General features: G+C 56.0%; 55 protein-coding genes (1 of these 55 running past the window's edge). 27 read left to right on the top strand and 28 right to left on the bottom strand.

The features are described 5' to 3' along the window. Nucleotides 1–1,864, bottom strand: the 5' portion of a protein-coding gene (locus tag FHW04_RS16005; RefSeq protein ID WP_031374625.1) for an ATP-dependent DNA helicase. Its footprint begins 47 nt before the window's first position; 1,864 of the gene's 1,911 nt are visible here — the first part of the coding sequence; the start codon lies at nt 1,862–1,864; its stop codon lies beyond the left edge, outside the window. A gap of 588 nt (nt 1,865–2,452) precedes the next feature. Beyond that, nucleotides 2,453–2,620: a hypothetical protein gene (locus FHW04_RS16000; RefSeq protein ID WP_162836815.1), complete on the bottom strand. Its 168-nt coding sequence runs from the start codon at nt 2,618–2,620 to the stop codon at nt 2,453–2,455. A 285-nt stretch (nt 2,621–2,905) separates the two neighbouring features. Between FHW04_RS16000 and FHW04_RS15995 the strand changes: the two genes are divergently transcribed. Both FHW04_RS15995 and FHW04_RS15990 read left to right on the top strand, forming a co-directional pair. Further along, nucleotides 2,906–3,265: a hypothetical protein gene (locus tag FHW04_RS15995; protein ID WP_089561425.1), complete on the top strand. Its 360-nt coding sequence runs from the start codon at nt 2,906–2,908 to the stop codon at nt 3,263–3,265. A 67-nt stretch (nt 3,266–3,332) separates the two neighbouring features. Further along, complete coding sequence (locus FHW04_RS15990; protein WP_031374627.1) at nt 3,333–3,677, top strand: RidA family protein; 345 nt, start codon at nt 3,333–3,335, stop codon at nt 3,675–3,677. A gap of 12 nt (nt 3,678–3,689) precedes the next feature. Here the strand turns inward: FHW04_RS15990 and FHW04_RS15985 are convergent, their stop codons facing one another. Then, nucleotides 3,690–3,875, bottom strand: a complete 186-nt coding sequence (locus FHW04_RS15985; protein WP_031374628.1) for a YoaH family protein — start codon at nt 3,873–3,875, stop codon at nt 3,690–3,692. A 111-nt stretch (nt 3,876–3,986) separates the two neighbouring features. On the opposite strand from FHW04_RS15985, the gene pabB reads away from it, so the two are divergent. The 4 genes from pabB (at nt 3,987) to FHW04_RS15965 (ending at nt 9,257) form a co-directional block, all read left to right on the top strand. Then, the gene (pabB, locus tag FHW04_RS15980) at nt 3,987–5,345 is read left to right on the top strand and encodes an aminodeoxychorismate synthase component 1 (protein ID WP_089561424.1); all 1,359 of its coding nucleotides are present in this window, start codon (nt 3,987–3,989) and stop codon (nt 5,343–5,345) included. Beyond that, the gene (locus FHW04_RS15975; protein WP_089561423.1) at nt 5,346–5,909 is read left to right on the top strand and encodes a CoA pyrophosphatase; all 564 of its coding nucleotides are present in this window, start codon (nt 5,346–5,348) and stop codon (nt 5,907–5,909) included. It abuts the gene before it with no gap. Between the two features lie 187 nt (nt 5,910–6,096). Further along, nucleotides 6,097–7,461 carry an L-serine ammonia-lyase gene (locus tag FHW04_RS15970; RefSeq protein WP_089561422.1) on the top strand — a complete coding sequence of 455 codons (1,365 nt, stop codon included), beginning with the start codon at nt 6,097–6,099 and terminating at the stop codon, nt 7,459–7,461. A 224-nt stretch (nt 7,462–7,685) separates the two neighbouring features. After that, nucleotides 7,686–9,257 carry an EAL domain-containing protein gene (locus FHW04_RS15965; RefSeq protein ID WP_031374631.1) on the top strand — a complete coding sequence of 524 codons (1,572 nt, stop codon included), beginning with the start codon at nt 7,686–7,688 and terminating at the stop codon, nt 9,255–9,257. 134 nt (nt 9,258–9,391) lie between these two features. Here the strand turns inward: FHW04_RS15965 and FHW04_RS15960 are convergent, their stop codons facing one another. Next, nucleotides 9,392–10,963: a TerC family protein gene (locus tag FHW04_RS15960; protein WP_031374632.1), complete on the bottom strand. Its 1,572-nt coding sequence runs from the start codon at nt 10,961–10,963 to the stop codon at nt 9,392–9,394. A gap of 505 nt (nt 10,964–11,468) precedes the next feature. On the opposite strand from FHW04_RS15960, the gene manX reads away from it, so the two are divergent. The 4 genes from manX to FHW04_RS15940 all read left to right on the top strand — a co-directional run bounded on the left by manX (nt 11,469) and on the right by FHW04_RS15940 (nt 14,714). Then, complete coding sequence (gene manX / locus FHW04_RS15955) at nt 11,469–12,431, top strand: PTS mannose transporter subunit IIAB (protein WP_031374633.1); 963 nt, start codon at nt 11,469–11,471, stop codon at nt 12,429–12,431. A 66-nt stretch (nt 12,432–12,497) separates the two neighbouring features. Next, complete coding sequence (locus FHW04_RS15950; RefSeq protein ID WP_031374634.1) at nt 12,498–13,298, top strand: PTS mannose/fructose/sorbose transporter subunit IIC; 801 nt, start codon at nt 12,498–12,500, stop codon at nt 13,296–13,298. A 15-nt stretch (nt 13,299–13,313) separates the two neighbouring features. Then, entirely contained in the window at nt 13,314–14,159 is an 846-nt protein-coding gene (locus tag FHW04_RS15945) for a PTS mannose transporter subunit IID (protein WP_031374635.1), read from the top strand. A 96-nt stretch (nt 14,160–14,255) separates the two neighbouring features. Next, entirely contained in the window at nt 14,256–14,714 is a 459-nt protein-coding gene (locus FHW04_RS15940; protein ID WP_031374636.1) for a DUF986 family protein, read from the top strand. Here the strand turns inward: FHW04_RS15940 and rlmA are convergent. From rlmA to FHW04_RS15915, 5 genes are all read right to left on the bottom strand, one after another. Beyond that, complete coding sequence (rlmA, locus tag FHW04_RS15935; RefSeq protein WP_089561421.1) at nt 14,711–15,520, bottom strand: 23S rRNA (guanine(745)-N(1))-methyltransferase; 810 nt, start codon at nt 15,518–15,520, stop codon at nt 14,711–14,713. The genes FHW04_RS15940 and rlmA overlap by 4 nt on opposite strands. A gap of 137 nt (nt 15,521–15,657) precedes the next feature. Further along, on the bottom strand, nt 15,658–15,867 hold the full coding sequence (gene cspE, locus FHW04_RS15930; RefSeq protein ID WP_003852684.1) for a transcription antiterminator/RNA stability regulator CspE: 210 nt from the start codon (nt 15,865–15,867) through the stop codon (nt 15,658–15,660). Between the two features lie 81 nt (nt 15,868–15,948). Further along, nucleotides 15,949–16,023 carry a DUF2627 domain-containing protein gene (locus tag FHW04_RS15925; RefSeq protein ID WP_143811575.1) on the bottom strand — a complete coding sequence of 25 codons (75 nt, stop codon included), beginning with the start codon at nt 16,021–16,023 and terminating at the stop codon, nt 15,949–15,951. Between the two features lie 527 nt (nt 16,024–16,550). Beyond that, entirely contained in the window at nt 16,551–17,555 is a 1,005-nt protein-coding gene (locus FHW04_RS15920; RefSeq protein ID WP_089561420.1) for an MBL fold metallo-hydrolase, read from the bottom strand. An 18-nt stretch (nt 17,556–17,573) separates the two neighbouring features. After that, on the bottom strand, nt 17,574–17,846 hold the full coding sequence (locus FHW04_RS15915; protein WP_089561419.1) for a YebO family protein: 273 nt from the start codon (nt 17,844–17,846) through the stop codon (nt 17,574–17,576). A gap of 212 nt (nt 17,847–18,058) precedes the next feature. On the opposite strand from FHW04_RS15915, the gene FHW04_RS15910 reads away from it, so the two are divergent. Further along, nucleotides 18,059–18,295, top strand: a complete 237-nt coding sequence (locus FHW04_RS15910) for a YobH family protein (protein ID WP_031374640.1) — start codon at nt 18,059–18,061, stop codon at nt 18,293–18,295. Nucleotides 18,296–18,328: 33 nt separating this feature from the next. On the opposite strand, the gene kdgR is transcribed toward FHW04_RS15910, so the two are convergent. Beyond that, nucleotides 18,329–19,120 (bottom strand): DNA-binding transcriptional regulator KdgR, encoded by a 792-nt coding sequence (gene kdgR / locus FHW04_RS15905; RefSeq protein WP_031374641.1) that lies wholly within the window; start codon nt 19,118–19,120, stop codon nt 18,329–18,331. 80 nt (nt 19,121–19,200) lie between these two features. Then, the gene (locus FHW04_RS15900; protein ID WP_128088238.1) at nt 19,201–19,404 is read right to left on the bottom strand and encodes a hypothetical protein; all 204 of its coding nucleotides are present in this window, start codon (nt 19,402–19,404) and stop codon (nt 19,201–19,203) included. A 68-nt stretch (nt 19,405–19,472) separates the two neighbouring features. On the opposite strand from FHW04_RS15900, the gene FHW04_RS15895 reads away from it, so the two are divergent. Then, nucleotides 19,473–20,849: an MFS transporter gene (locus FHW04_RS15895; RefSeq protein WP_089561503.1), complete on the top strand. Its 1,377-nt coding sequence runs from the start codon at nt 19,473–19,475 to the stop codon at nt 20,847–20,849. A 52-nt stretch (nt 20,850–20,901) separates the two neighbouring features. Here FHW04_RS15895 and htpX read toward each other — a convergent pair whose 3' ends face one another. From htpX to FHW04_RS15875, 4 genes are all read right to left on the bottom strand, one after another. Next, nucleotides 20,902–21,783: a protease HtpX gene (gene htpX, locus FHW04_RS15890; RefSeq protein WP_031374643.1), complete on the bottom strand. Its 882-nt coding sequence runs from the start codon at nt 21,781–21,783 to the stop codon at nt 20,902–20,904. 245 nt (nt 21,784–22,028) lie between these two features. Beyond that, nucleotides 22,029–24,068 (bottom strand): carboxy terminal-processing peptidase, encoded by a 2,040-nt coding sequence (gene prc, locus FHW04_RS15885; protein ID WP_031374644.1) that lies wholly within the window; start codon nt 24,066–24,068, stop codon nt 22,029–22,031. A 19-nt stretch (nt 24,069–24,087) separates the two neighbouring features. Next, a complete protein-coding gene (gene proQ / locus FHW04_RS15880) occupies nt 24,088–24,789 on the bottom strand; it encodes an RNA chaperone ProQ (protein ID WP_046288277.1) in 702 nt (233 codons plus the stop codon). 96 nt (nt 24,790–24,885) lie between these two features. Further along, nucleotides 24,886–25,386: a GAF domain-containing protein gene (locus FHW04_RS15875; RefSeq protein WP_031377464.1), complete on the bottom strand. Its 501-nt coding sequence runs from the start codon at nt 25,384–25,386 to the stop codon at nt 24,886–24,888. Between the two features lie 213 nt (nt 25,387–25,599). On the opposite strand from FHW04_RS15875, the gene yebS reads away from it, so the two are divergent. The 3 genes from yebS (at nt 25,600) to rsmF (ending at nt 31,133) form a co-directional block, all read left to right on the top strand. Further along, entirely contained in the window at nt 25,600–26,844 is a 1,245-nt protein-coding gene (yebS, locus tag FHW04_RS15870; protein ID WP_031377465.1) for a membrane integrity lipid transport subunit YebS, read from the top strand. Then, nucleotides 26,813–29,446 carry a PqiB family protein gene (locus tag FHW04_RS15865; protein WP_069728559.1) on the top strand — a complete coding sequence of 878 codons (2,634 nt, stop codon included), beginning with the start codon at nt 26,813–26,815 and terminating at the stop codon, nt 29,444–29,446. The genes yebS and FHW04_RS15865 overlap by 32 nt, the downstream gene beginning before the upstream one ends. A gap of 259 nt (nt 29,447–29,705) precedes the next feature. Beyond that, nucleotides 29,706–31,133, top strand: a complete 1,428-nt coding sequence (gene rsmF / locus FHW04_RS15860) for a 16S rRNA (cytosine(1407)-C(5))-methyltransferase RsmF (protein ID WP_240493203.1) — start codon at nt 29,706–29,708, stop codon at nt 31,131–31,133. A gap of 1 nt (nt 31,134) precedes the next feature. Here the strand turns inward: rsmF and FHW04_RS15855 are convergent, their stop codons facing one another. The 4 genes from FHW04_RS15855 to FHW04_RS15840 all read right to left on the bottom strand — a co-directional run bounded on the left by FHW04_RS15855 (nt 31,135) and on the right by FHW04_RS15840 (nt 35,936). Beyond that, nucleotides 31,135–31,782 (bottom strand): metallophosphoesterase, encoded by a 648-nt coding sequence (locus FHW04_RS15855; RefSeq protein ID WP_089561418.1) that lies wholly within the window; start codon nt 31,780–31,782, stop codon nt 31,135–31,137. A 240-nt stretch (nt 31,783–32,022) separates the two neighbouring features. Then, nucleotides 32,023–32,238, bottom strand: coding sequence for a DUF1272 domain-containing protein (locus FHW04_RS15850; protein WP_031377469.1), 216 nt, complete (start codon nt 32,236–32,238; stop codon nt 32,023–32,025). A gap of 170 nt (nt 32,239–32,408) precedes the next feature. Next, nucleotides 32,409–33,758 carry an MFS transporter gene (locus FHW04_RS15845; RefSeq protein ID WP_031377470.1) on the bottom strand — a complete coding sequence of 450 codons (1,350 nt, stop codon included), beginning with the start codon at nt 33,756–33,758 and terminating at the stop codon, nt 32,409–32,411. A 147-nt stretch (nt 33,759–33,905) separates the two neighbouring features. Then, nucleotides 33,906–35,936, bottom strand: a complete 2,031-nt coding sequence (locus tag FHW04_RS15840) for a choline transporter (protein ID WP_031377471.1) — start codon at nt 35,934–35,936, stop codon at nt 33,906–33,908. Nucleotides 35,937–36,193: 257 nt separating this feature from the next. On the opposite strand from FHW04_RS15840, the gene betI reads away from it, so the two are divergent. From betI to FHW04_RS15800, 8 genes are all read left to right on the top strand, one after another. Then, on the top strand, nt 36,194–36,787 hold the full coding sequence (betI, locus tag FHW04_RS15835) for a transcriptional regulator BetI (protein WP_031377472.1): 594 nt from the start codon (nt 36,194–36,196) through the stop codon (nt 36,785–36,787). A 14-nt stretch (nt 36,788–36,801) separates the two neighbouring features. After that, entirely contained in the window at nt 36,802–38,274 is a 1,473-nt protein-coding gene (gene betB, locus FHW04_RS15830; protein ID WP_094106134.1) for a betaine-aldehyde dehydrogenase, read from the top strand. A gap of 24 nt (nt 38,275–38,298) precedes the next feature. Continuing rightward, nucleotides 38,299–39,981, top strand: a complete 1,683-nt coding sequence (betA, locus tag FHW04_RS15825) for a choline dehydrogenase (RefSeq protein WP_089561417.1) — start codon at nt 38,299–38,301, stop codon at nt 39,979–39,981. Nucleotides 39,982–40,408: 427 nt separating this feature from the next. Continuing rightward, entirely contained in the window at nt 40,409–40,759 is a 351-nt protein-coding gene (mdtJ, locus tag FHW04_RS15820; protein WP_031377474.1) for a multidrug/spermidine efflux SMR transporter subunit MdtJ, read from the top strand. Beyond that, nucleotides 40,746–41,075, top strand: coding sequence for a multidrug/spermidine efflux SMR transporter subunit MdtI (gene mdtI, locus FHW04_RS15815; RefSeq protein ID WP_031377475.1), 330 nt, complete (start codon nt 40,746–40,748; stop codon nt 41,073–41,075). The genes mdtJ and mdtI overlap by 14 nt, the downstream gene beginning before the upstream one ends. 200 nt (nt 41,076–41,275) lie before the next feature. Beyond that, entirely contained in the window at nt 41,276–42,418 is a 1,143-nt protein-coding gene (locus FHW04_RS15810) for an acyltransferase family protein (RefSeq protein WP_089561416.1), read from the top strand. 147 nt (nt 42,419–42,565) lie between these two features. Then, the gene (locus FHW04_RS15805) at nt 42,566–42,826 is read left to right on the top strand and encodes a hypothetical protein (RefSeq protein ID WP_031377477.1); all 261 of its coding nucleotides are present in this window, start codon (nt 42,566–42,568) and stop codon (nt 42,824–42,826) included. Nucleotides 42,827–42,894: 68 nt separating this feature from the next. Then, nucleotides 42,895–43,080 (top strand): hypothetical protein, encoded by a 186-nt coding sequence (locus tag FHW04_RS15800; RefSeq protein ID WP_089561415.1) that lies wholly within the window; start codon nt 42,895–42,897, stop codon nt 43,078–43,080. A 583-nt stretch (nt 43,081–43,663) separates the two neighbouring features. Here FHW04_RS15800 and adhP read toward each other — a convergent pair. From adhP to copC, 4 genes are all read right to left on the bottom strand, one after another. Continuing rightward, entirely contained in the window at nt 43,664–44,683 is a 1,020-nt protein-coding gene (gene adhP / locus FHW04_RS15795) for an alcohol dehydrogenase AdhP (protein WP_069728592.1), read from the bottom strand. Nucleotides 44,684–45,199: 516 nt separating this feature from the next. Continuing rightward, nucleotides 45,200–45,547, bottom strand: coding sequence for a YebY family protein (locus FHW04_RS15790; protein WP_031377483.1), 348 nt, complete (start codon nt 45,545–45,547; stop codon nt 45,200–45,202). Between the two features lie 30 nt (nt 45,548–45,577). After that, the gene (gene copD / locus FHW04_RS15785; protein ID WP_089561502.1) at nt 45,578–46,453 is read right to left on the bottom strand and encodes a copper homeostasis membrane protein CopD; all 876 of its coding nucleotides are present in this window, start codon (nt 46,451–46,453) and stop codon (nt 45,578–45,580) included. Nucleotides 46,454–46,458: 5 nt separating this feature from the next. Continuing rightward, nucleotides 46,459–46,836, bottom strand: coding sequence for a copper homeostasis periplasmic binding protein CopC (gene copC / locus FHW04_RS15780; RefSeq protein WP_089561414.1), 378 nt, complete (start codon nt 46,834–46,836; stop codon nt 46,459–46,461). A 151-nt stretch (nt 46,837–46,987) separates the two neighbouring features. Here copC and FHW04_RS15775 point away from each other — a divergent pair, with 151 nt between their 5' ends. Beyond that, nucleotides 46,988–47,218: a DNA polymerase III subunit theta gene (locus FHW04_RS15775; RefSeq protein WP_031377485.1), complete on the top strand. Its 231-nt coding sequence runs from the start codon at nt 46,988–46,990 to the stop codon at nt 47,216–47,218. Further along, nucleotides 47,218–47,889 (top strand): exodeoxyribonuclease X, encoded by a 672-nt coding sequence (gene exoX / locus FHW04_RS15770; RefSeq protein ID WP_031377486.1) that lies wholly within the window; start codon nt 47,218–47,220, stop codon nt 47,887–47,889. Before FHW04_RS15775 ends, exoX begins: the two co-directional genes overlap by 1 nt. On the opposite strand, the gene FHW04_RS15765 is transcribed toward exoX, so the two are convergent. Further along, nucleotides 47,883–49,946 carry a prolyl oligopeptidase family serine peptidase gene (locus FHW04_RS15765; RefSeq protein WP_031377487.1) on the bottom strand — a complete coding sequence of 688 codons (2,064 nt, stop codon included), beginning with the start codon at nt 49,944–49,946 and terminating at the stop codon, nt 47,883–47,885. The two genes, exoX and FHW04_RS15765, sit on opposite strands and share 7 nt — an antisense overlap. A gap of 114 nt (nt 49,947–50,060) precedes the next feature. Continuing rightward, the gene (locus FHW04_RS15760) at nt 50,061–50,717 is read right to left on the bottom strand and encodes a tellurite resistance TerB family protein (RefSeq protein ID WP_089561412.1); all 657 of its coding nucleotides are present in this window, start codon (nt 50,715–50,717) and stop codon (nt 50,061–50,063) included. 166 nt (nt 50,718–50,883) lie between these two features. On the opposite strand from FHW04_RS15760, the gene purT reads away from it, so the two are divergent. After that, entirely contained in the window at nt 50,884–52,062 is a 1,179-nt protein-coding gene (gene purT / locus FHW04_RS15755; protein WP_089561501.1) for a formate-dependent phosphoribosylglycinamide formyltransferase, read from the top strand. A 35-nt stretch (nt 52,063–52,097) separates the two neighbouring features. Here the strand turns inward: purT and FHW04_RS15750 are convergent, their stop codons facing one another. Then, nucleotides 52,098–52,736 carry a bifunctional 4-hydroxy-2-oxoglutarate aldolase/2-dehydro-3-deoxy-phosphogluconate aldolase gene (locus FHW04_RS15750; protein WP_069728594.1) on the bottom strand — a complete coding sequence of 213 codons (639 nt, stop codon included), beginning with the start codon at nt 52,734–52,736 and terminating at the stop codon, nt 52,098–52,100. A 201-nt stretch (nt 52,737–52,937) separates the two neighbouring features. Continuing rightward, on the bottom strand, nt 52,938–54,413 hold the full coding sequence (gene zwf, locus FHW04_RS15745; RefSeq protein ID WP_031377491.1) for a glucose-6-phosphate dehydrogenase: 1,476 nt from the start codon (nt 54,411–54,413) through the stop codon (nt 52,938–52,940). Nucleotides 54,414–54,779: 366 nt separating this feature from the next. Between zwf and FHW04_RS15740 the strand changes: the two genes are divergently transcribed. Continuing rightward, nucleotides 54,780–55,658: a MurR/RpiR family transcriptional regulator gene (locus tag FHW04_RS15740; protein ID WP_031377492.1), complete on the top strand. Its 879-nt coding sequence runs from the start codon at nt 54,780–54,782 to the stop codon at nt 55,656–55,658. A gap of 388 nt (nt 55,659–56,046) precedes the next feature. Here the strand turns inward: FHW04_RS15740 and FHW04_RS15735 are convergent, their stop codons facing one another. Further along, nucleotides 56,047–56,460 (bottom strand): HNH endonuclease, encoded by a 414-nt coding sequence (locus FHW04_RS15735; RefSeq protein ID WP_227021958.1) that lies wholly within the window; start codon nt 56,458–56,460, stop codon nt 56,047–56,049. Nucleotides 56,461–57,443: the final 983 nt, after the last annotated feature.

Raw genomic sequence — 57,443 nt, 5'->3', positions numbered from 1 at the left:
CGCGGGTACGCGGCGTTGGCGGCAGGCTGTTAAGAAACAGCGCGCCATAAGGACGCGAAACCAGCCGCTGATCGCAAATCACCAGCACACCCCGGTCGTCGGTATCCCGGATCAGACGCCCGACGCCCTGCTTTAGAGTGATCACCGCATCCGGCAGCTGCACATCGGTAAACGGATCGCCACCGCGGATACGGCAATCTTCCATCCGCGCCTTGAGTAAAGGATCTTCCGGTGAAGTAAACGGCAGCTTATCGATGATGACCAGCGAAAGCGCATCGCCGCGCACGTCGACCCCTTCCCAGAAACTACTGGTCGCGACCAGTAAGGCATTGCCTTTATCGATAAACTGTTTCAGCAACTGACCTTTGCTGGTTTCGCCCTGAACCAGCACCGGTAACGTCATTGAGGCACGGAATTCCGCCGCCAGCTCACGCATCATCAGATGCGAGGTACAGAGGAAGAAACAGCGTCCTTTGTTGGCGTCAATCAGCGGCTTCATCATGGCGGCAAGCTGACGTGCGCCGCCGGGACGGTTCGGTTCAGGCAGGTTGCGCGGCACACATAACAGTGCCTGCTGCGCATAATCGAACGGACTGTTCAGAATTAAACTTTTTGCTGCGTTCACGCCCAGCCGCTCGGCAAAGTGCTCCATCTTCTCATCCACTGCCAGCGTGGCAGAGGTGAAAATCCAGGCCGCTTTGCGATTATCCATCACTTCGCGGAAGCGTTCCGCCACTGACAGCGGCGTCAGCGCCAGAATAAAGTGGCGTGAGGTGCATTCATACCAGTAGCTGTAGCCCGGCTCATTGATCGCCCGTAACCGCTTCAGTCGGCCACGGTAGAGCGCCGCGCGCTCAAACGCCGCATCCAGCAACGCTGAACGGCCCAGGGAGAGTTTGATGACGTCGTAACAGAGTTCAAGCGCATCATCCAGCAGCGTAAACATCCGCAGGATGTTGTTATCGCTCAGCAGTTCACGCAGATTACCGCGGTAGCCCGGGTCGCCTAGCGACAGGCGAAAATCCTGAGCACACTGCGCCAGGCGATCGGCGGACTTTTGCAGTTGCTGCACGTCGCGCACTTCGGTGCGGTAGGCGGTGATAATATCTTTGGCGAGGTCGAGCAGTTGCCGGCTGGAGAGCTGTTGTCCGAAATACTGACTGGCGATATCGGGAAGCTGATGGGCCTCATCGAAGATCATCACGTCCGCTTCCGGGATCAGTTCGCCGAACCCACCTTCTTTGACCACCAGGTCAGCCAGAAACAGGTGATGGTTCACCACCACCACATCCGCGTCCATGGCCCGCTTACGCGCTTTCACTACGAAGCACTCTTTATAACGCGGGCAGTCGGTGCCGAGGCAGTTATCGTTGGTGCTGGTGACCAGCGGCCAGACCGGGCTATCTTCAGTGACGCCGGCACAGCTGCTGATATCGCCATCTACCGTCTGCGAAGACCAGCTCCGCAGCGTCACCAGGTCAGTCAGCGCCTGTACGGCCAGATCGCCGCCCGCCATTGACTGCTGCTCCAGCCGCTCCAGGCAAAGATAGTTGGATCGCCCTTTCAGTAAGGCGGTCTTTCCTTTGTATTTTAGTGCGCCGATCATGGTGGGCAGATCGCGGCCATAAAGCTGATCCTGCAGCGCTTTCGATCCGGTCGAGACGATCACTTTCTTGCCGGCCCGCAGCGCGGGGGCCAGATAAGCATAGGTTTTCCCGGTGCCGGTACCGGCTTCTACCACCAGCTCACCCTGCTCTTTTACGGCTTCGGAAACCGCCTGCGCCATTTCACGCTGCGCTTCACGCGGCTTGAAGCCGGCTATTGCCTGCGCCAGCGCGCCATCAACTGCAAAATCGTCTGCCACATACCCTCTCAAAGAACGGCAAAAACACTGTAATTATGTCAGTATTAAATTCACAAAGCAAAATAGAGGATAATCAAAAAGTTAACCATAAAAAGGCTGTCAGGCCTGGCCTGACGATCTCCGAAGCGACGGGTAACAGGTGGGAAAATTGTGTCGCCAACGCGCGCATTTTGCCGGGCAAACCGGTCAGGTTACACCGCCCGGCGGAAGCCGGACGCGGCTCAGAAACAACAAAACCGCCTGAATGACGGTTTTGTTGGGATGAGGCGTTGGTTGCGTCGCGTGATAACAGCAGGTGATTAAAAAATCCCGTTAGCTACCGAGGGTGAGGCTGGCATGAAAGATTAAATATCCTTTTCTAACGGATCCTGTCCAGGCTCTTCATCCTCTTCTTCATCTTCCGGATAGATTTCAGCGTCATCAGGCAGCGGTTCATCGTAATCAGGACGTTCAGACATAATTACCTCCGGTGATAAATAGCAGTGCTGCTATTTCATCTCAGCATAGTTAACCGCCACTTCCGCCCGCCCGCTTTTGGTTGAAAGTGTGAGTTAAGCGGTAATAATCCTGCTGTCGCTGCCGTGGCCGCTAGTGATGAATGTAAAAGGCCCCCGCCAGCATGATGACAAAGAGAACGGCAAAGGTGATATAACCCTGCTTCGCACCACGCGACAGACCGACAAACGCCGACACCACAATAAACAGCAGCGTCAGTGCGCCTGCCATTACCCAAAACAGATACTGCGTATTCGCCATGCTTTCATCCTCATCCTGTGGCGTCATTTATCGGCTGATTTATATCATTTTTTGCTGCGGGGTGCGTCACTTCTGTTGCCTGGCGCGCCGCTTAGCGCCCGGCTCCGCCTGATACTGTGTGATGCAGCTATCAAATGCGGTGGATAGCTGCGAGGAAATAAGCGCACGGATTATAATCATTACATCACCTTATCGTTGGGATGTGGCATCCGTAAGGTGACGCGCGGTCGGCACATTGGCGCAGACCGCCTCTATCGTACTGTCTGCCTCAGGCGGAGGAACGTTATGAATCATTCCCGCATCGGATCGCTTATCGGCGTACTGCTGGTCTGTGGCTGCCAGGCACCTACTCCTGATCAGGCACGCCTCGGTCAGCCGGTATTTCAGGCCCAGAGCGCCCGCACCGCACCGCAGCTTAGTGACTGTATTTATCGTGGCTGGTCTACCACCGAGGTGATCGCCAGGGATAATACTACGCATACGCAACCGCGCGGTGAGCAAATCACCGTCCTGACGTGGGAAGATTCGATATTCGCCGACGTGACGCCACAGCGACGCGGTGCCGGGGTAAAATTCTTTACCACTTTTAATATGTGGCCGCAGGTGATGGCCGATCGTCAGGCTATCGTCAAACGCTGCCTGTGAGGGGGAAGAGATGACAGCGGCATAAGGAATGTGCCAGGCTAATGCCCATCAAACCAGGGAGAAAAAGATGAGTATTACCCGCATCGATCCGGAACATCGTATGTCCGAAGCCGTGATTCACAATGACACCATCTATTACACCAGCGTGCCAGAGAATCTGGATGAGGATGCTGAAGCGCAGACGGCCAATGCACTGGCGGTGATTGACAGATTGCTGACGCGACTCGGCAGTGATAAGAGCAAAATTCTTGATGCCACCCTGTTTCTGGTGGACAAAGCGGACCTGCCCGCAATGAACCGCGCCTGGGACGCCTGGGTTTCCCCGGATAACGCGCCAGTACGCTGCACGGTTCAGGCAGGTTTGATGAACCCGCAATACAAAATCGAAATCAAAATCATCGCAGCACGTTAAGCCTGCCGGGCGCTATTCTTCTTCATCCTCGTCGTCGAACAGCGCCCGGATTTGCTCGCCTTTATGATTCTGGCGAATTTCCTGTGCCACCTGGGCGATAGCTTCGCCACTCGACAGTCCACCCGCCATCAGCTCCTGAATACGCTCGACGGCCTGCTGTTGCTGCTCATGAGAGAGAGCCGGTAATCCTATAGCCATGTTTCACTCCTGCGTTGGGGGCAGCGATTATCACACGCCGAACAAACAGGTGCCAGTCAGGAAAAAATATGTCAGTCTGACGACCTCTTTGCTCTCTGATTTGTCTGCCTGATGATTGTTGAAACCCTCAGTCTTGATTATACCCCGGATGCGCTGATTCAGCGTTTCGCCCCGATTGCCAGCCTGCCGTGGGCAATGCTGCTCTCTTCCGCCAATGCCAACCATAGCGACAATCGTTTTGATATACTCACCGCCGATCCGCGCGCCACGCTGGTAACCCGCGGTGACGTTACCCACATTACCGATGCCAGCGGCTGCAGCGAATCTGGCGCGGATCCGCTGCAACTGGTTCAGCAGCAGTGTGATGCGCTGGGCATGACGCCGCTCAGTCATGACCATCTGCCGTTTCAGGGCGGCGCGCTTGGCCTGTTCGGGTACGATCTCGGTCGCCGGTTTGAGCAGTTGCCACAGCAGGCACAGGCCGATCTCACCACGCCGGATATGGCGGTCGGCATTTACGACTGGGCATTGATTGCCGATCATCATCGTCAGACCCTGACGTTGCTGGCATTGCAGGATGTTGAAGCCCGCGCCGCCTGGCTGGCGCAGTGGCCTGAACGTGAAGCCGTGCCGTTCAGCCTTACCACCCAGTGGCAATCCAACCTCAATTACGCTGACTACGCGGCACGCTTTGCCGCCGTTCAGGCTTATATTCAGGCGGGTGACTGCTATCAGGTGAATCTGGCTCAGCGTTTTCAGGCCGGTTATCAGGGTGATGAGTGGCAGGCCTTTTGTGCCCTCAACCAGGCCAACCGCGCGCCGTTCAGCGCCTTTCTGCGCCTGCCGCACAGCGCGATCCTTAGCCTGTCGCCGGAGCGCTTTTTATCATTGAATGATAAACAGATCGAAACCCGCCCGATCAAAGGTACCCGTCCACGCTGTGCCGATCCGATTGCCGATCGGCAACAGGCAGATGATCTGCAAAATGCAGAAAAAGATCGCGCCGAAAATCTGATGATTGTCGATTTGCTGCGTAACGACATTGGCCGCGTGGCGGTGCCTGGCTCAGTCAGTGTGCCTGAGCTGTTTGTGGTCGAGCCCTTCCCTGCCGTTCACCATCTGGTCAGCACGGTGCGGGCGCAGCTTCCTGACGATCTGCAGGCCACCGATCTGCTGCGCGCCTGTTTCCCTGGCGGCTCAATTACCGGCGCGCCAAAAATCCGGGCGATGGAAATTATTGATCAGCTGGAACCGCAGCGCCGGAATGCCTGGTGCGGCAGCATTGGCTATCTCAGCCTGTGTGGCCGCATGGATACCAGCATCACCATCCGCACCCTGATTGCTGAAGGTCAGCAGCTTTACTGCGCGGCGGGTGGCGGCATTGTCGCCGACAGTGAGGTGCAGGCGGAATATCAGGAGACGCTGGATAAAGTCAGCCGCATTCTGCCGGCGCTGGAACAGGGGGTCTGAATGGCGCTCACGCTTGACGCCTTCCGCAGCCGGTTCCTGCTGCAGCCACCGCAACACAATACGCAACGTCTCGCCGGACGGCATGCCGCAGTGCTGGTACCGATTGTGGCGCGACCGGAACCGGGTCTGTTGCTGACCCAGCGCTCCCATGGGCTGCGTAAGCATGCCGGACAGGTCGCCTTCCCTGGCGGCATGCAGGATGATACCGATGCCTCGCTGATCGCGACCGCTCTGCGGGAAGCACAGGAGGAAGTGGGCATCGACCCACAGCAGGTTGAGGTGTTGGGCGTGCTGCCTGCCGTTACCAGCAGCACCGGCTTTCAGGTGACGCCGGTGCTGGCGATCATTCCGCCGGATCTGCCGCTACGAATCAACCCGGACGAAGTGCGCAGCGCCTTTGAGATGCCGCTGGCCGAAGCGTTACGGCTCAGCCGCTATAGCGCGCTGGAGGTGCACCGCGCTGGCGTGCGTCATCCGGTCTGGCTGTCGCGCTATCAGGATTACCTAGTCTGGGGCATGACCGCCGGCATTATCCGCTCACTCAGCGAGCAAATTGCGTTCTGACGCCCACTTTTGCCATTAACCTGTTGCTTTTCGGCCTGCTGAGCGGCGGGCCGCGCTATAATTTTTTCTATCGGTTTTAATAAGTTTATTTCATGCGAAAAGCTGCTCTTTTCTCCGGCATGACTATTACTATTAGCGCCATAAACTGCCCCGGCAGACTGAGAATAATTTGTGAGGAGTGTCACCTGTGATTAGTGTTTTCGACATGTTCAAAGTGGGCATAGGCCCATCAAGTTCGCATACTGTCGGCCCGATGAAAGCGGGTAAGCAGTTTGTGGATTTGTTATCCGAACAGGGAAAGCTACAGGAGGTGACCCGCATTGCGGTAGATGTCTACGGCTCACTGTCGCTGACCGGTAAAGGCCACCATACCGACATCGCCATTATTATGGGGCTGGCGGGCGAATCTCCCGACACGGTCGATATTGATGCCATCCCGGCCTTTATTAAAGATGTCGCCCAGCGTGAACGTTTACTGCTGGCCAAAGGGGCGCATGAGGTCGACTTCCCGCGTGAGGGCGGCATGGTGTTCCGCAGTGAAAACCTCTCGCTGCATGAAAACGGTCTGCGTCTGCTGGCGTTCGCCGGCGACCTGCTGATTCTGTCGAAAACCTACTACTCCGTCGGTGGCGGCTTTATCGTCGATGAAGAGCATTTCGGTCAGTCGGCGCTGGATGAAGTTTCAGTGCCGTGGCCGTTCCACTCCGCCAAAGATCTGCTGGCGCACTGCCGCGAAACCGGACTCTCCTTATCCGGTCTGGTGATGAAAAACGAACTGGCGCTGCACAGTCGCGATGAGATCCACGCCTATTTCGCCAACATCTGGCAGACCATGCAGGCCTGCATCGATCGCGGCCTGAATACCGAAGGCGTACTGCCGGGGCCGCTGCGGGTGCCGCGCCGCGCCGCCTCGCTGCGTCGTTTGCTGATCTCCTCATCCAAACACTCTAACGATCCGATGATCGTCATCGACTGGATCAATATGTTCGCGCTGGCGGTGAATGAGGAAAACGCGGCCGGCGGACGGGTTGTCACCGCGCCAACCAACGGCGCCTGTGGCATCGTGCCGGCGGTACTGGCCTATTACGATCACTTTATTGAGCCGGTAACGCCGGATATTTTCCTGCGCTACTTCCTCGCATCCGGTGCTATCGGCGTGCTGTATAAAATGAACGCGTCGATTTCGGGCGCAGAAGTGGGATGCCAGGGCGAAGTGGGTGTCGCCTGTTCGATGGCGGCAGCCGGTCTGGCAGAACTGCTGGGCGGCAGCCCGGAACAGGTTTGCGTCGCCGCCGAGATCGGCATGGAGCATAACCTCGGGCTGACCTGTGACCCGGTCGCCGGACAGGTTCAGGTGCCCTGCATTGAGCGAAATGCTATCGCCTCGGTCAAAGCGATCAATGCGGCGCGTATGGCCCTGCGTCGCACCAGTGAACCGCGCGTCTCACTGGATAAGGTGATCGAGACCATGTATGAAACCGGCAAAGACATGAACGCCAAATACCGTGAAACTTCACGCGGCGGCCTGGCGATTAAAGTACAGTGCGATTAATCGAAACGTTTGATTGTTTAATTAATGTGCAATCGTAATGAAATCCGCCTCCTGCGCTATCTCAGCGCAGGGTAAACCGGTAGAGTGATTTCCGCGCGACTGTCCTGGTCGCGCAACTTTCCAGCACCGCTTTTCTGCATTCCGGCCTCAATGTTGATCGGGCCGTGCCGATAACAACCCCGTTATTTTTGGCTTTTTTCTGGTTTTTTGGGAAGGTGGTACTGATGCTCATGGCCCAGCAATTTGTTGGACAATTCAGACGCAAGCGTTTGCTGATTGCGCTGGCAATCGCCACCGTGGTACTGATTCTGACGCTGGCATTTCGTTATATTGAAGAGAAGTCGCGTATTGAACAGCAGGCGATGGATTTCGCCGATAAAGCGATTATGCGGTTTGACCGGATGTTTTCACCGCTGGATGTTTCCGCTAATAATACCCTCGGGCTGGTCGGCGTGCCCTGCCGCGACGTGCGTTTTCCGCTGATTGAGAAAATTTCCGCGCTGCAAACGGTGCGCGCCATTCTGCTGGTCGATAATGACGCGATCTACTGTTCCAGTATCTTTGGTCCGCGTGCGATCCCGTTTAGCGAGACCTATCCCGAACTGGCCTTTACCGGTCAGCGCATGACGCTTGCCACCGACAATTACCTGTTAAAAGGGTCGCCGGTATTATTACTCTGGACGCCAAGAAGCCCGGATAATCGCTCCGGTATTTTGCAGGTAATTAACATCGAAATGATGAGTAATTATCTGCTGGAACCGCAGTTGCCGTGGGTGGAACGGGCGGTCTTCAACGTCAACGGCGAGAGTCTGGAGTATGGCAATCCGCTGATTGAACCCACGCTGCCGTCGGAAGATGAGGTGAGTTACTATCAGGCCTCGCTGCGTTATCCCTACACCCTGACGCTGTACGGTCCCTCCCCGACCCGGCTGGCACTGCACACGCTGCCGTCGCAGCTGCCGCTGGCGCTACTGCTCAGCCTGCTGATGGGGTATATCGTCTGGCTGGCGACCGCCAACCGCATGAGCCTGAGCTGGCAAATCAGCTACGGCATCACCGCCAATGAGTTTATGGTTTACTGCCAGCCGCTGATTAACGCCAGAAGCGGCCAGTGCGATGGCATTGAGTTGCTGCTGCGCTGGCATAATGCGCGTCAGGGCTGGGTGGCACCCGATGTGTTTATTCCGCTGGCCGAACGGCAGAATCTGATTAAGCCGCTGACCCGCTTCGTGCTGAACGAGGTGGTAAAACAGCTCCCTCACCTGCCTGCGTGTCCGGGTTTCCACATCGCTATTAACGTTGCCGCCAGCCATTTCCGCGACCGCGCTATCCTGCAGGATCTGCAAAACCTCTGGTGGCCCGCCAATCCGGTACCGAAGCTGGTGGTCGAGTTAACCGAACGCGATGCGCTGCCGGTGGTTGATCAATCGGTCATCGCCCAGCTGCATGAGATCGGCGTGCGGCTGGCGATTGATGATTTTGGTACCGGCCACAGCTCGCTCTCCTACCTGAAGGATTTAAAGCCCGACGTACTGAAGATCGACAAAATCTTTACCGCCGCCATCGGTACCGATGCGATTAACGCCACCGTCACCGACATGGTGATTTCACTGGCGCAGCGCCTGAATATCAGTCTGGTCGCTGAAGGGGTCGAAACGGCAGAACAGGCCGCCTATCTGCGGGCGCGCGGCGTCGATCATCTGCAGGGCTATTATTATGCCCGCCCGATGCCCATCGGTGATTTCCCCGGCTGGCTGGCAAAGCACAAGCCAGACGTTGACCCGGTACCCACCTGATCGCAGATGATGCTTCGGCAATAACGTCAGGCTAAAAAAAAGCCGCTGCATCAGAGCAGCGGCGTTCAACAACCTCAGACAGTCAGTGGGCGACTCAGCAAACCTGCGGTCGCCGGTTATTTGCCTGACCCGCCTTAGCGTTCTTCCTCTTCATCCTGCGGCTGATCTTTGGTAACCCGCACCAGATCGATACGGTAATCGGTCGCTTCGATGATCTGAAAGTGCAGCGGCGTGATATCAATCACCTCACCTGGCTGCGGCAACTGCCCTTTCTGGGCAATCAGCAGGCCCGCCAGCGAGGCGTGATCTTCATCCGGGTCAACCAGCTGATGGAAGTCGAGCAACTGTTGCAGCGAGTGCAAATCGGTGCCGCCTTTCACTAACCAGCCGTCGCCATCGGCGATGATATCCGGCGTTTCATCCTCATCCGGGAACTCACCGGCGATCGCTTCCAGCACGTCAAGTGGCGTAATCAAACCCTGCACCACACCAAATTCATTGGTGACGATAACAAAACTGCCTTTGGCACGACGCAGCACGCCGAGCAGATTGATCGGATCCAGCGTTTCCGGCACCACAATGGTCGGGGTATTGGCGGCAAAGGTCGCCACATCGACGCCGTGTTCCAGCGCCACCAGCAGCTCTTTCGCCCGTACTACGCCGACAATTTCGTCCAGCTCACCGCGACAGACCGGGAACAGGCTGTGCGGCGTATCCAGCAGCTGAATACGAATCTCATCGACCGGACGGTTGGCATCCACCCACGAGATTTCACCGCGCGGCGTCATAATGCTGCGAATCGAACGGGACGCCAGCGTCAGCACGCCGTTGATCATATAGCGCTCTTCATCTTTAAACGCTTCCTGCGGCATCGCTTCTGTTAACGCGGACTCTTCATTACTGCTGCTGTTAGCCGTCTGGGCGCGATTGCGGCCGCCCATCAGACGCAGAATCGCTTCGGCGGTACGTTCACGCATCGGTCGATGCGACTGATGCCGGATAAAGTTACGACGGGCAATCTGGTTAAACAGCTCAATCAGGATCGAGAAGCCGATCGCCGCGTAGAGATAACCTTTCGGAATATGGAAACCAAAGCCTTCGGCCACCAGTGACAGACCAATCATCAACAGGAAGCTCAGACAGAGCACCACCACCGTTGGATGCGCATTAACAAAGTTGGTTAATGGCTTAGAGGCCAGCAACATCACACCCATTGCAATCACCACGGCGGTCATCATCACCGGCAGATGGTTCACCATGCCGACTGCAGTAATCACCGCATCAAGCGAAAACACCGCATCCAGCACCACAATCTGCGTTACCACCGCCCAGAAACTGGCGTAACCGCGGTTGCCTGAGCCGTCCAGCTGGCGGTTCTCCAGCCTTTCATGCAGCTCCATGGTCGCCTTAAACAGCAGGAACAGACCACCCGCCAGCAGAATTAAATCCCGACCGGCAAAGCTGAAATCACCTACGCTGAATAGGGGCGTGGTGAGCGTCACCATCCACGAGATCAGCGACAGCAGGCCCAGACGCATCACCAGCGCCAGCGACAGGCCGATCAGACGCGCTTTATCACGCTGCTTCGGCGGCAGTTTGTCCGCCAGGATGGCGATGAAGACCAGGTTATCGATGCCCAGCACGATTTCCAGCACGACAAGCGTCAGTAAACCCGCCCAGATTGAGGGGTCGAATAGAAATTCCATTAATGACTCCTGAACGAGGAAAAGTGTGAACCGATGCGTGTCAGCGCGTTAAAGCGTGACAGAGTGACGATCGGGTAAGCAGTGAATACGCCGTCAGGCGAAAGATGACGCGCCAGCAGGCGCAAAGAACAGGTTAAGCGACGTCGGTGACGATCCATAAAGGTGGGCTGAGGCCCGTTACTCCTGAGTAATAAACAGATCGTTAATGTATCAGGTCGCGCTTTGGCGTCAAAAAATTTTCTTATTTTTACAATCTGCCATTCAAATGACGGAGCGCATTAAATTGCACGTTCCGTTAATCAGGCTGCGAATAGCTGACAGCCATCACATAATTTATTTTTTCGATCACTAAAATAAATCGCGACTTTACGGCCTTATCGCAGTTACCCGATGATTTTCCGAGACTATCCGGATGATTCGGTAAACAGAATTTTCACAAAACCGAAGCGATAACTCATACGGTTCATTGACTCAGATGAGCTTCTCAAGCGAACGGAGGTAGCAAGTGACCATTGCGATAGTAATTGGTACACATGGCTGGGCAGCGGAACAACTGCTAAAGACAGCAGAAATGCTGTTGGGCGAGCAGGAAAATGTCGGATGGATCGACTTTGTGCCCGGCGAAAATGCAGAAACGCTGATTGAAAAGTACCAGGCGCGGCTGGCGGAACTCGATACCGCGCAGGGCGTGTTGTTCCTGGTGGATACCTGGGGAGGCAGTCCGTTTAACGCGGCCAGCCGCATCGTGGTGGATAAGCCAGATTATGATGTGGTGGCGGGCGTCAATATCCCGATGCTGGTCGAAACCCTGATGGCGCGCGACGACAACCCGGGTTTTGATGAACTGATTGCGGTGGCGGTTGAAACCGGCCGTGAAGGCGTGAAGGCGCTGAAAGCCAAAGAGGCCGCGCCGGTTGCGGCGGCAAAACCGGTCGCTGCTCCGGCGCAACCGGCGAAACCGATGGCACCCGGCGATCACATGAAAATCGGTCTGGCCCGTATCGATGACCGTCTGATCCATGGTCAGGTCGCGACACGCTGGACCAAGGAGACCAACGTTCAGCGCATTATCGTGGTCAGCGATGAGGTGGCTAACGATCACGTGCGTAAAACGCTGCTGACGCAGGTGGCGCCGCCGGGCGTAACCGCGCACGTGGTGGATGTCGATAAGATGGTGCGGGTGTGGAATAACCCGAAATATGGTCAGGATCGGGTGATGCTGCTGTTTACCAACCCGACCGATGTGCTGCGGGTAGTGGAACAGGGCGTCGATATTAAAACCGTCAATATCGGCGGCATGGCTTTCCGCCAGGGCAAAACTCAGGTGAACAATGCCGTCTCGGTCGATGAAAAAGATATTGCGGCGTTTCGCAAATTAAATGAGCGCAATATTGAACTGGAAGTCCGTAAAGTTTCCAGCGACCAGAAACTGAAAATGATGGACCTGATTGCGAAGGTTAATTCGTAACGGCGTGCCGTCTGCGCCTGCTTTGCCAGGCTCATTTTCGTTATCCTGCTGAGGACAAGAAGTATGATGGAAATAACCTCGCTACAAATCATTTTGATCTTTATTGTCGCCTGTATTGCCGGTATGGGGTCGATCCTGGATGAGTTCCAGTTTCACCGCCCGCTGGTCGCCTGTACCCTGATTGGTGCGGTGCTGGGTGATATGAAAACCGGGATTATCATCGGCGGTACGCTGGAGATGATCGCACTGGGCTGGATGAACATCGGTGCGGCTGTCGCCCCGGATGCGGCGCTCGCCTCAATCATCTCGACCATTCTGGTCATCGCTGGCGGTCAAAGCGTCGGTGCCGGTATTGCACTGGCCATTCCGCTGGCGGCAGCCGGTCAGGTGCTGACCATTATCGTTCGTACCATTACCGTGGCGTTCCAGCACGCAGCTGATAAGGCGGCCGAGAAAGGCAACCTTACCGCGATCTCCTGGATTCACGTCTCTGCCCTGCTGCTGCAGGCGATGCGTATCGCCATTCCGGCGCTGATTGTGGCGATTTCGGTCGGCACCAGTGCGGTTCACGCCTTACTCAGTTCGATTCCCGATGTGGTCACCAACGGCCTCAACATCGCTGGCGGCATGATCGTGGTGGTCGGTTACGCGATGGTCATCAATATGATGCGCGCAGGCTACCTGATGCCGTTCTTCTATCTGGGCTTCGTCACCGCTGCCTTCACCAACTTCAACCTGGTCGCGCTTGGCGTGATCGGTGTGGTAATGGCGGTGCTCTACATCCAGCTCAGCCCGAAATACAACCGGGTCGCGGGTGCGCCTGCAGGTCCTGCCAGCGCTAACGATCTCGATAACGAACTCGATTAAGGAACAGGTGAGAACATGGTTGATATTACCAAAGTCGAAAAGAAACTAACGCCGGGCGACGTACGTGCTGTCTTTATGCGCTCCAACCTGTTTCAGGGATCGTGGAACTTTGAACGTATGCAGGCGCTTGGTTTCTGTTTCTCGATGGTGCCGGTGATCCGCCGTCTCTATCCGGAGAACAATGACGAACGCAAACAGGCGATCAAGCGTCACCTCGAGTTCTTCAACACCCACCCTTACGTGGCAGCGCCGGTGCTGGGCGTCACCATGGCGATGGAAGAGCAGCGTGCCAACGGTGCAGCCATTGATGATGGTGCGATTAACGGTATCAAAGTCGGTTTAATGGGCCCGCTGGCCGGTGTCGGTGACCCGATTTTCTGGGGTACGGTCCGTCCGGTGTTTGCCGCACTGGGTGCTGGCATCGCCATGAGCGGCAGCCTGCTGGGCCCGCTGCTGTTCTTCGTGCTGTTTAACCTGGCGCGTCTGCTGACCCGTTACTACGGTGTGGCATATGGCTATCGTAAAGGGATCGATATCGTTAGCGATATGGGTGGCGGCTTCCTGCAAAAACTGACGGAGGGCGCCTCAATACTGGGCCTGTTTGTCATGGGGGCACTGGTCAACAAGTGGACCCACGTCAACATCCCGCTGGTGGTGTCACGCATTACCGATTCAACCGGCAAAACCACCGTCACCACGGTACAGTCGATTCTCGATCAGCTGATGCCGGGTGTGGTCCCGCTGCTGCTGACCTTCGCCTGTATGTGGCTGCTGCGCCGTAAGGTCAATGCGCTGTGGATTATCGTTGGCTTCTTCGCCATCGGTATCTTCGGTTACTGGATTGGTCTGCTCGGACTGTAATACCCCGGGTCGGGAGCGCAGGCTCCCGACTTTTTTTACGCTGAGCGAGGTGAGCTGAGCCCTGGCGGCTGATCTCACCCTGTTTGAGGAGGTACCATGTCATTGACCGACATGCTAATTGCAGGCTGTATTGCCGCCCTGCTGCTGTTTGCGATTTACGATGAGGCAATTCTGCCGCGTCGCCATGGGCCGACCCGCCTGCGGGTGGCGCTGCAGCGGCGGCATAAAATTGACAGCCTGATTTTCATCGGTCTGCTGCTGATTCTGCTGTGGAATAACGTCACGCATCATGGCCCGCAGCTCACTACCTCGCTGCTGATGGTGCTGAGCTTTCTCGCCTTCTGGCTCTTCTGGTTGCGTCGGCCAAAGCTGCTGATGAAAAACAATGGGCTGTTTTATGCCGGCGTCTGGATTGATTACCGGCGGATTCAGGGGATGAACCTTTCTGAGGATGGCATTCTGGTGATTCAGCTTGAACAGCGCCGGCTGTTAATCGCGGTGCAGCAGCTTGACGATCTGGAACGCATCTATAACACCCTGGTAGAGGCGCGTTAGTCGCGCTGCCACAGCGTCAGGGTAAAATCGGCGTCGCAATTGAACAGTTCGCTCTGCTGCAGGGTTTGCCAGACTTCGTCACGCGCCCGCCAGGCAAAAGGGGTCATCTGTAACAGCGTGACGGCCGCAGCCCCGGTCAGTGCCATCGGGTAACGCAGCGAATGCTGGGCAATCTGGTGAAATTCGGGGTAGGTTTTTTGTTCCGCTGCGTGTAACTGCACCTCACGATAGATCAGCGCTTTAAACTGCTGCAGATGGTGCGGACCGGGCGTCACGGTGAGCACGATGCCACCGGGCTTGAGTACCCGCGCCAGCTCCGCTTCATTACAGGGGGCGTAAATCCGCACTATCGCATCCAGCGACTGGCTGGCAAAGGGTAAACGCTGGCTGGAGGCGACACAGAACAGCACCTCAGCGTAGCGCTTCGCCGCCAGCCGGATCGCCATTCTGGCGACGTCCAGCCCATAAACCTGTCCCGTCTCGCTGTTGGCTGCGGCCAGCGCCGCCGTGTAGTAGCCTTCACCACAGCCAATATCAAGAATCTGACTGCCCGGCCGGCAGAGCGTCGCGTCCAGCAGGCTGACCACCCGATCGCGCAGCGGCTGATAATAGCCCGCCTCGAGGAATTCGCGCCGTGCCTGCATCATCTCCGCACTGTCACCCGGCTCCCGTGAGCGTTTATGCTGAACGGGCAGCAAATTGACGTAGCCCTCTTTCGCCTGATCAAACTGATGACGATTTTCGCAGCACCAGCTGCGTGCAGTCAGGACGAGAGGAGTATGGCAAAGGGGGCAGATCAACGACATGAGGGGCTCCGGCAGCAGGTAACGCGGCGCAGTGTACCCTTAACGTTTGCGCATCGGAAGCATAAAGAAAGCCCCGGCTAATTAGCCAGGGCTTTAAGATTCCGTGTCGAGGTGCAGTGCACCGAGTCGGAGTCGAATCAGATTGCAGTAACGTTTACTGCAGCCGGGCCTTTCTGGCCGTCCTGAATTTCGAACTCAACGCTTTGGCCTTCGGCCAGGGTTTTGAAACCATTGCCCTGGATAGCGGAGAAGTGTACGAACACATCTTTGCTACCGTCAGCAGGAGTAATGAAGCCAAAACCTTTAGACTCGTTGAACCACTTAACCTGACCTTTAATCTTTGCCATTTTGCAAATTCCTTTGAATGTTTATTTAGCCCGAAGGCTGACTTACAGAGAAACCAGAGACGTTACTGAATGAGGCACTAATTAAGGTTCGGCAAGGAAGCGGTATTCAACGTCAACGTCTTTACTCGTAACTTCTTTACTGAAGATGCCATGCATAAACAGAACTGTACCTCGTTTAACCCACGAATTGTTATCACATATCCTTAAAATAATGGCAAGCCATTTTTAAACGCGGGGAGAAGCTTTGCACACAATTGCCAGAGTGCTCACAATGAATGTTCCGTCTGGTTCAGAAGTTGCCCTTTTCTGCCCGATAAAATAAAGCGTTTCGCTATTCCGCCCGCTGCGATCGCGGTCGCAGCAACCGACGTTACTGTACCCCGCCGCCATTAAACCAATGGATACCATAAGAAATTAATATTTCACAAATATGGCAAAAGCTAAAAGAATAAACGAAGCGGTAATCGGCTGAGGATGATTAACGCAGCGCCAATCCTGTACAAAAAGCTTTATTAAGTACAAATATAAAAGCACTTTGCACCAAAAACAGGAGCCCCCGGTCAGGGTTGCTCCAAATAAAAGCAGCGGTTAGGAATTTGCTTATTAAAAATTTTGCTTTTGAACTGAAAAATTGATGTCAGATAAAACAGAGTCTGATTTAAATCATTTCGCTCGCTTTAGGATTATTCCTGGTCGATATTATCCAGTCCCCGACTTTCCCCTATTCGCCAGGCAGAAAACCGTTGGTTATCCTGCCCTGCCCGCTGGAGCGCATGCTCAAGTTCGGCTGGCGGCGCGTCCAGTGACTCATCCGCCAGTTCGAACACGCCCCAGTGGATCGGTACCGTCAGCGGCCTGCCTGCCTCACGCCATAATTCGACCGCCTGATCCGGGTCCATATGCTGACTGGCCATGAACCATTTGGGTGCCCAGGCCCCAATCGGTAAGGCAGCAAGATTAAAGGGGCCGAGACGCGTCACCACCTCGCGTAAATTCTCGCTGAAGCCACTATCGCCCGAAAACCAGAAACGCAGGGTGGGCGATCGCACCACCCAGCCGCACCACAGTGAACGGTTTCGATCGCGCGGGGTTCGCATACTCCAGTGACGGGCCGGCACCGCATCGATACAGAGATCGTCGAACCGGAGCGACTGCCACCAGTCCAGTTGCTCCACCCGGGCGACGCCCTGACGGGTGAACCAGCTGGCCAGACCAAGCGGGACAATAAACGTCGCCTCGGGAAAGTGCCGCACAATCTGCCTGACCGTCGGCCTGTCAAGATGGTCGTAATGATTGTGCGATACCAGCACCAGATCGAGCCGCGGCAAATCGCGGATATTCAGTGGTGACGGGGTTTTACGCTGCGGGCCGGCAAAGGGTAACGGCGACGCGCGCGACGATAAGGCGGGATCGATCAGAATATAGCGCTGGTTAACCCGCAAGAGCAGAGCAGCATGTCCCAGCCACCAGACGCGGTCATCGCTGCCGCTCAGATCGGCCGGTTGCCACCACTGCGCGGTAAAGGCTGCATAACCCTCTCGGGGCGGCAACGGCAGCCCCTGCGCTTTACGCTCGCGGCGCCAGCGTTGCAGATCGCCAGGCTGACGGAGATCGGGTTCAGGATTGCGGAAGCCTTCAGGCGTGTGATGCGTTTTACTGCTGTCGTACCACGGGTTTTTCCAGACCATCCAGCCTCCATGCGGGGATTAACGTTCCGGTATCAGGCGAATAAAATCGCGTTTGTCCTGATCTTCATCGCTCTTTTTGGTCTCTGCGGCAGGCTGCGCATCTACCAGACGACGTAACAGAATAGTCTGTTTTTTCTGCTCTTCCAGTAGCGATTCGAGTAACTGAATCTGTTCACCGGCCCGCACGCTGGCCCGGTTTACAAAGAACCAGACAATAAATGCCACAATCAAAATAATCACCAGCAGACCATAGCTGACCAGTGGTCCCGAATTTGCGGCTAACTCATTCATAACTGCCTCATAAACCTTAGTGGAATGTCCCAAACGCTGTAACCGCTCATTCTACCCTTAGCCCTGGCAAAAGATAATGGGGTTAGCATCAATGCAGAATTTACCGTTTCAGTTATCTCTGATCGATCCCGCCGGAAAAGCGAGGCATGCTGGTACAATCATGGCCAGCAGCAATACGTGGAGCGCTGCGTTATCTGTCACAAGGAGACAAAATGAAACTGTTTATTCGGGCGATTGGGTTACTGGCGCTGATCTGGCTGGCAATGCTTTTTACCGGCTACGGCGTGTTAACCGGCAGCACCAAAAATGCCGCGGGGCTGGGTCTGCAGTGCAGTTACCTTACGGCACGTGGCCTTATCAGCGCACAATACCTGCATACTGACAGTGGCGTGGTCGGGGTGACCGATTGTCCGCTACTGAAGAAGAGCGGAGAAGTGATCGATAATTAATTCTCATCCAGCGGGCGCAGTGGCCCGCTGTTTTCAGAATTCGTAGTGATGAAAGCCCATTTCCGCTGACAGGGTACGCGCTGCGCGGTGCAGCATCGCCACATAATCCTGGCGGGCGTCTTCCGAGAATCGAATGGTCGGGAATGAGATGCTCAGTCCGGCGATCACCACGCCAAAGCGGTCAAATACCGGTACCGCGATGCAGCGTAATCCCTCTTCCTGCTCTTCGTTATCTTCGCCGTAACCCTGAATTTTGACCTGATCCAGCGCCTCCAGCAGCGCCTCTGCGCTGACCAGCGTATTGGCAGTACTGCGCTTAAATTCAACGTCCCGCAGGATCTCTTTCACTTCCTGACGATCGCGCCAGGCGAGCAGCACTTTACCAATGGCGGTGGTGTGCAGCGGGTTACGTCGCCCGATGCGGGAATACATGCGCAGGTTATAGAGCGAATCGATTTTATGGATGTAGACAATGCTGTCCTCTTCCAGCGCGCCGAGATGGATTGTCTCTTTGGTCAGACGCGACAGCTCCCGCATCTGCACATCCGCGCTGCGAATCAGATCGACGTTCTGCAACGCTTTCGCGCCAAGCTCAAACAGTTTCAGGGTCAGCGAATACTTTTCACTCTCCCCTTCCTGGGTAACGTAACCCAGCGACTTCATGGTTTGCAGAAAGCGGTAAACGGTACTTTTTGACATCATCACGCGCTGCGCGAGCTCAGTAATACCGTGATCGCGCTCTTCGCCCAGTGCCTGCAAAATACCGAACACTTTAAGGACCGAGGAGACTGAATCGGGCTGTTTGTCATTTTCAGCAGAGGACATCGCGCACCTTGTTAAACCTGTTTCAAAAAAAATGGAACGGACTGTCAGTATAGAGCGAGGCTGACGGCGGCGGCAATGCTTTACGTCGCGCTGTGCGGTTTATCCCGCTGAACCGTGACCGGGAATAGCGTGGAGCGGTGCACCTGCAGACCGGTCTGAGTGGCTGGCGCGCCGTCGCGCTGACGGCTAAGCAGACAACGCAGCGGCAGCCATGCGCCGTTTCGGGCGGACAGCCAGCGCAGGCGATTGCGGCTAAGACATATTTTAAGACAACTTTTTGTCATCGCCCGCGCTGCTTTTTGGCGGCAATTTCATTAGCATGATGATATTCACCCTCTTTAGCAAATACACCATGTCACTCTCTTCTCCGCAGGACGGACTGCCGGTCGCCCAGCGCTACTGGGCCATTCTGACTATCGCTCTCGGCATCACCATGGCCGTGCTGGATGGCGCAATTGCCAACGTGGCGCTGCCGACTATTGCGCGTGAACTGAATGCCAGCCCGGCAGAGTCAGTGTGGATCGTTAACGCCTACCAGATTGCTATTATCGTCTCGCTGCTGTCGCTGTCGTTTCTGGTCGATATGCTGGGTTATCGCCGCGTCTATCAGGCCGGTCTGGCGCTGTTTATCGCCACCTCGCTGTTTTGTGCCCTCTCCACCTCACTTAACATGCTGACCTTCGCCCGGGTATTACAGGGCTTTGGCGGCGCGGCGCTGATGAGCGTAAATACGGCGCTGATACGCATTATCTACCCGCAGCGTTATCTGGGCCGGGGTATGGCGATCAACTCGCTGATCGTGGCGGTATCAACCGCGGCAGGACCCACGGTGGCGGCGGCGATTCTGTCGGTGGCCAGCTGGAAATGGCTGTTCCTGATCAACGTCCCGCTGGGGGCGATTGCACTGTGGCTGGCGCTGCGAACCCTGCCGGACAACCCGCAAAAAGCAACCGCCCAGAAGTTCGATATTCCCAGCGCCATCATGAATGCGCTGTTTTTCGGCCTGCTGATTTCCGCCCTCAGCGGCTTTGCGCAGGGTCAGAATGGCTGGCTGGTGCTGGCAGAGTTGCTGGCGTTGCTGGTGGTCGGCCTGTTCTTTATTCGCCGTCAGCTCAATATGGCGGTGCCGCTGCTACCGGTGGATCTGCTGCGCATTCCGATATTCAGCCTGTCGATGGGCACCTCGGTCTGCTCGTTCTGCGCGCAGATGCTGGCGATGGTGTCGCTGCCATTCTTCCTGCAGAACGTGCTGGGCCGCGATGAGGTCACCACCGGTCTGCTGCTGACGCCCTGGCCGCTGGCGACCATGGTATTCGCCCCGATTGCCGGCCGGTTAATTGAGCGGGTCCATGCCGGGCTGCTGGGCGGTATCGGTCTGGCGATGTTTGCTGCCGGGCTGTTTTTGCTGGCGCTGTTGCCGGCTCAGCCGGGCGATGGCGATATTATCTGGCGGATGATGCTGTGCGGCGCTGGCTTTGGTCTGTTCCAGTCGCCCAATAATCACACCATTATCACCTCTGCACCGCGTCACCGCAGCGGCGGAGCCAGTGGCATGCTGGGCACCGCCCGTCTGCTGGGCCAGAGCGTCGGTGCGGCGCTGGTGGCGCTGATGTTCAATCTGTTTGACCAGAGCGGCACCCACGCCTCGCTGCTGCTGGCGGGCGGCTTCTCGACGGTGGCCGCGATTGTCAGCCTGTCACGTATGACCCAGAGCCGCGCGGCGGCCTGATCGCAGACATAAAAAAGGCGACCCGGAGGTCGCCTTTCTGCTGTTATCTCGCTTACTTCAGATACTGACCGCTGCGCAGCGCTTCAATACGTTTGTCTAACGGCGGGTGCGACATAAACAGCTCGCTGAACGACTTGCCTTTACCGTTAATACAGAACGCCATCATGCTGCTCGGTTCCTGCGGTTCGTAGCTGGTTTTCAGCCGCTGTAACGCCGCAATCATCTTCTCACGACCTACCAGTTTCGCAGAGCCTGCGTCGGCATGGAATTCGCGGTGACGCGAGAACCACATGGTGATGATGCTGGCAAGAATACCAAACACCAGCTCCAGCACCATCGACACCGCAAAATAGACCAGCGGGTTGCCGTTGCTGCTCTCTTCACCATCACGGTTGCCGGACATAAAGCCCGCCGCGATTTGCGCCAGAATACGTGAAACAAAGATCACGAAGGTGTTCACGATACCCTGAATCAGCGTCATGGTGATCATGTCGCCGTTTGCGATGTGCGACACTTCGTGTGCCAGTACCGCTTCCGCTTCGTCACGGCTCATGTTCTGCAGTAAGCCGGTTGAAACGGCCACCAGCGAGGCATCACGCCGGGCACCGGTCGCAAAGGCGTTGATGTCGGGCGCGTGATAGATCGCAACCTGCGGCATGGCAATCCCGGCCTGCTGCGCCTGACGTCCAATGGTATCCACCAGCCAGCGCTCAGTTTCATTGCGTGGCTGTTCAATCACTTCACCGCCAACCGAGCGCAGTGCCATCCACTTCGACATCAGCAGTGAAACAAACGCACCGCCAAAGCCAAACAGACCCGCCATGATCATCAGGCCCTGAACACTGCTTGACTGGATCCCTGTCAGGCTGAGAATCAGCCCGAATACCAACATCACAGCCAGGTTGGTCATCAGGAAAAGAGCAATACGCATCATATTTGTTAATCTTCCTCAGTGGTTCACGCGCTTATGCGCGGATACATATCCTATGAGCATTGTGCGGCTTTTCAAGCGACCTTAACGTTTAAGTGCCTAAAAAGACATAACTTTACATTTTGTCACGCCCGCTGGCCTGCCCGGCCCGTCTGCGGGTTTACCGCGGCTTATTAATGCTCAACGCCGGTGCTTTTCTGGCAAAAAAAAAGCACCGCTGAACGGTGCTTTTTCATCGCGTCGGCGATCTATTTAGCCGCAGGGGTGTCCGGCTGAGACTTGTCGAGTTGCGCCAGATCGTTAGCAATCTTCACCGTCTCATCAAGATACGGGTCAGGCTCTTTATAATCTTTCGGCAGCTCATCCAGGTTCTTCAGCGGTTTTTTGCCTTCGGCCTGATAGCGGGCATTGATCCGCTCCAGACGCGACGCATCATCTTCGTGGTTCTCTTTCTCACGCTGGGCGAGGTTGAGCGATACGATGTTGCGCTTATCCTTCAGGGCATTGAAACGGGCAATGTCCTTCATGATGTACTGGAACTCACGGTCCTGTGCGATGCGATCGGCATGCTGACGGGTCAGCTGCGGCACCAGCGGTTTTACATCGCCGGATTTGACGTAGGTCGCCGCATTGATGCTGTCCCACGGCAGCGCATTGTCTTCGAACTTCTCACCGGTTTCAGCCGCTTCTACGCCGGTTGGCATCAGCAGATCTGGCGTGACGCCTTTACGCTGCGTACTGCCGCCGTTGATGCGATAGAACTTCTGAATGGTGTACTGTACCGACCCCAGCGCTGGCCATTCCGGGCGCAGCATCTGATCGTAGATACGGTTCAGAGAACGATATTGCTGCACGGTGCCTTTACCAAAGGTCGGCTCACCGACAATCACAGCGCGACCGTAATCCTGCATCGCCGCGGCGAAAATCTCAGAGGCGGACGCACTGAAGCGATCGACCAGCACCACCAGCGGACCTTTGTAATAGACCACGCCATCGTTATCGCTGTCCTGGCGTACCCGACCATTGTTGTCGCGTACCTGCACCACCGGGCCACTCGGAATAAACAGTCCGGAGAGTGACACCGCTTCAGTCAGCGCGCCGCCGCCATTGGTACGCAGATCGATCACCACGCTATCCACGTTCTGCTTTTGCAGTTTCTGCAGCTGCACTTTAACGTCATCGGTCAGGCCAACATAGAAGCCCGGAATATCAAGTACGCCGACTTTCTGCTTACCGACATTTCTGACGCTCATTTTGACCGCCCGATCTTCCAGACGGATCTTCTCACGCGTCAGCGTTACGGTGCGGGTTTTAGTTCCCTTACCGGCTGGCAACACTTCGAGTCGGACTTTGCTGCCTTTCGGCCCTTTGATTTTTGCCACAACGTCATCCAGACGCCAGCCAATCACATCTTCCATTGGCTTGCCTGGCTGACCGACGCCGACGATGCGATCGCCAACGGTAATGGCTTTACTTTTCGCTGCCGGACCGCCTGCTACCATCGAATTGATCACGGTGTAATCGTCATCCATCTGCAGCACCGCGCCGATACCTTCCAGTGACAGGCTCATTTCGGTGTTGAACTGCTCGGTGTTGCGCGGTGACAGGTAGTTGGTATGCGGATCGATTTCGTGCGCAAAAGCGTTCATCGCCAGCTGGAACACATCTTCGCTGTTGCTCTGTGCCAGACGACGGATGGCGAAGTTGTAGCGCTTGGTCAGCACTTCGCGGATCTCTTTCTCATCTTTGCCGGCCAGTTTCAGGCTCAGCTGGTCATATTTGACCTTAGCATCCCACAGCGCGTTCAGTTCAGACTGATCTTTCGGCCACGGGGCTTTAGCCCGGTCAATGTCGATGGTGTCATTTCCGGTAAAATTCATCGGGCGATCCAGCACCGTCAGCGCATACTGATAGCGCTCAAAACGGCGCTTCTGCGCCAGATTGTAGAGATCGTAAAACAGGTCCAGCTTACCGCTGCGCAGCTCATCGCCGACGAGGTTTTTTTTGCTGGCAAACTGCGCCACATCCGAGGCCAGCAGCACGTTATGGCTGTAATCGAGCATGTTCAGGTAGCGATCAAAAATTTTCGCTGAAAAGTCCTGATTCAGGTCGAACTGGCGATAGTGGGAACGGGTAAAGCGTGAGGTGACACGTTCGCTGACCGTCGGGTCCTGCGGGTCTTCGTGAAGCTGGGGAATCTGGTCGGCGCGGGTAATGTTCTCCGCGCCAAAGGAAGGGCCTGACAACAGCAGGCCCGCAATAAGTCCAATTTTAAAAAGGGTGTTCATGCCGGGGTCAGCCTCCGTTTCAGAACTGCAAGTGTTCTGCGCGCACAATCATTGCCATGCCGGAAGCGAGCTGGACCCGAACGCCGTCTTTAGATACTTCAAGAACGGTCGCGTCCATCGCACTTTTGCCTGCTTTAACTTTAATACTCTGGCCGGGCTGCAAAGTTGAGGTATCAGTGATGGGTCGGGCTTGCTGCTCCGGGCGTGGGGCCGGTTTGCGGTGCTGTGAGGCGGTCGGGCGTTCTGCTGCGGTCTGCGGACGCGGTTTACGCGCGGCATCGCCTTCGGCAGGTTTACGCGCAGCCGGCTTGCGTGGACGACGCGGTGCCGCGCCCTCTTCGCTTTCGCCTGCTTCACGACGGGCGGCACGCTGCTGATCACGCTGCGCCTGAACACGCGCTTTGGCGTCTTCCAGTTGCTTGCGTGCGTGCTCGACGTGCTGCTCGTCCAGCACGCCACAGGCGTTACCGTCGAGATCGACACGCGTCGCACCGGCTTTGATGCCGTACAGATAACGCCAGCTTGAGGTATAAAGGCGTAAGGCAGAACGCAACTGCGTTTTGCTCAGATTCATTTCGCCCTGAACACGCTCGACCAGATCCTGAAAGATACCGATCTTGAGCGGACGCGCTTCACCTTCAGCGCTAAAGCAGTGCGGAAAGCGCTCCGCCAGAAAGCTGATGACTTCTTTACTGCTATTCAACTTAGGTTGATTTTCCATGAAATTTCCTGATTACAACGGGTTTGCCGACCAGCGCAGGCATGAACAGGCGACATTATAATGACAACATCGCTAAATGCCATGTGATCCAGTCGATTAGCTGCGCGTCAGCTGCAGATATTTTTCTAAGTCGCTGTTCGCAAGCACTTCACAAAGCCCATCAGTAAGTGTGACCAGCCCCGATTCGTCGTCGCTGTCAAAGCGATTGTACTCTACGCTGTCGATGTCCAGCACCCCAACCACAGTGCCATTCACTTTCAGAGGAATCACAATCTCAGCATTACTGGCCGCGTCACAGGCGATGTGACCGGGGAAAGCATGCACATCATCAACGCGTTGCACTTTATCTTCTGCCAGCGCGGTACCGCACACCCCTTTACCGACCGGAATGCGCACACAGGCGATTTTGCCCTGGAACGGGCCCAGCACAAGCGTATCCGCTTCCGTCAGCAGGTAAAAACCTGCCCAGTTCACGCCTTCGAGACGTTCATACAACAGCGCGCTAAAGTTACCCATTGCGGCGAGGAACGCCGTTTCTCCCGCCAGTAAGGCGCGCATATCGCGATTCAAATCGGCGTAAAAGGCAGTTTTGTTCATTATTTAACCGTTACCAATGACATCTGAGCGGGGTTATTTCACCGCTTGTTAAAAATAAGCACTAAATATCCAGAGCCACAAGGTGAATCATAGCGTTAGTTACTATACCCTTAGCATTCTGTGGATCGAAGCGTGATGCCCGAGACAGGCACACAGGCGCTGTCTTAACGACCGATATGTGTTACTTACGATGAGCGAATATTGCATCACCCTATGAAAATTCACGCTATCAGCCAGACATTGCCTCACGCACGTTATCAGCGTTGCCCGCAATGCGATACCCTTTTTTCCTTACCGGATGTGAAATCGCATCAGTCGGCTCATTGCCCGCGCTGCAACGCACAAATTCTCAGCGGTCGTGACTGGCCGATGACCCGATTAATGGCGATGGCCGCCACCATGATGGTGTTAATGCCGTTTGCCTTTTCCCTGCCGCTGGTCGATATCCGGCTGCTCGGTATGCGCATTAATGCCAGCGTGCTGGAAGGCGTTGTCCAGATGACCCAACAGGGTGATGTACTGACCGCCTCAATGGTGGCGTTTTGCACCATTGGCGCGCCGGTCACGCTGGTCGCCGGCATCTGCTATCTGGGCATCGGCCATCGGCTGGGAATGAACTTACGCCCGGTGCTGTTGATGCTGGAAAAGCTCAAAGAGTGGGTGATGCTGGATATCTACCTGATCGGCATCGCCGTCGCCTCAATCAAGGTGCAGGACTACGCCTCGCTGGAACTCGGCTATGGACTGGTGGCCTATATCGCGCTGACGGTGCTGAGCGTGCTGACGCTGATCCATCTGAATATTGAGCAGCTGTGGGACCATTTCTATCCGCAAAGCCCCGGCAATATGGCGCGTGATGACCTGCAGGTCTGCCTGAACTGCCACAACACCGGCGTACCGGATGCGCGAGGCCGCTGTCCGCGCTGCCACACCCCGCTCGACTTCCGTCGCCGCCACAGCCTGCAAAAATCCTGGTCAGCGCTGATCGCCTCAATCGTGCTGTTAATCCCGGCCAATCTGATGCCGATCTCCATCGTCTATCTCAACGGATCGCGGCGCGAAGACACTATTTTCTCCGGCATTGTCTCGCTGGGTTCCGGCAATATTCCCATCGCCGCCATCGTGTTTATCGCCAGTATTCTGGTGCCGTTTACCAAAGTGCTGGTGATGCTGACGCTGCTGTTAAGCATCCATTTCCGCTGCGAACAGGGACTGAAAACCCGCATCCGCCTGTTGCGGGTGGTGACCTGGGTTGGTCGCTGGTCAATGCTCGATCTGTTCGTCATTTCGTTAACCATGTCGCTGGTCAACCGTGATCAGCTGCTGGCTTTTACCATGGGACCGGCAGCGCTGTTTTTTGGCGCCGCCGTGATCCTGACCATTATGTCTGTTGAGTGGCTGGACAGCCGCCTGCTCTGGGATGCACATGCAACAGGAAACGCCGACTACACCGACTAACGCCACGCTGCGCAATAAGCGCAAAATTTCGCCCTTCTGGCTGCTGCCGATCATCGCGATGCTGATCGCCTGTTGGCTGTTGTGGACTAATTATCAGGAGCGCGGCACCACCATCACCATCAATTTCCAGACGGCGGATGGTATCGTGCCGGGCCGCACGCCAATCCGCTATCAGGGCGTGGAAGTGGGCACCGTGCAGGGCATCAATCTGAGCGATGACTATCGCAGCATTCAGATTAAGGCCAGCATCAAGAGCGACATGCGTGATGCGCTGCGGGAAGATACCCAGTTCTGGCTGGTGACGCCTAAAGCTTCACTGGCGGGCGTATCGGGACTGGATGCGCTGGTCGGCGGTAACTACATCGGCATGATGCCAGGCAAAGGTAAACCGAGTGAAGCCTTTACCGCGCTCGATACCCAACCCAAATATCGGGTCAATACCGGTGAACTGTTAATCCATCTGTATGCGCCTGATTTAGGTTCGCTGAGCACCGGATCGCTGGTCTACTATCGCAAAATCCCGGTCGGTCGGGTCTATGACTACAGCATCAATAACAAAAACGATGGCGTGGCGATTGATGTGCTGATCGACCGTCGCTTTACCAACCTGGTGAAAACCAGCAGCCGCTTCTGGAACGTGTCGGGAGTGAATGCCGATGTCAGCCTGAGCGGAGCCAAAGTCCAGCTTGAGAGCCTTGCCGCGCTGGTCAACGGCGCAGTGGCGTTTGACTCGCCTGCCGAGGGCGAACCGGCTAAAGCTGAACAAAATTACCGGCTCTATCCCGATCTGGCGCACAGCCAGCGTGGCGTGCTGATTACGCTTGATCTGCCAGACGGTAAAAACCTCAAAGCGGGCAGCACGCCGCTGTTGTATCAGGGACTGGAAGTCGGCACCCTGACCAAACTTAATTTGCAGGATGGCGGCAAGGTGACCGGCGAACTGACGATCGATCCGTCGGTAGTCGGTCTGATGCGCAGCGGTACCCGCATTGAAATGCGCAGCCCGAAAATCAGCCTGACCGATACCAGCCTCAGTGCGTTGCTGACCGGCAATACCCTTGAACTGGTGCCTGGCGAAGGTCCGCCGCAGCAGCACTACACCGTGCTGGCATCCAATGAAACTCTGCTGCAGAAACCCAACGTGCTGACGGTGAAACTCAGCGCGCCTGAAAGCTATGGTATCGATCAGGGCCAGCCGCTGATGCTGCACGGCATGCAGATTGGTCAGGTGATGTCGCGTTCGCTGGATGAAAATGGCGTCAACTTTGTGGTGGCGGTTAATCCGGAACACCGCGAACTGGTGCACGGCGACAGCAAGTTTATCGTTAACAGCCGACTGGACGTGAAATTCGGTCTGGATGGTATGCAGGTGCTCGGGGCCAGCGCCCGTGAGTGGGTGGATGGCGGCATTCGCCTTGAACCGGGCAAAAAAGGCCAGCCGAAAAACAGCTATCCGCTGTTTGCCGATGCGGAAAAAGCGGAAGAAGGGATTGTTGGCGATGCACCGTCAACCACCCTCACCCTGACCGCCACCAGCCTGCCCGATGTGCAGGCCGGCTCCATCGTGCTCTACCGTAAATATCAGGTTGGCGAGATCGTCAAAGTCACGCCGCGCGCCGATGCGTTTGATATTGCGGTGCATATCCAGCCGGAATACCGCAAATTGCTGACCAGCGAAAGCGTGTTCTGGGCCGAAGGCGGCGCGCGGGTTCAGCTTAACGGCAGCGGCCTGACGGTGCAGGCATCCCCGCTCAACCGCGCGCTGAAAGGCGCTATCAGCTTCGACAATATGAGCGGCGCGCTGTCGGCTAAAGGTGATAAGCGCATTCTCTATCCGTCGGAAACCGCCGCCCGCGCCGTGGGTAGCCAGATCACGCTGCATACCTACGACGCCAGCAAACTGTCAGCCGGCATGCCGATCCGCTATCTGGGAATTAACGTCGGCCAGGTAGAATCGCTGTCGTTAAGCAGCGATAACAATCAGGTAGTGGCGAAAGCGGTGCTTTATCCGGAATACGTAGAGGATTTCGCCCGTCTCGGCAGCCGTTTCTCGGTGGTGTCACCGGAAATCTCCGCCACCGGGGTGAATCACCTCGAAACCCTGTTGCAGCCTTACGTCAACGTCGATCCCGGCAAGGGACGCGCGGCGCGCATCTTTGAACTGCAGGAGAGCACCATCACCGATTCGCGCTACCTGAACGGCCTGAATATCTACGTTGATGCCGCCGAAGCCGGTTCGCTGTCGCTGGGTACGCCGGTGCTGTTCCGTGGGGTTGAAGTCGGTACCGTAACCGGCACCTCGCTGGGTAATATGGCCGACCGGGTGCAGATTGCGCTGCGCATCAGTAAAAAGTATCAGCATCTGGTGCGTAACAATTCGGTGTTCTGGCTGGCATCAGGCTACAACCTCGACTTTGGCCTGATTGGCGGCGTGGTGAAAACCGGGACCTTCCAGCAGTTTATTCGCGGTGGCATTCAGTTTGCGACCCCGCCAACCGTGCCGCTGGCGCCGCAGGCCAATCCGGATAAACATTTCCTGCTGCAGGATGAACCGCCGAAAGAGTGGCGCAACTGGGGCACGGCGATCCCGTCTCCGCGCTAAACGAATGCCAACGGGCAGCCAGACTGCCCGCTTCAGACGGTGGAAAGGGATAAAGCGATGGGCACATGTGGCTGTAGCAAAGCATCGCGGGCCACGGATGGCCCGCGCTGAGCTGTCAGGGATGGCGCTTTTTGCGTCTTTGCGCAAGTCACATTTGCCCTGAGCCTGCAGGCTACAAACTCTCTCATCCGGGCAGCCAGGCTGCCCGTTTGCTTTCTGCATGTTACACTGCCGCCTTTGCCTTAACTGGAATGTACCTGTGTCAGACTCCTCTCTGTTTTTCCCCGCTGATTTTCTTGCCCTGATGCGCCAGGCCCTGCCAGATGATGCCAGCTTCGAAGCGTTTCTCGCCATCAGCCAGCAACCGCTGCGCCGCAGCCTGCGCGTCAACACGCTGAAAATCAGCGTGGCCGATTTCCTCGCTCAGACCGCGCAGTATGGCTGGCAACTGACGCCGGTGCCGTGGTGTGACGAAGGATTCTGGATCAGCCGGGAAGATGAGAGCCTGCCGCTCGGCAGCGTAGCTGAGCACCTGAGTGGCCTGTTTTACATTCAGGAAGCCAGCTCGATGCTGCCGGTGACTGCGCTGTTTGATGCGCAGTCTGAGGTGACAGCGGTGATGGACATGGCCGCTGCGCCGGGCTCTAAAACCACCCAGATCGCGGCACGGATGAATAACCAGGGGATCATCCTGGCTAACGAGTTTTCCGCCAGCCGGGTCAAGGTGCTGCATGCCAATATCAGCCGCTGTGGCGTCAGCAACAGCGCCCTGACCCACTTTGATGCCCGGGTTTTTGGCCCGGCACTGCCGGAGCAGTTCGATGCGATACTGCTGGATGCGCCCTGTTCAGGCGAAGGGGTGATCCGTAAGGATGCCGACGCCATGAAAAACTGGACGCTGGAAACCACCGCAGCGATCGCCGCCACCCAGCGCGACCTGATTGACAGTGCCTTCCACGCGCTGAAGCCTGGCGGGACGCTGGTCTATTCGACCTGTACCCTGAATCAGATCGAGAATCAGCAGGTGATTGACTGGCTGCTGCAGCGCTATCCCGGCGCGGCTGAAGTGGAGCCACTCGATCGGTTATTTGACGGGGCTGCCCAGGCCGCAACGCCAGAGGGTTATCTGCACGTCTTCCCGCAGCTGTTCGATAGCGAGGGCTTCTTTGTTGCGCGGCTGCGTAAAACGGCGTCGGTTGAGCCGCTGCCAGTCCCGACGTATAAGGTGGGCAAGCTGCCGTTCTCACACCTGAGCCGCAAGCTGGAGAGCGAAATCAGGCAGGCGGCGGCGGCAGTTTCACTGACGTGGGATGATTCACTGGAGCTGTGGCAGCGCGATAAAGAGATCTGGCTGTTCCCGGCCGCCGTCACGCCGCTGTTAGGCAAAGTGCGCTTCTCACGAATTGGCCTGAAACTGGCAGAGACCTTTGCCAAAGGCTATCGCTGGCAGCATGAAGCGGTGATCGCGCTGGCCCGGCCAACGCCGGAACAGATATTTGAACTCAGCGCCGCTGAGGCGGAAGAGTGGTATCGCGGCCGGGATATCTATCCTGAAACGGCTCCGACGCGTGATGAGATGATTGTCACCTGGCAACATCAGCCGCTGGGGCTGGCGAAGAAGGTCGGTAGCCGGATTAAAAACAGTTATCCGCGCGAACTGGTGCGTGACGGACGCCTGTTCCGCTGAGTCACTGCAGTTGTCGCAGCGTCAGGTGATTACCAAACACGGCGCCGGTATCAATGTAATGCAGGTTCTCCACCTCCAGCGGCTGCTGGAGTGGCGTATGACCAAAATAGAAGGCGTCTGCGCCCTGGATCGCACTGCGCTGCCCCGACTGAATTGCCTGCAGTCGGCGGCGGCTCCACACCACATCCTGCCAGTTAAGCGACTTTTCCCAGCTATAGCCAGCCGCCGGATAATCAGCATGCGCCACTACTACAATCCGCTGGTCGAGCTGCAGATGCAGAATCAGCGGCAGTTCCTGGCAGCGTTGCAGCGCATGCCGGGCGCCGATCAGCGCGGCACCGCGCAGTTGCCAGAACCAGTCTCCCCCGTTCATCTGCCAGAGATCCATTTCGTGACCCTGTAACGCCGCCAGCGCCATCTCTTCATGGTTGCCACGCACACAGCGAAACCAGGGCTCATCCATCAGCGCCAGGCAGCCGGGACTATCTGGCCCACGATCGATTAAATCGCCGGTTGAAATCAGTAAATCCTGCTGCGGACTGAACCGGTGCTGCAGTAACAGCGCATCGAGTTCGCGACGACAGCCGTGCAGATCCCCGACAATCCAGATCCGGTCCCAGTTTTCACCGTTGAGATAGTGATAGTGCATGGTGTGGCCTTCAGCGTGTTGAGGCGGTAGCTGAAGTATAGATCGAATAGCTGGCTGTTCAGCCCAGACCGGCTGGGCAGGCCCATGGCAGGGATCGGCCGTCATCAACGCGATGTCGTCTGGCGCTGGGTGTCATACCGGCAGGCTGATCGCGCTGGCCATGACAATGCACCTGTTCCGGCCACGTCTGTTGATGAGGTTTGCACCGTTCACCCGCGCAACCCTTTTGTCTTACGCCGATCAGGCGCGGCGTTTCGCCGGGTAGTTAATCAGTTTTTCAGCCGGCCGAATCGGTCGCCGTACCAGCTCACCGCCACAGTTCGGGCAAAGATGCTGAAGATGCTGCTCTGCGCAGTCAGCGCAAAAGGTGCATTCGAATGAACAGATGCGTGCTTCGGTTGAGGCGGGCGGTAGATCGGTATCGCAGTACTCACAGTTGGGGCGAAGTTCCAGCATGGCGGTCGTCCTGAAGAGAAGGTGTGCCCCAGCTTCGCCTGAGCTGGCCGGATTGTCGAGACGTCAATCAGACAAGAGAGAGCCAGATCCGGCCAGGTTGCTATGGCAGCGCATGCGCCAGTTCGTGCGGCAGCTTAAGCGGCGGCATGAACTGGCGCCCACCGCTCGCGTTAGTGTGGCGACCGGTTGTCCGTCGGTTCCGGTTGCTGCCGATCGTCGTCTGGCTGTAAATCGTCAGGATCCGGTTCAGGCTCCGGCTCGCCGCTGCCCATCGATGCCTGAATCACCTCTTCTTCCAGCGTGGGAATCAACGCAGCACCCAGCGGTGACGTGGCGAGACTGTCCGGCATTACCACGTGCGGCAACGGCACTTCGGTGGTCGGCAGCGGCCCCGGCGCTTTAACGTAACTCAGTCCGGCAATCATCAGTGCGCAGAGGGTAAAGAACAGGTAGAGCATATTGCTGCCCAGCGGCTGTATCAGCGCCCCGACCACCAGCGGCCCGATACTGGCCCCAATCCCAAACGCCATCAGCAGACAGGCGGTTAACGACACCCGCCGTTCAGGAGCCACCTGATCGTTTGCCAGCGCCACCTGCAACGGATAGAGCGAGAACTGCATCATGCTGGCAACAAAGGCGATGCCAATCATCCAGTTGAACGTCAGATGCGGCAGCAGCACCAGCGGCACGCAGGCCACGGCAAACAGCAGCGCCATGATAAACAACAACCGCTGGCGGTCGTAACGATCCGACAGCCAGCTCAGCGGAAACTGCGATACCAGCCCGGCAAAGATAGTCAGACTCATAAAGTAGCCGGTCTGGCTGGTGGTAAAGCCTTTGCTGCTGCCGTAGACCGGCGCCAGACCGTAAAATGCACCAATCACCATTCCGGTCACCAGAGTGGTGCCGAGCAGTTTCGGAATGGTGCGAATGAAGTAGCTCAGCTCCATCGGTGCTGGCGACATCGGCTGCACGTGGGTGCGGGTGGTGAGCGCGATCGGCACCAGGCAGAGGGCGAAGCAGAGCGCCACGATTAGCAGTGTGCTGACGTCAAAGCCGCTTTGCAGGCTGAGCACCACCTGGCCGCCGCTCAGGCCCAGGTACGTCGCGACCATATAGAAGCCAAAAATCACTCCGCGCTGCGACGACTCCGCCTGATCGTTGAGCCAGCTCTCCAGCACCATGTACTGACACATCATGCACAGCCCGATAATCAGGCGCAGAAAAACCCACAGCGGAATAAAATCGGTCAGGCCGTGGCCAATCACCGAAGCGGTGATAATCCCGGCGCAGGCGACGTAGGCGCGGATATGGCCGACCCGGGCAATCAGGTTGTGCCCGACCTTGCCGCCAATCACCAGCCCGATATAGTTCGCGGCGATAATTGCGCCGATCAGCGCGCCATTGACCTGCTCGCTGGCCAGCCGCAGCGAAACATAGGTGGTTAACAAGCCAGACCCCAGCAGCATCAGCAGTGTGGTGGTATACAGCGGCAGAAAAGTACTGAATATTTTACGCATACGACTCCCTGTCTACACCTGGCAGGCATCAGGCCAGTAACGCCCTAAAGATAGTCGATTTAATCGCGCTACGGTGCCGGATTATCGTCGTCAGCCGCAGCGGGAATAAAAAAGCCCGTAAACATCTGCATGTTTACGGGCCGGTTGTTACACGCTCGGGAAGGTAATGTTGCTGCCCGGCGCTTCACGATTGAGATGGATAAAGTTCAGGTGGCGCTCATACTGATCGAGTATGTCGATAATCACCTGCTCTTTGCTGTAATCCATTAAATCGTTGCCCTGACTGCCTTCCAGCAGGAAGGTTTCCAGCCGGTAATAGGTCGATTTACCGCTGCGGGCGCGATAGGTAAAGCCCGGAACAGAGTATTGCTGTGGCCAGACCTGATAGACAAAGTCCTGCTCTTCGCCGAGGTGGACGCGCAGATCCAGATAACCGATGGGATTGGCCTCATCCGGTGCCACGCTTTCCAGCGTCACCCCGCCGCCGCGCAGCTCCAGCTCTTTCGCCACTTCCTGCATCGCCGGATAGATGGTGTTCTCCATCATCTGTTGGGTATAACGCGAGCCAGGATAGTTCATCAGGCGCGACAGCCGTTTTTTCCAGGTCAGACGGTCGGTAGCGTGCGCCAGATACGGTGCGGTATCACGGGTGGCGCTGGCGCGGCGATAGTCTTCTATCTTCAGCGATTTATACAGTCCCGCCATCACAAAGAAGATCACGAAACTGAACGGCAGACCCATGATCACCGTGGTGTTCTGCAGGGCAGAAATACCGTTGGTCATCAGCATACTCAGCGTCAGGACACCAATCGCAATCGACCAGAAGATGCGCAGCCAGTTAGGCGCATCGCTGTTGATATCCTTCAGCTTCGAAGTGAAGTTACCCAGCACCAGCGAACCGGAATCGGCTGACGTCACGTAGAACAGCATACCGGTGATGGTGGCGACCGAGGCACTGAGTTTAAACGCCGGATACTGCGCCAGCAGGCTGTAGAAACCGCGTTCCGCATGGGCCATCACTTCCTGGGCGAAACCGGCATTGCCGTGAATAATCTGGTAAAGCGCGGCGTTACCAAACACCGACAGCCACAGCAGCGTAAAGGTGAACGGAATGATCAGCGTACCGAGCACGAACTCACGGATAGTACGGCCACGGGAGATACGCGCCAGGAACAGCCCGACGAACGGTGACCAGGCAACCCACCACGCCCAGAAGAATAGCGTCCAGCTATTCATCCATTGGGTCGGACGATCAAAAGCGAAGGTATTCAGCGTCATGCCCATGAAACGGTTAATGTAATCGCCGACGTTCAGCACCAGCGCATTCAGCAGGAATTCGGTATTGCCGAAGAACAGCACAAACAGGATCAGTCCCAGCGCCAGCACCACGTTCAGCTCCGACAGGATACGGATCCCCTTATCAACGCCGGAAGTAACGGAAATGGTTGCGATCACCACCGACAGCACAATCAACGCGGTCTGGGCGGTCAGGCCTTCCGGAATATCAAACAGCACTTTCAGACCGTAATTGAGCTGCACCACCCCTATCCCCAGCGTGGTGGCGATACCAAAAATGGTGCCGACCACCGCAGCGATGTCGACGGTATGACCAATCGGACCGTAAATACGTTTACCAAAAATCGGGTAGAGCGCGGAACGGATGGTCAAAGGCAGATTGTAGCGATAGCTGAAGTAGCCGAGCGCAATCCCCATCAGTGCGTACATCGACCAGCCGGTCAGACCGTAGTGGAACAGCGTCCAGACCATCGCCTGACGGGCGGCTTCCAGCGTCTGCCCCGCCCCTTCCGGCGGCTGCATGTACTGCGTCACCGGCTCGGCGACCGAGAAGAACATCAGGTCGATGCCAATCCCGGCGGCAAACAGCATCGCCGACCAGCTCAGTACGCTGAATTCAGGTTTGGACTGCTCCGGTCCCAGCTTGATCGAGCCAAAGCGTGAGCAGGCCATGTAGAGCACGAACACGATGTAGAGCGTGGCAGCCAGCATGTAGTACCAGCCGAAGGTGGCGGAAACCCAGTTGACCGCCGCGAGGATCCAGCCGGCGGCCAGATCGCTGTAGAGAATCGTCACGAGTGAAAACGTCAGAATCAATCCGGCAGAGGTGTAGAACACAACGGGATTGAGTCTGTCTTTTTCACCGGCAGGTGGATTATTCATCGATTACCTCTGGTTAGTTTTCCTGAAAATACGCAATGGATAAATATCGCCGTCTGCGGCTGACGCGCCGCGCGGCCTGATGTTGTTATTTCTCTTCCTGATTTGTCGCTTCGGCAATCCGGTCTGTTTTAGCACTCAATACCGTTTCGCTTTCGCTACATTTAAAGAACAGCATCCTAACAACTTTTCTTTTTATATTGAACGTGCAATCAAAAAAAGTTTTAATAGTCCCTCGATTTGAGGGTGGAGCTGGAGCTATGCCAAAGGTGGGGATGCAGCCGATACGACGTCGGCAACTGATTGATGCGACCCTGAGCACGATTAACGAAGTGGGGATTAACGATGCCACCATCGCCCAGATTGCCCGCCGGGCGGGTGTCTCGACCGGCATCATCAGTCACTACTTCAAAGACAAGAACGGCCTGCTGGAAGCGACGATGCGTGATGTGACGCGTCAGCTGCGTGATGCGGTTTCAAGCCGGCTACAGCCGCTGGCCAATGCCTCAGCAGAAGAACGTCTGCGGGCGATTGTCGACGGTAATTTTGATGAAACTCAGGTGCATAGCGCCGCGATGAAAGCCTGGCTCGATTTCTGGGCCAGCAGCATGCACCAGCCCCAACTGAATCGCCTTGAGCGGGTCAGCAGTCGACGTCTTTTCTCGACGCTGGTCGCTGAATTTCGCCGCGAGCTGCCACTGGAACAGGCACGCCTCGCCGCACACGGGCTGGCCGCCCTGATTGATGGCTTATGGCTGCGCGCCGCGCTGAGCGGTGAGCCGTTTAAGCCGGTGGTGGCCCGCACACTGACGACCCAATTCATCCGTCAGCAACTGGCTGGCGAGCACGAATAACGGAAGGAGAAACCATGTCCCGATTCACCGAGCAGAAACTCTACATTGATGGCGCTTACGTTGCCGCGGCGTCTGGCGAGACGTTCCAGACGATCAACCCGGTCAACGGCGAAGTGCTGGCAGAGGTCCACGCTGCCGGCCAGCAGGATGTCGATCGCGCCGTTGTCGCCGCCCGTAAAGGCCAGAAAGTCTGGGCCGCGATGACCGCAATGGAGCGTTCACGCATTCTGCGCCGCGCCGTCGATATTCTGCGTGAGCGCAACGATGAACTGGCTGAGCTGGAGATGCTGGATACCGGTAAACCGCTGAGCGAAACCGCCAGCGTCGACATTGTTACCGGTGCTGACGTGCTGGAGTACTACGCCGGGCTGGTGCCGGCCCTTGAAGGCCAGCAGATCCCGCTGCGCGATACCGCTTTCGTCTACACCCGCCGCGAACCGCTGGGCGTGGTGGCCGGTATCGGTGCCTGGAACTACCCGATTCAGATTGCGCTGTGGAAATCAGCACCGGCGCTGGCGGCCGGTAACGCGATGATTTTCAAACCCAGCGAAATCACGCCGCTTACCGCCCTGAAACTGGCGGAGATTTACACCGAAGCGGGCCTGCCGGACGGCGTGTTCAACGTGCTGCCAGGCATCGGTTCGGTCACCGGCCAGTTGCTGACCGAACATCCCGGCATCGACAAAGTGTCGTTCACCGGTGGTGTTGTCAGCGGCAAAAAAGTGATGGCCAACGCAGCCGGTTCAACCCTGAAAGAGGTCACCATGGAGCTGGGCGGCAAATCACCGCTGATCATCTTTGATGACGCCGATCTCGATCTGGCGGCTGACATCGCCATGATGGCCAACTTCTACAGCTCGGGCCAGGTCTGCACCAACGGTACCCGGGTATTTATCCCGACCAGACTGCAGACGGCGTTCGAAGCCAAAATCAGCGAGCGCGTGGCCCGCATCCGGGCGGGCGATCTGCGTAAGCCAGAGACCAACTTTGGCCCGATGGTCAGCTTCAGTCATCGCGATAACGTGATGCGCTACATCGAATCAGGCATTGCCGAAGGTGCACGCCTGCTGTGCGGCGGAAAACGTCTGACCGGTGGCGAGTTCGATCAGGGCGCCTGGGTGGCACCCACGGTGTTCACCGACTGCCGCGATGAGATGAAGATCGTCCGTGAGGAAATCTTCGGGCCGGTGATGTCGATTCTGAGCTACGACAGCGAAGAAGAAGTGATCCGCCGCGCCAACGACACCGACTTTGGTCTGGCTGCCGGGCTGGTCACCCAGGACCTGAACCGGGCGCACCGCGTGATTCATCAGATTGAAGCCGGCATTTGCTGGATCAACACCTGGGGTGAATCGGCAGCGGAAATGCCGGTTGGCGGCTACAAGCACTCCGGGATTGGACGCGAAAATGGCCTGATGACGCTGCAGAGCTACACCCAGGTGAAGTCAGTGCAGGTTGAGCTGTCGCGTTTTCAGTCGGTATTTTAATCAAGAAAACCTGAGGAACGATGAATGGAATTTGATTACATCATTATTGGAGCCGGATCCGCAGGGAACGTTTTGGCCACCCGTCTGACCGAGGACAGCAACGTCAATGTACTGCTGTTGGAAGCGGGCGGCCCGGATTATCGATTTGATTTCAGGACCCAGATGCCTGCGGCACTGGCCTATCCATTGCAGGGAAAACGCTATAACTGGGCCTACGAAACTGAGCCAGAGCCTTACATGAACAATCGCCGCATGGAGTGTGGTCGCGGCAAAGGCCTGGGCGGTTCGTCGCTGATTAACGGCATGTGCTACATCCGCGGCAACGCCATGGATCTGGATAACTGGGCCACCGCGCCTGGGCTGGAGCACTGGAGCTATCTTGACTGCCTGCCCTACTATCGCAAAGCGGAAACCCGCGATATCGGTCCGAATGACTTCCACGGCGGTGACGGCCCGGTATGCGTAGCGACGCCGAAAGCCGGCAATAACGTGCTGTTTGAAGCGATGATCGAAGCGGGTGTTCAGGCCGGTTATCAGCGCACTGACGACCTCAACGGTTTCCAGCAGGAAGGTTTTGGTCCGATGGACCGCACCGTGACGCCGCAGGGACGCCGTTCCAGCACCGCCCGTGGCTATCTTGACCAGGCAAAAGGCCGGCCGAACCTGAAGATAATTACCCATGCCACCACCGACCGCATCGTGTTTGACGGTAAGCGTGCCGTCGGCGTGGAGTATCTGCAGGGTGACAGCAATAGCATCCATAAAGTCACGGCCCGCCGCGAAGTGCTGCTGTGCGCCGGTGCTATCGCCTCTCCGCAAATCCTGCAACGTTCCGGTGTCGGCTCACCGGAACTGCTGAAGCAGTTTGATATTCCGCTGGTACACGACCTGCCGGGCGTCGGAGAGAACCTGCAGGACCATCTGGAGATGTATCTGCAGTACGAATGTAAAGAACCGGTGTCGCTCTACCCGGCGCTGAAATGGTGGAACCAGCCGAAAATCGGTGCCGAGTGGATGTTCAACGGCAGCGGGATTGGTGCCAGCAACCAGTTCGAAGCAGGCGGCTTTATCCGCAGCCGTAAAGAGTTCAGCTGGCCGAATATTCAGTACCACTTTCTGCCGGTGGCGATTAACTACAACGGTTCAAACGCGGTCGATGCGCACGGCTTCCAGTGTCACGTCGGCTCAATGCGCTCACCGAGCCGCGGCCATGTCCGGCTGAAGTCACGCGATCCACGTCGTCATCCGGCGATTCTGTTTAACTACATGTCACACGAGCAGGACTGGCATGAGTTCCGCGATGCGATTCGTATTACGCGCGAGATTATTAATCAGCCCGCGCTGGATAAATATCGCGGCCGTGAGATCAGCCCAGGGCTGGAGTGCCAGACCGACGAACAGCTGGATGAGTTTGTGCGTAACCATGGCGAAACCGCTTATCACCCGTGCGGCACCTGTAAAATGGGTAACGATGAGATGTCGGTGGTCGACGGTGAAGGCCGGGTGCATGGCCTGCAAGGGTTACGTGTGGTCGATGCGTCGATCATGCCACTGATCATCACCGGCAACCTCAACGCTACCACCATCATGATTGGCGAGAAGATTGCCGATCTGATCCGTGGCCGCGATCCGCTGCCGCGCAGCACCGCCCGCTATTACGTTGCCGGCGATGCCCCGGTGCGTAAGGTCGCGCAGCGCGCTGACTAATCGGTGACGTTGTCACATAACCACGGCCGGGCACGTTGTTGCCCGGCTGTTTTTTATATTCACCTCTCATTAACACATTCATCCTGATTACGCTGTTGTTGCCTTGCGATAGACCTAAATGAAGCCGAAACGAAGCATAATCTGCTATTGATCTTCAGTCAGGCGAAATGCTATAAATCTGGCGTGTTTATAACCGGAGGCACTATTCGTCCACTGATGAGAAGCAACAATGTGGATGCGTCGTTAATATTATGAGCAGAATGTTCATTTCAATCCCTGTCACTTTTACCACTTCCCTCTCTGGCTGGAACGCCGCCGATCAACACTGGCGTAGCGCCCTGTAGTCCCTTTTCCGCTTCGACATCTCTTTTGAATCTGCTGACACGTTGTGTGATGCAGGCACTGTTATCGTTGCTGGAGAAAAACCATGCGTGCATGGATCTTATTATCACTCGCTATTGTTACTGAAATTATCGGCACCCTGTTTATGAAATGGTCCAGCCTCAACGGCAGCCAGTCGGGCTACCTGATGATGCTGGGCATGATTGCCTGTTCTTATATATTCCTGAGTTTTGCGATTAAACGTATCGCGCTAGGCGTGGCGTACGCGCTGTGGGAAGGGATTGGCATCATGCTGATTACCCTGTTCAGCGTGCAGCTGTTTGGCGAAAGCCTGTCAGTACTGAAACTCTGTGGCCTGATGACGCTGGTGGTCGGCATCGTGCTGATTAAAACCGGCACCCGCGCAACGCCGGAGGTGAATCATGGTCATCGCTGATCTGATTCACGCCGCATGGCTGGCGCTGGCTATCGTGCTGGAGATTGCCGCCAACATCTTCCTCAAATACTCCAATGGTTTTAAGAAACCGCTGTACGGCGTGCTCTCGCTGGCCAGTGTGCTGCTGGCCTTTAGTGCGCTGGCGCAAGCGGTAAAAGGTATCGATTTATCGGTGGCCTATGCGGTCTGGGGTGGTTTTGGGATTATCGCCACTGTCGCCGCTGGCTGGGTGTTATTTGGCCAGCGTCTGAACAAAAAAGGCTGGGCCGGATTAACCCTGCTGCTGGCCGGTATGATCCTGTTAAAGCTGGCCTGATCGGCCATCTCAATCAGTGATATTTATTAAGGGTGTGCCATGGCACGCCCTTAACTTCCTGTGCTTACCCGCCCTGTTTCGGTTGCTTTTTCCCTCTTACCTGTGCTCGGAATCTTCTTACTTTTGTAAAGGCCCGTTTACATATTTGTTGCCTTAAGGCTTAGTGAGCGCCGAAGGTCGGATAAAAACGAGGAATAGTTATGTCTGCAGCACGAGGTTGGTCTACGGAGCTGGAGGGATTACGCGGCATCGCTTCTCTCTGGGTATTAGTTGGCCATATCAGCTTACTGGTTCATTGCCATATCACGCTTATTTCATCCCCTGGCATTGGGGTCGATCTGTTTATTCTGTTATCGGGTTATCTGATGGCGAAAAACTACGTCGAGCGTCAGCAGAAAGAGCCGTGGCAGAGCACAGAGACCATTAAGAAGTTCTGGATCCGACGCTTCTTCCGCATCGCGCCGCTCTACTATCTGCTGTTAATCATCGCCCTGTTTTACGGCCCGTGGTTTGGCGAAATGCGTGACACCATTGCCCATTTCTACTCCGGCACCGCGACTGAGTCATCGCGTTACACCGACCAGTCCCTGACCAATATTCTCACCCACTTCAGTTTCCTGTTTGGCCTGTTGCCGGAGTATGGCTTCAATACCGTGCTGCCAGACTGGAGTATTGGGCTGGAAATGCAGTTCTACCTGCTGTTCCCGTTCATCATGCTGGTGACGCTGCGCTTTGGCTATGCAGCTTCGCTGATTGGCATTATGGCGCTGTGCTGCGCCGGACGTTATCTGCTGGCGGATTATTATGAAGCCTTCGAGATGCCGTCGATGATCCTGATTAAGCTCAACATGTTCCTCTCGGGTATGTTGCTGGCCGAAGCGATTCGCCGTAAATCGCTGCTCTACGTGGCTTATGCGCTACTGGGCCCGGTCGCCAGCGTGGCGATAGGACTGGAAGCGATTAAGCTGCAGGTGATTATGGAAGCGCTGATGATCGTCGGGATGACCGCCATCCTGTGGCAATATCAGGAAAACAGCCTGATGGCACGACTGATTATGCTGCCGCGTAAGCTGCTGAATAACCGTCTGAGCACCTGGCTGGGCGACGTGTCGTTTTCGGTTTACCTGCTGCACCTGCTGATTGTGATCCCGCTGATCGCCCTGCTGCTCACCCATACCGACATCGAATTCAAAAGCGATCTGGTGCGTTTCCTGACCGTCTGCGTTACTGCTATTCCGGTGACCTACGCGCTGGCGTCGCTGCTGTATAAATATGTTGAGAAGCCCGGTATTCAGATCGGCAAACGCGTTCTGAAACCTAAGCTGGCGAACCAGGCAGGCTAATCGCTATTGAATCGCATCTGCATCAAGCCCCCTCTGCGGGGCTTTTTTTTTGCCTGAAGCCCGGCCCGCGTCTGCACTCGCCGCACCCTGGCAGCCTTGCGCTACACTTTTCCCGATACCCCATGACAGATCAACAAAGGAGAGACTATGAGCGTTCAGCACCTGCTGCTTTCCAGCGACGGTGGTCATCTGATTATCGAGGCTGATGAGTTGGAAACTGAGCTGGTGATCCCACCGCACCTGCGCACCGCTAGCGGCGGTGAAGCGGACGGTGATACCGGTCATCGGGTTGCCGTAACCCGGCACTACTGTAAGGGGCGCTATTACGCTGTAGCGCTGGATCGCCATGCGGCCAGCAATGAAATCGATGATGTGATCGATCTGCTGCATCCGGCGCCTATCGATTAGCGGGCTGCAGCTGTATGCAGTCCAGCTGGAATAAGTGGCACATTTTAATCTTGAGACAGAGGACGATTATGCAGAATAAGAAGTGGTTCGTTTCATATGTGATTAAGCCAAAAGGTGAGGATCACGTAACCGCGCATGCTTTCATTGAAGGCCATGAGGTTGAAGAGGCGCTGGAGGCGTATATGTTTGAGATTAAGAAGAACATGGAGCTGCAAACCGAAGAGATTACCCTGCTCTCCGTCAGCCTGGTGTAAACCGGCCTGATGAATTAACCTCGCTGCGGCGGGGTTTTTTCTGGCTGACGGGCAGCTGCAGTGCTGCCGATCGGATTCGGTACCCTTGTTAATGAGCAAACCCTGCTGATAACACCTTGCTGATTATTTTGTGTTCTGACAGTGTGCCTCGCAACGGGCATTTGATTGATTATATTTATCAGAAGACGAGTTTCCCTGGTGCAAAGCTCTGTTACTTAGTCGGATACGGCCATGAGTGATCGAACCCGGTCGATGATAAAACACCAGTGACCGCAAGGTATGCCAGCACCAGCATGACAGCACAATTGCTGTTATTTCAAGGCTTTTGAACCAATGATGTTTCGCCATAAATATCCCTCTTTGCGTTGCGTGTATTAGTTACTTCCCCTTCACATTATAATGTTACCGGTAAAGTGCAAGTCAGAGACACATCAGGAAACATAAAGCAGAACTTATTAATCATTGAAGGTTACTGATGAGGCTGATGAGGTTTGATGGATGACTGCCCGGCCCTGCGTTATCACGCTCCAGGCGTAAAAAAGCCCGCACAGCGCGGGCTTAAATTCGGGATTGCTGGTGCTGATTAGGCGGACTGATTGGTAAAGTCGATCACCATTCTTCCGCGAATTGTTCCCTGAATCATCTCATCAAAGATGGTATTGATCTCGCCGATCTTCCTTTTGGTGACTTTAGGCACCACTTTTCCTTCAGCAGCAAACTGGAAAGCTTCGGCCAGATCGTTACGCGTTCCGACCAGCGAGCCGACCACCTGAATGCCATCAAGTACCAGTCGCGGAATATTCAGGCTCATCTCTTCAGGCGGCAGCCCGACAGCCACCACCCGACCACCGGCTCTGACCGCGTCCACGGCCGAGTTAAATGCCGCTTTGGCAACGGCAGTGACTACCGCTGCATGTGCGCCACCGGTTTTTTCCTGAATGATTGCGGCCGCATCTTCAGTAGCGGAGTTAACCACCAGATCGGCACCCATCTGTTTCGCCAGTTCAAGCTGACCATCGCTGATATCGATGGCGATCACTTTGGCGTTAAAAACATTCTTCGCGTACTGTAATGCGAGGTTGCCCAATCCGCCGAGGCCGTAGATCGCAATCCACTGACCCGGTTTAACCTCTGAAACTTTCACTGCCTTATAGGTGGTGACGCCAGCGCAGGTAACACTGCTGGCGGCGTAAGGGTCAAGACCTTCAGGCACTTTAACCGAATAATCCGCTACCACAATGCACTCTTCAGCCATGCCGCCGTCAACGGTATAGCCGGCATTCACCACATCGCGACAGAGTGTTTCATTTCCTGAATTACAGTATTCGCAGTGGCCGCAGCCTTTGAAGAACCACGCCACGCTGGCGCGATCGCCCGGCTTAAGCGAGGTGACATCGGGCGCCACTTCCTCAACGATACCAATACCCTCATGCCCGAGCGTCACGCCCGTTTTATCGCCAAAATCACCGTTCTTGACGTGCAGATCGGTATGGCAAACTCCGCAGCACTCCATCCGCAACCGTGCCTCGCCATTTTTCAGCGGGCGCAGAGTTTTCTCTACAACATCAACCTGGTGCTCACGCGTAGCAATTGCAGCCTTCATAAACATACCTCCCTTTGATTAAGCCTTAAGGATAAGCCAAACGCCAGTGATCACAAGTTTGCTGGCGGGCTGAGAGTGGCGGCGTTGAGGGGTTGTTCAGGTAAAGCTGCTTGTGATTGATTAACGCGCAGAACTTCTGCGCCTATCAGTCATAAACCCGATCAGCAGCTGTTGAATATACGCTGAATTAAGGCGGCACAGGTTCCGGCAGAGTAGAACAGAAGGCAGCAGTATGAGATTAACTACTTGATTTTACTAAATTAATTATTGCGAAACACCAGACAAAAAAAGACCGAATACGATTCCTATATTCGGTCCAGGGAAATGGCTCTCAGGGAGCCGTGCGCTAAAAGTTGGCATTCTTGCAGGCGGTTTCGCCTTGCAAGTTAAGATTAGAACAGCGCAGAGGTTTTGCCAGTTAACGCGAGGCTGAGGGCCGGAAACTGAAACAGTTTGTGATCGCAACGGCAGAAAACAGCAGAATTCGGGTGCAGCGCAGCACTGCACCCGGCGGGTTTATTTACCGCACAGCGCCTGGGTACGCTCAATGATCGGCTGCAGGCTCATCATATGGCCTGGATTGGCTTTATCTTCGCTCTGAATCACGCTGATCGGTTGTGCCTTCACCTGCTTGGTTTTGAACAGCTGATCCGCTTTATCATTCAACGGATACTGCATCAGGGTGCTGGGGTTAATGGCAAACAGTGAACCGTCTTTCTCACAGGTCAGCATCACCTCTTCGCGGTTAAACGGCCACTTGTCTTTGCCGATTTCAAAGCGGCTGACGGTAATGATCTGCGCCGCCAGCGCCTGGCCGCATACGGATAACAACAGGACTGCGGGAATCACTTTCTTCAGCAACATAACTTACCTTTACGCATTTCTTAATAATATTCAGGCTGGCGACAGCGTGGCAAAAACGCTGACCAGCCCAACCACTCCACATGCCAGCAGCAGTTCAAGCTGGGTCATGCGGATAAATTTTTGCTGCGTCCCACTGCCCGCCAGACGGAAGCGTGGCACCAGCCAGTAACGGTTAATCAGCGCCACCAGCACCATCAATGCCACCAGCAATACTTTCCACAGCAATAAAGCCACGTAACGTGAATCGGGCCACGCCAGCGGCCAGCCGAGGATCAGCAGGCTGTTGATCATCCCGGTCAGCAGGGTTAACGCCACGGCCAGATGACCATAACGGGAAAAACGCATCATGGTGCGGATAGCGTCTGTACGGCGATCGATCTGGCGAGCTTCACGCATCAACAGCAGCAGCGGTAATAAACCGCCAGCCCAGAACGCCGCGCCCGTCAGATGTAACGCCTGACTGATCTGCTGCAGTGCGCCGGGCCAGCCTTCGCGCATCGCCGCGTGTCCGGTTAAGGCCAGAGCGGCCAGTTGCAGCACCCCCGCCAGCAGCAGTGTCTGCGCTCGTAACCGTCCCTTCAGCCATAGCCCTGCGACAGCAAAGACGCCGAACAGCATCTCCCACTGCCACACTGCGCCAAAGCGGGTGCCGAGTACCGCCAGCCAGACCGCGCTATCGGCCAGATTGGCACTGTCGCCGCTCATTAATACGTTCTGGCAGGCCAGCATCGCCAGTGCACTCAGCAGTGCCAGCCACGCGCTCCATTGCAATAACGGATTTAAGCAGATCGTCAGCCGTGGACGATAGCGCGCCGGTGCCAGCAGCGCGCAATAACATGCGCTGGCGGTCAGCAGCATCAGGGCGGCAAAATGCAACCCGCGCAGCATCACCCAGACGGAGTCCACCACGATTATTTCACGCTGAAGCGGTAGCTTCCTGAGGTTTTATGCCCATCGACCGACAGCACATGCCAGTTAACCTGGTAACTGCCAGCATTAAGCGGCTTAGGCAGATCGACAATCAGACGACTGGCGTGCTTTGACTCAACGTGCGCTTTGCCGGTTGCTACCGGCTGTTGGGCCGCATCCAGCAAGGTGACGCCGCTGAATGCCGCCTCGATATCTTCGCTAAAATTGAGCGTCAGCGCAGCCGTTGAATCGGTCACCTGCGCGTCAGCCGCCGGGTTTGATGACTGAAGATGCGCATGTGCCAGCGCAGACTGACTGAAGGCAAGGCCTGCGGCCGCCACCAGCGCAATCATCATGCGGGAAACCGGTTTTTTCTGCATAAGATCATCCTTTTAACAACCGTTGACGCGACAAACGTGGCGAAAGGATACGCTGCTCTATTTGTGGTGTCGAGGCCAGCGATGCGATCCTTAACCCTTGATTCAGACCGGCGAAAACATTACTTTTGCCCCACATCATCAGGAGAACACTATGAGCCATAACCTTGCCCAGCTATCCCGTGAAGAGAAAGACAAAATCAATGTCGATCTGGCGGCAGCGGGCGTGGCGTTTAAAGAGCGCTATAACATGCCGGTGGTCGCAGAGATGGTCGCACAGGAACAGCCAGAAGCCCTGCGCGACTGGTTTCGCCAGCGTCTGATGCACTATCGCCAGGCCTCACTCAGCCTGTCGCGTCTGCCTTATGAACCGAAGATGAAATAATGATATTACGCGTAATTGATACCGAAACCTGCGGCCTGCAGGGCGGCGTGGTAGAAGTGGCCTCGGTCGACGTGATTAACGGCCAGATAGTCAATCCGATGAGCGACCTGATCCTGCCCGACCGCCCTATCAGCCGTCAGGCGATGGCGGTGCATCGCATTACCGAAGCGATGGTGGCCGACAAGCCGACCATCGAACAGGCGATCTCGCGCTACCACGGCAGTGCTTTCTACGTGGCGCATAACGCCAGCTTTGACCGTCGCATGCTGCCGGAGATGTACGGAGAGTGGATCTGCACCATGCAGCTGGCGCGTCAGCTGTGGCCGGGGATTAAATATGGCAACCAGGCGCTGCGGCACTCGCTGAAGCTGGACGTGACGCCACCTGCGGATTTGCATGCGCACCGCGCGCTGTATGACTGTTATGTCACTGCCGCGCTGTTGATTCGCATCATGGAGACCTCGGGCTGGAGCGCCTCCGAAATGATTGTGCGTTCGCAACCGGCGGCCCAGCGCGACGATATTCTGCCGTTCGGCAAATACCGCGGCCAGGCGATTGCGGTGATCGCCCGTAAAGATCCGGGCTACCTGAAATGGATGCTGGATAACGTGACCGATTTGCGCCCGCCATTGCGGCAGGCGCTGCGTAAATATCTTAGTGAGTCTCAGTAATCTTCGGCCGGGGGTAGCGTGCCCTGCGCCAGTCCGAGAATAAAGGTGTACTCCATCGCCACCCCTTCATAGGCTTTATAGCGGCCGGACTTGCCGCCGTGGCCGGCATCCATGTCGGTACACAGCAGCAGCAGGTTATTATCGGTTTTCAGCGATCTCAGCTTCGCCACCCATTTGGCCGGTTCCCAGTACTGCACCTGCGAGTCGTGCAGACCGGTGGTCACCAGCAGATGTGGATAGGCTTTGGCTTCAATGTTGTCGTAGGGGCTGTACTGGCGGATGTAGTGATAATATTCCGCCTGTTCAGGGTTGCCCCACTCGTCATATTCACCGGTGGTCAGCGGAATCGACTCATCCAGCATGGTCGTCACCACATCGACAAACGGTACCTGTGCCACCACGCCATGGAACCGCTGCGGTGCCATGTTGATCACCGCGCCCATCAGCAGACCACCGGCGCTGCCGCCCATTGCGTAGAGTCGTTCAGGATGACCGAATCCACGCGCCACCAGCGCGTTAGTCACGTCGATAAAATCGGTAAAGCTGTTCATCTTATTCAGCAGGCGACCCGCGTCGTACCATTGCTGGCCTAACTCGCCGCCGCCGCGTACCTGGACCAGCGCATAGACAAAGCCGCGATCCAGCAGGCTGAGGCGGCTGACGCTGAAATCGGCGTCCATGCTGCTGCCGTAGGCCCCGTAGCCATATACCAGCATCGGGTTCTGACCAGGCTGATAATATTTGCGGTTATAGACCAGCGAGACCGGCACTTCCGTACCATCAGTGACTTTAATCCAGTGATGCTCACTTTTATAATCGTCCGCATTGAAGCCTTTGACCGCGCTCTGCTTGAGGATGCGGCGCTCGCCGGTATCCATATCCAGCTCAAACAACGTGGTCGGAGTGGTCATTGAGGAGTAGCCGTAGCGCAGTTTACTGGTGCGTGGCGTCGGGTTGTAGGCCAGCCAGGTGACATAGGTCGGATCGTCAAAGGCAATGCCGCTGTTTTCGCCGCTGGCCCAGTTGATCTGCCGCAGGCTGGTCAGCCCGCGCTGTCGCTCCTCCACCACCAGCCAGTCGCGGAACAGCTGGAAATCTTCCATTACCACATGATCGCGCGCCGGGATCAGCGTCTCCCAGCGGGATTCTGCCAGATAACGGGTGCGATAAAGCCCGAAGTTCTTGCCGTCACGGTTCGACCGGATAAAGAACTGATGATCGTAGTGATCGAGGCTGTATTCATGATCGCGGCGACGCGGCAGGAACACATGCGGCTGCGCGTCCGGGAAGTTAGCGTCAATCAGCTGGATTTCGCTGGTGGTGGTGCTGAACAGCGCAATCAGGATGAACTGCTTAGAGGTGGTTTTATGCACGCTGAGGTGAAAGGTATCATCCCGCTCTTCATACACCAGCTGGTCGTCGGACTGCGGCGTACCCAGCTCATGCCGCCATACCTGATAAGAGAGCAGCGTCTGCGGATGTTTCTGGACATAGTAGACGGTGCGGGAGTCGTTGCCCCAGGCGAAGCTGGATGAGGCGTTACTCAGCACTTCGGGATACCAGCTACCGCTCTGCAGATTGCGGAAGCGGATGCCATATTGTCGCCGTGACAGGAAATCTTCGGCCAGCGCCATTACCTGATTATCCGGGCTGATGTGCAGTGCGCCCATGGTATAGAACTCACTGTGGGAGGCACGCTGATTGGCATCAAGCAGCAGCGTCCACTCATCAGTCACCTCGCTGGCAGCGGGCTGGCGATAATAAGCCGGATATTCATTGCCGCTCTGATAGCGACTCTGATAACGATACCCGTTCTTCACATAGGGCACCGAATGGTCTTCCGGCGGCAGACGGTCAATGATCTCCTTCAGCACCCGTTCCTGCAGCGGTTGCTGAGTCGACATGATTTTGCGGCCATAGTTATTTTCAGCCCGCAGGTAATCAAGTACTTCGTTATCTTCACGTTTGTCGTCGCGTAGCCAGTAGTAGTTATCGACGCGCGTTTCACCATGCAGCGTCATCTCATGCGGTATTTTTTTTGCGATGGGTGCTTTCATGACATCCGTCTCCGTGAAAGTAATGATCTGTAAGCGTGGCACCAAAGGCGCAGGAAGCCAAGCATCAGCTGGTACGGAAACAACAAGCTGGCCACCGGAAGTGGCCAGTGAGGATTAACTGGCGGGCAAGCGGGCCTTCTCCGCCACGATATCCTGCTGGATGCCGTCACGGACATCCTGCGGGATTTTAAGCGCGTCGCCGAGCGCCGACAGGTAGCTGCGTTCCATAAAATGGTCGACGTCAATCGCGGCGCAGCTCAGGAAGTAGAGTTCCAGCGCCTCTTCTTCATTCTTGACGCCAGCCGCCAGCCACTGCGGATCGAGCGGGCGGCTCATCGCTTTCTGAATCAGCTGTTCGGCATCTTTGCCATAGCCGGACTGCTGAATATTCTGCTCAATCGCCGCACGTTCCTGATCGTCGATATGACCGTCGCTCTTTGCAGCAAACACCAGCGCAGTCACCAGACGCTCCGCCCGCAAGTCGACCGGCGTCTGCGCCACGCCAAAGTCAGGCTCATCCTGGTGGGTTTCACGCACCCGCTGTTTGTATTTATTCCACAGCAGCGCGCCGGCGGCGGCACCACCGCCAATAATCAGCGCTTTGCCGCCATACCGGGTTAACAGTTTGCGCGACGATTTACTGGAAATCAGCATACCCGCCAGCCCACCTAAGGCACCCGGCGCCAGCATATCGCTTAAGCCGCCCCCGGACTGACTATTACCGCCCTTCTTTGCCAGTACCGACTGAATCTGTTGTAACCAGTTATTCATCTTCCACTCCTGTTTTAGATGGTAGTCAGCCATCCTGACGAAAAAGATGTCAGGAAACGTCAGAGCGGGAAAAGTACGGCAAAACAGCCGCCAGCGGGCAGGAAAGATGAGAACGCAAACGTTTTCGTTTATACTGCGCGCGCATTTTGACTGCTTAGGTGAATTTATGACGACTCTCGGAACAGCGCTGCGCCCTGCGGCCACGCGCGTGATGTTATTAGGTTCAGGTGAACTGGGTAAAGAAGTGGCGCTGGAGTGTCAGCGTCTGGGTGTGGAAGTGATTGCTGTCGATCGCTATGCCGATGCCCCGGCGATGCACGTGGCGCATCGCCGCCATGTGATCAACATGCTGGATGGCGACGCGCTGGCCGCGCTGATCGCCCAGGAGAAGCCTGACTTCGTGGTGCCGGAAATCGAAGCCATCGCCACCGATAAACTGGTTGAGCTGGAACAGCAAGGCCAGCGTGTGGTGCCAACCGCACGCGCCGCGCAGCTGACCATGAACCGCGAAGGCATTCGCCGTCTGGCAGCCGAAGAGCTGTCGCTGCCGACCTCCCGTTACCGCTTCGCCGACAGTAAAGCGCGTTTCGATCAGGCTGCCGCAGAGATCGGTTTTCCCTGCATCGTAAAACCGGTGATGAGTTCATCCGGCAAAGGCCAGAGCTTTATCCGCGATGCCAGTCAGCTGGACCGTGCATGGGAATATGCGCAGCAAGGCGGTCGTGCCGGTGCCGGTCGGGTCATCGTCGAAGGGGTGGTGGCGTTTGATTTTGAAATTACCCTGCTGACCATCAGTGCAGTCGATGGCATTCATTTCTGCGCGCCGATTGGTCATCGTCAGGAAGACGGCGATTACCGTGAATCCTGGCAGCCGCAGCAGATGAGCGATCTGGCACTGCAGCGGGCGCAGGCCATTGCGGCTCAGGTGGTGAAGGCGCTGGGCGGCTACGGTCTGTTTGGCGTTGAGCTGTTCATCTGCGGCGATGAGGTGGTGTTCAGCGAAGTGTCGCCGCGTCCGCATGATACCGGTATGGTCACCCTGATTTCGCAGGATCTGTCGGAGTTTGCGCTGCACGTGCGCGCTTTCCTTGGCTTACCGATTGGCGGCATCCGCCAGTATGGCCCTGCTGCATCGGCAGTGATCCTGCCGCAGCTTACCAGCCAGAATGTGCAATTCGTGAATGTCGATGCGGCGCTGGGGGCTGGTCTGCAACTGCGCCTGTTCGGCAAACCGGAGATCAGCGGTCAGCGTCGGTTAGGCGTGGCGCTGGCCAGCGGTGAGACCACCGATCAGGCGATTGCGCGCGCCGTTGCCAGCGCAGCTGCGGTGACGGTCGAGGGATAAAATCACGGCGGTGAGCCCGTGCTCACCGCCTGCTATTACTTCGCCCCTTCCACCGCCTCACGCGCCAGTCGGGTAATCCGATCCCAGTCGCCGGTTTCCAGCGCATCGTTTGGCACCAGCCAAGACCCGCCAATACACAGCACGCTTTTCAGCGCCAGATAGTCACGGTAGTTGGCCGGAGAAATGCCACCGGTCGGACAGAAACGTACCTGCGGGAAAGGTCCGCCAATCGCCTGCAGCGCTTTCACGCCACCGTTGGCTTCCGCTGGGAAGAATTTGAATTCACGCAGGCCGTAATCCATGCCGGTCATCAGTTCAGAAACGGTGCTGATGCCAGGAATTAACGGAACCGGCCCTTCCACGGCGGCTTTCAGTAATGATTCGGTGACGCCGGGGCTGATGATAAACTGCGCGCCCGCATCGGTCACTTCCTGCAACTGCTGTGGATTGATCACCGTACCGGCACCCACAATCGCCTCCGGCACCTCTTTGATCATCGCGCGCAGTGCATCCATCGCCACCGGGGTTCGCAGCGTCACTTCCAGCACCCTGACGCCGCCCGCGACCAGCGCTTTGGCCATCGGCACCGCGTGTTCCAGCTTGTTTACTACGATCACCGGCACGACCGGTCCGGTGGTCAGAATCTGTTCGGCACTCGTTTTCCAGTTTTTCATCACTTCCCCTTGCTTGATAACACCGGGATTAGCGGCCCGGTCATGGAGCATCGGCTCCTGCCCTGTAATTGCGCCACTACCATACATGATCCGGTTCCTGAGCGTCTATCGCCTCAAACGATTTTTGAAACGCCAGTTCACTTTTCCAGAATTGCGCCGGACAAAAAAAAGGCCCGCACGGTGCGGGCCTTAAACGTTCAGTTATTCAAACTCGTTCCACGAACGACCATCGCGGGTGATCATCGCCACCGAGGCAACCGGGCCCCAGGTGCCGGCCTGATACGGTTTGGAGGAATCGCCATCCGCCGCCCACGCTTCAATGATCGAATCGACATAGGTCCAGGCCGCTTCGACTTCATCACGACGGACAAACAGCGCCTGAATACCGCGCATGCTTTCCAGCAGCAGGCGTTCATACGCATCGGCCAGATGTGACTGGTTGAAGGTTTCGGAGTAGCTCAGATCGAGTTTGGTGGTCTGCAGCTTATGCTTGTGGTCGAGGCCTGGCACTTTGTTCAGGATTTCGATATCCACCCCTTCGTCCGGCTGCAGACGAATGGTCAGCTTGTTCTGTGGCAGTTCTGAGTAGGAATCTTTGAACAGGTTCATCTCAGGGTTTTTGAAGTAGACCACCACTTCTGAACATTTGGTCGGTAAGCGCTTACCGGTACGCAGATAGAACGGCACGCCTGCCCAGCGCCAGTTGTCGATATCCACGCGGATGGCGACGAAAGTTTCAGTGGCGCTCGATTTGTTCGCGCCCTCTTCTTCCAGGTAGCCCGGCACTTTTTTGCCCTGCACGAAGCCGGCGGTGTACTGGCCACGTACGGTTTTCTCACGCACGTTGGTCTGATCGATACGGCGCAGTGAACGCAAAACCTTCACTTTCTCATCACGGATGCTGTCAGCGCTGAGATCAGAAGGTGGTGACATGGCGATCATGGTCAGAATTTGCAGCAGGTGGTTCTGGATCATGTCACGCATCTGGCCCGCTTTGTCGAAGTAACCCCAGCGACCTTCAATGCCCACCTCTTCCGCCACGGTGATCTGTACGTGGTCGATGGTGCGGTTATCCCAGTTATTGACGAAAATCGAGTTGGCAAAGCGCAGCGCCAGCAGATTCAGTACCGTCTCTTTGCCCAGATAGTGGTCAATACGGAACACCTGGCTCTCATCGAAATATTCGCCGACGCTGTCGTTAATTTCCTGTGAGGTTTCCAGAGAGGTGCCGAGCGGCTTCTCCATTACCACGCGCGCCGGTTTGGCATTCAGCTTCGCAGTACCCAAACCCTGACAGATGGCACCGAAGGTGCTGGGTGGCATAGCAAAATAATTGATGGTGGTGCGTTTTTTCTGATCCAGCATCTTGCCCAGTTTCGGGAAGTGCGTGGTGTCGTTGACATCGAGGTTGCAGAAGTCGAGACGACCGCTGAGCTTATCCCACAGCGCTTCGTCAATCTTCTCCTTCATGAAGGTTTCCAGCGCTTCACGTACCACTTTGGTGTATTCCGCTTTGTCCCACTCGGCACGGCCTACGCCAATGATGCGGGTCTCTTCGTGGATCTGACCCGCTTTTTCTAACTGATACAGTGAAGGCAACAGTTTACGGCGTGCAAGATCGCCTTTGGCACCGAAAATCACCAGATCGCATGCCTGGGCTGTTTGTGTAACCGCCATTTTCCTCTCCTCGTTGCAGGATAATCCGATGGTGATGCATCCTCTGCCACCGGGTCCAGGTTGTTATTTTCTTTCAGCACAATGTACTTTTTTCCCCGCGCCAGGTAAACCGACTCGCCGGGTCAACCGCATTAACTCTGTACCGGATAGCCTCAGCGCGTGTGATGACACGTGCGTATTTCAGCTTTTTTTCTGTGTCTGATGTTGTCAGCGAAAATCCGGCCGCCGTCAAAGTATGCCAAAAAAAGCCGCACCCGACTTATCCGGCCTTGCGCCCGACCGGCGCTAACGCGATATAGTCTCTGTTAATGGCTGCCGACGACAGCAATAATTGAAATTGATAAAAGTGATAATGGTCATCCACTTATGAATATGCTGGAAAAGATTGAGGCGCAGCAGGCTGCGCTGAGTAAAGCGGAACAAAAAGTCGCCGCGCAGATTCTGGCTGCGCCACAGGCCGCTATGCATTCCAGCATCGCCACCCTCGCGCGCGCAGCGGGCGTGAGCGAACCCACGGTCAACCGCTTCTGTCACCGGCTGGGGGCTCGCGGCTTTCCCGACTTCAAACTGCAACTGGCGCAGAGTCTGGTAAAAGGCAGCAACTGGGTCAGCCGTGGCGTGGAGCAGCACGACAACGTTGAGAACTACAGCCACAAAATCTTCGATTCGGCGCTGGCTGGTTTGCAGCAGGTACGCGACCAACTGGATACCGAACGCCTGCATCAGGCGGTGACGCTGCTGACCGGTGCCAGTAAACTGGCGTTTTTTGGCCTTGGAGCCTCGGCGGTGGTGGCGCATGATGCCTTCACCAAATTTCTGCGCTTTGATTTACCGGTCATCTGGTCGGACGATATTGTGATCCAGCGCATGAGTTGTATAAATAGTCGAGCCGGTGACGTTTTTGTTCTCATTTCACATACTGGCCGCACAAAAAATATGGTAGAACTGGCTCGCCTGGCCCGTGTAAACGGTTCCACCGTTATTGCCATCACCTCTCCCGATTCGCCCCTTGCCGAAGAAGCCGCGCTGGCTTTAGTGCTTGATGTGCCGGAAGACACTGATGTCTATCTACCGATGGTGTCGCGCCTGGCGCAGTTGACCGTGATCGATGTGTTGGCGACCGGTTTTACCCTGGAACGCGGGACGCCTTTCCGGGAAAACCTCAAACGCGTTAAACAGGCGTTGAAAGCGTCGCGTTACGAAAAGCACGCCATTCGGGAACAAGATACACAACAAAATAATTAACATCACATTTACAATGTGAGTCGTATCACAGCCCATCGATCATATAGAATAGCTAACCATGCCGTGTCCGCCGACCAGGACCGGCTTATTTGTTAACGGAGTCCTTCATGTCAAGACGTCTCAGAAGGACGGAGCGTTAGCTTAATGGCTAACAGCAGGCAGATAATCTTAGTGAGGACCCTCAGGATAAGGCTCTCAGCGGTATTGAGGCAAGCTCTTTATGTCAACCTTGTGTCACTTTAGGCCGACCATAATGTTATAACGTAACAGTTACAGAGGGCCTACGGGGTACTTTGCTCACTGTTCATTATTAAGATGGGTAAACACGCCGCTGAGGTCTGTGCTAAAGGGGGAACCTAAGGAGCCTCAAGACTCCAAAGGATTATCATTAATTATCACCCACAGTCACAGAGTCCCGGAGAAACTCATAGAGTTTCATCTTACGGACAACCTCAGCTACCAGATACCCAGAGATACCGGTGATACGGCTCATAGTGGACATTCTGAGAGCCTTAGCGGTAGTCGCTTGGAACTGGTTAGGTCTGGCTTTAGGAATCACCAGAGCAGGCTCAGGGAGCGCCTGAAGATACTCAGTGACGGCCTGTCGAGCCATCATGTATGCCTTGGTAGTGTTCTTGGGTAGAGCTGGGCCAATGTCATGACCGTTAGACCATTCCTTACCGTGAATCTCTGAGTGTTCCTCAGGAGTCAACACCATAAGGTGAGATGGATTAATACACTTACGATTATGACAATCATGGTGGACATGGAGACCATCAAGGGAGTGACCTAAGTGAGCCATTATAGCCCGGTGGGCTGAGGTCTCAGTGGTCAAGGAATTAACCATCACACCATAACCAGCCGCGTCACGGCATCCTAACCAGTTCCAGCAATCAGACTCAGGGTCAATCTCAAAGCGTCCATCAAATAGATTCTGTGAGCGTTCCCAGAGCCTAAAGGCAGAAGCTAACCTGTCAGCCTCTCCTTTAGTGTCAGCTTTAGGAATAGCGGTGAATCTTCCTTTACGGGGATGCCTAACCTTGTCACGAGCGCTCTCACAGCACTTACAGGCTGAGCGGAGCTTACCGGGGCCATTAGAGTGAAACTCAGAGACAGGCTTATAGGTCTTACATTTTGAACAGCGTTTAGTATTCATTGAGTTCTTCCTTATGTGTGCTCCCTGTCTCACCCACAGCCAACCACAAGAGGGACAATGAGACCCTATTGGTAGTGGCAAGGAGCAGACATAAAGAGGCTTGTGGATTGATTGAGAGACCGTGAGATGGTCTTTATGGTCAGGGTTGATATATGATTATCACCCTTCCATGAGCAGAGCTTTAGGAGAGCCTATCGAACCTACGTTTGGTCTTTAGGAGTGCATAAAGAGTCTTTAGGATAGTCGCTACAGGAGGTCCTAAGGAATCCTATAGAGTCTCTTTAAGCTATGCTCATCTTAAAGAGTCTTAAGTTCTTTAAGTTCCTCTTTAAGATATCTATATTTATTGTTAGTGATTAACAATAAGGAAAGGAGGAACTATAGGGTCTTTAAGGTCTTAAAGAGTCTTTAGGCTTTATCTAAAGTTTATCTTTAAGATGGTCTTAATGACCTAACTGGTCAACCAGACAGATAAAACCCCCCTGTCAGTCCAAGCTCACCAGCACCATAGAGACCCCCCTTAAACTCTATGATTGACCTGCTCCCCGTTGATTAGTACACCCCGATGTTAGTAATGTCTTCATAAGCCACATGAGGACATCCCCATGAAGAAGCGTTTTTCCGACCAA

The sequence above is a fragment of the Pantoea sp. AN62 genome (genome assembly GCF_050432985.1).
In the GTDB taxonomy this organism is placed as follows: domain Bacteria; phylum Pseudomonadota; class Gammaproteobacteria; order Enterobacterales; family Enterobacteriaceae; genus Pantoea; species Pantoea brenneri.
This window is presented reverse-complemented; position numbering and strand designations above follow the sequence as displayed.

Bases quoted from the DNA above. Each gene is read 5' to 3' on its own strand.
- yebS (WP_031377465.1), top strand. From the start codon at position 25,600: ATGAAAATTCACGCTATCAGCCAGACATTGCCTCACGCACGTTATCAG.
- copC (WP_089561414.1), bottom strand. From the start codon at position 46,836: ATGCAGAAAAAACCGGTTTCCCGCATGATGATTGCGCTGGTGGCGGCC.
- FHW04_RS15915 (WP_089561419.1), bottom strand. From the start codon at position 17,846: ATGAATGAGTTAGCCGCAAATTCGGGACCACTGGTCAGCTATGGTCTG.
- FHW04_RS15805 (WP_031377477.1), top strand. From the start codon at position 42,566: ATGAGCGTTCAGCACCTGCTGCTTTCCAGCGACGGTGGTCATCTGATT.
- FHW04_RS15960 (WP_031374632.1), bottom strand. From the start codon at position 10,963: ATGGAATTTCTATTCGACCCCTCAATCTGGGCGGGTTTACTGACGCTT.
- FHW04_RS15855 (WP_089561418.1), bottom strand. From the start codon at position 31,782: ATGCACTATCACTATCTCAACGGTGAAAACTGGGACCGGATCTGGATT.
- FHW04_RS15875 (WP_031377464.1), bottom strand. From the start codon at position 25,386: ATGAACAAAACTGCCTTTTACGCCGATTTGAATCGCGATATGCGCGCC.
- betA (WP_089561417.1), top strand. From the start codon at position 38,299: ATGGAATTTGATTACATCATTATTGGAGCCGGATCCGCAGGGAACGTT.
- FHW04_RS16000 (WP_162836815.1), bottom strand. From the start codon at position 2,620: ATGGCGAATACGCAGTATCTGTTTTGGGTAATGGCAGGCGCACTGACG.
- FHW04_RS15865 (WP_069728559.1), top strand. From the start codon at position 26,813: ATGCAACAGGAAACGCCGACTACACCGACTAACGCCACGCTGCGCAAT.
- betI (WP_031377472.1), top strand. From the start codon at position 36,194: ATGCCAAAGGTGGGGATGCAGCCGATACGACGTCGGCAACTGATTGAT.
- pabB (WP_089561424.1), top strand. From the start codon at position 3,987: ATGATTGTTGAAACCCTCAGTCTTGATTATACCCCGGATGCGCTGATT.
- adhP (WP_069728592.1), bottom strand. From the start codon at position 44,683: ATGAAGGCTGCAATTGCTACGCGTGAGCACCAGGTTGATGTTGTAGAG.
- htpX (WP_031374643.1), bottom strand. From the start codon at position 21,783: ATGATGCGTATTGCTCTTTTCCTGATGACCAACCTGGCTGTGATGTTG.
- proQ (WP_046288277.1), bottom strand. From the start codon at position 24,789: ATGGAAAATCAACCTAAGTTGAATAGCAGTAAAGAAGTCATCAGCTTT.
- prc (WP_031374644.1), bottom strand. From the start codon at position 24,068: ATGAACACCCTTTTTAAAATTGGACTTATTGCGGGCCTGCTGTTGTCA.
- FHW04_RS15840 (WP_031377471.1), bottom strand. From the start codon at position 35,936: ATGAATAATCCACCTGCCGGTGAAAAAGACAGACTCAATCCCGTTGTG.
- FHW04_RS15775 (WP_031377485.1), top strand. From the start codon at position 46,988: ATGAGCCATAACCTTGCCCAGCTATCCCGTGAAGAGAAAGACAAAATC.
- FHW04_RS15965 (WP_031374631.1), top strand. From the start codon at position 7,686: ATGCTCATGGCCCAGCAATTTGTTGGACAATTCAGACGCAAGCGTTTG.
- FHW04_RS15750 (WP_069728594.1), bottom strand. From the start codon at position 52,736: ATGAAAAACTGGAAAACGAGTGCCGAACAGATTCTGACCACCGGACCG.
- FHW04_RS15760 (WP_089561412.1), bottom strand. From the start codon at position 50,717: ATGAATAACTGGTTACAACAGATTCAGTCGGTACTGGCAAAGAAGGGC.
- rlmA (WP_089561421.1), bottom strand. From the start codon at position 15,520: ATGTCGTTGATCTGCCCCCTTTGCCATACTCCTCTCGTCCTGACTGCA.
- FHW04_RS15900 (WP_128088238.1), bottom strand. From the start codon at position 19,404: ATGACAAAAAGTTGTCTTAAAATATGTCTTAGCCGCAATCGCCTGCGC.
- FHW04_RS15985 (WP_031374628.1), bottom strand. From the start codon at position 3,875: ATGGCTATAGGATTACCGGCTCTCTCTCATGAGCAGCAACAGCAGGCC.
- FHW04_RS15950 (WP_031374634.1), top strand. From the start codon at position 12,498: ATGGAAATAACCTCGCTACAAATCATTTTGATCTTTATTGTCGCCTGT.
- FHW04_RS15800 (WP_089561415.1), top strand. From the start codon at position 42,895: ATGCAGAATAAGAAGTGGTTCGTTTCATATGTGATTAAGCCAAAAGGT.
- FHW04_RS15995 (WP_089561425.1), top strand. From the start codon at position 2,906: ATGAATCATTCCCGCATCGGATCGCTTATCGGCGTACTGCTGGTCTGT.
- exoX (WP_031377486.1), top strand. From the start codon at position 47,218: ATGATATTACGCGTAATTGATACCGAAACCTGCGGCCTGCAGGGCGGC.
- FHW04_RS15845 (WP_031377470.1), bottom strand. From the start codon at position 33,758: ATGCGTAAAATATTCAGTACTTTTCTGCCGCTGTATACCACCACACTG.
- FHW04_RS15850 (WP_031377469.1), bottom strand. From the start codon at position 32,238: ATGCTGGAACTTCGCCCCAACTGTGAGTACTGCGATACCGATCTACCG.
- cspE (WP_003852684.1), bottom strand. From the start codon at position 15,867: ATGGCAAAGATTAAAGGTCAGGTTAAGTGGTTCAACGAGTCTAAAGGT.
- FHW04_RS15920 (WP_089561420.1), bottom strand. From the start codon at position 17,555: ATGGTCTGGAAAAACCCGTGGTACGACAGCAGTAAAACGCATCACACG.
- FHW04_RS15940 (WP_031374636.1), top strand. From the start codon at position 14,256: ATGTCATTGACCGACATGCTAATTGCAGGCTGTATTGCCGCCCTGCTG.
- zwf (WP_031377491.1), bottom strand. From the start codon at position 54,413: ATGGCGGTTACACAAACAGCCCAGGCATGCGATCTGGTGATTTTCGGT.
- FHW04_RS15765 (WP_031377487.1), bottom strand. From the start codon at position 49,946: ATGAAAGCACCCATCGCAAAAAAAATACCGCATGAGATGACGCTGCAT.
- kdgR (WP_031374641.1), bottom strand. From the start codon at position 19,120: ATGTCCTCTGCTGAAAATGACAAACAGCCCGATTCAGTCTCCTCGGTC.
- FHW04_RS15735 (WP_227021958.1), bottom strand. From the start codon at position 56,460: ATGGCTCACTTAGGTCACTCCCTTGATGGTCTCCATGTCCACCATGAT.
- FHW04_RS15945 (WP_031374635.1), top strand. From the start codon at position 13,314: ATGGTTGATATTACCAAAGTCGAAAAGAAACTAACGCCGGGCGACGTA.
- FHW04_RS15910 (WP_031374640.1), top strand. From the start codon at position 18,059: ATGAAACTGTTTATTCGGGCGATTGGGTTACTGGCGCTGATCTGGCTG.
- FHW04_RS15740 (WP_031377492.1), top strand. From the start codon at position 54,780: ATGAATATGCTGGAAAAGATTGAGGCGCAGCAGGCTGCGCTGAGTAAA.
- FHW04_RS15790 (WP_031377483.1), bottom strand. From the start codon at position 45,547: ATGTTGCTGAAGAAAGTGATTCCCGCAGTCCTGTTGTTATCCGTATGC.
- mdtI (WP_031377475.1), top strand. From the start codon at position 40,746: ATGGTCATCGCTGATCTGATTCACGCCGCATGGCTGGCGCTGGCTATC.
- purT (WP_089561501.1), top strand. From the start codon at position 50,884: ATGACGACTCTCGGAACAGCGCTGCGCCCTGCGGCCACGCGCGTGATG.
- FHW04_RS15895 (WP_089561503.1), top strand. From the start codon at position 19,473: ATGTCACTCTCTTCTCCGCAGGACGGACTGCCGGTCGCCCAGCGCTAC.
- betB (WP_094106134.1), top strand. From the start codon at position 36,802: ATGTCCCGATTCACCGAGCAGAAACTCTACATTGATGGCGCTTACGTT.
- mdtJ (WP_031377474.1), top strand. From the start codon at position 40,409: ATGCGTGCATGGATCTTATTATCACTCGCTATTGTTACTGAAATTATC.
- FHW04_RS15975 (WP_089561423.1), top strand. From the start codon at position 5,346: ATGGCGCTCACGCTTGACGCCTTCCGCAGCCGGTTCCTGCTGCAGCCA.
- FHW04_RS15810 (WP_089561416.1), top strand. From the start codon at position 41,276: ATGTCTGCAGCACGAGGTTGGTCTACGGAGCTGGAGGGATTACGCGGC.
- FHW04_RS15990 (WP_031374627.1), top strand. From the start codon at position 3,333: ATGAGTATTACCCGCATCGATCCGGAACATCGTATGTCCGAAGCCGTG.